Origin of the sequence: Luteimonas terricola (assembly GCF_004352845.1) — a bacterium.
Classification (GTDB): Bacteria; Pseudomonadota; Gammaproteobacteria; order Xanthomonadales; family Xanthomonadaceae; genus Luteimonas; species Luteimonas terricola.
In genome coordinates, this window is the sequence record NZ_SJRX01000001.1 from 506935 (window position 1) to 564252 (window position 57318).

Below are 57318 nucleotides of genomic sequence, written 5' to 3' on the forward strand. Positions count from 1 at the left end.
AGGCTGCGCGGCGGGGCTGAGTCCACGAACGCATCGGGCGCAAAGGTGAATTGCACGCGATCAGCGCACCGACCGCTCGACGATGATGCGCTCGGCCAGCCACTGGTTGCCGCGAAGCTGCCGCGCCTGCACGCGCACGCGGTCGCCGCGTTCGAGGTCTTCCGGGCGGTAGCGCCGGCCCTGGTATTCCACCGTGGTGCGGCCGTCATAGGCCAGTTCCATGCCGCCGCGGCCGGCTGCGTAGCCCGTGCCATCGAGGCGGATCCGGCCTGCGCGCGCGTCGACCCCGGCCACCGTGCCGCGCAGCTCGCGGCCGTAGCCATCGTCGCGGCCGTAGCCACCGTCGCGCACGTCGCGCACTACCTCGATCGTGCGTGCCCAGAGCTCGCGGCCGGACTGCGCGGCATCGATCCGCACAACGTCGCCGCGCTCCAGGCCTTCCACTGCGAGCTCCCGGCCCTGGTAGTACAGCCGCGTACGCTGGTCGTAGCGGACCGCCGCGCGCTGCGTGCGGCCGCTGCGCGGATCGTCCACGACCAGCAGGATCCGTCCGTTGCGAGCGTCCAGGGCGTCCACGGTTCCGGACAGCTGGCTGCCGTATCGGGAGCGATCGCCGTAGTCGGGTTGGCCGTAGCCGCCGCGGTCTTCCGGATAGCCCCCATAGCCGCCGTATCCACCGGGGCTGGCGCAGGCGCCGAGCAGCAGGAGAAGGCCGCCAGACACCAGGACCCGGGCGATAACGCCAAACGCTCTGTTCATGGGGGAACTCCGCAGACTATCCAAAGAACCATATGCACCCGACACCCGTGAAGCCGGGGTCAGTCGTCCAGGATGCTCGTGATCAGGCCCGTAGCCAGCTGCACCAGGTAGTAGGTGTCATCGTCCTGGTAGGGACGCACCCACCGGTACCCGTCCGGCGGCGCGGCCAGGTCGTAGTGGCGGTAGTCCCGCAGGTAGTAGCGGTCAGCCAGGTAGTCGCGCGGAATGTGTTCGCCGCGCGCCCAGCGGCGGTGCTTGCGGACATCCTTGCGCCACTCGCGCTCGGCCTTCCGGCGGTCCTTCAAGTACTCGCGCTCGGCCTCGCGGCGATCCTTCGCGGCCTCACGCATATCCTCGCGGCGATCCTTTTCGTACTCGCGACGATCCTTCTCGTATTCGCGGATGGCTTCGCGGCGATCCTTCAGGGCCTCGCGCTGCGCCTCGTCGTACGCCTTGCGCATCTCCCTCCCGCGATCGTCGTCGGCAAAAGCGCTTCCGGAAAAGGCGATGGCCGCCAGCGCACCCGCAATCAACAGCTTCTTCATGACGTGCTCCCGGGAGTCGGACAGCCCGACCTTAAGCGGTGCCCCCTGAACGTGAAAACACCCGGACCGGATGATCCCGGGGTCCACGCCGGGTTCACCCGCACGCGTGCCAACATCGATCGCCTGCCGGATGTCGCCCATGCCACACGAGCCAGACGCCACGCCCACGCCCACGCCACGGACCGGACAACCCGATCCGAAGCTCACGCGCGGGGAATTCGAACGGCGCTACCGTGTCCCCTTCCTCGATCCCGCGTTCGACGCCCACCGTGACGCCATCGACCGGCTCGCAGCGGTCGCCTGGAACGCATACGACGAGGGGCGCAAGGTCCCGCGCACGCACCCGGCGGGGCCGGGCTTCCACGACCCCGCCCATGAGCTGTCCGACGAATGGCGCGCCGCGCGCGATGCCATCCAGGCCGCTGAAGCGCGCCGGCGCCAACCCGGAACGCCCGACCGCATCCTTCTGGTGTGCGCCTCGCCGCGCAGCGAGCACACCTGCCCCGGCGAAATGTCGAAGACCTGGCGCTTGCTCGAGGCCGCACGCGACGCCGCGCTTGCAGCGGGCGCCGACTGCGATGTGCTCGAACTCAACCGCCTCACCTCCGAGTACGGCCGCACCATCCATCCCTGCAAGGCCTGCGTGTCGACCGCGATGCCGCTGTGCCACTGGCCCTGCTCCTGCTACCCCAACCACGGCCTCGGCCAGCACCACGACTGGATGAACGCCATCTACCCGCGCTGGGCCGAGGCGCACGGCGTGATGATCGTGACGCCGGTGCACTGGAACCAGGCCACCTCGCCGCTGAAGCTGATGATGGACCGGCTGGTCTGCGCCGACGGCGGCAATCCCGACCCCACATCCACCGCGGGCAAGGACGCGACGCGTGCCAAAAGGATCGAACTGGATGGCTGGGACTATCCGCAGCACCTGGCCGGCCGCGCCTTCGCCGTGGTGGTGCATGGCGACAGCGAGGGCACGCAGATGGTCCGCCACGCGCTGGCCGACTGGCTCCGCGGCATGGGCCTGGTGGATGCCGGCGCGCAGTCGCAGGTGGACCGCTGCGTGGGCTACTACGCGCCGTATGCCACGAGCCACGACGCACTCGACGACGACCCGGACCTGCTCGAAGAGAGCCGCAACGCCGCGCGCGCACTGGTCGAGCGCATCCGCCAGCTGCGCACGGGCCAGCGCGAGGCTGGCTCCGATCTCCGGATGCCGCGGCGGAAGTGAGTCCCTTGCCGCCCGTCAATCCTGGTCCAGGTCGGTCTGGATCCACCGCGGCGAGTGGTGGATGTCGACCGTCTGCAGGCGGCCCGGCCCGAGATTCTCGAATCGATGTGGAACCCCAGCGGGACCGAGGAGGACGTCGCCGGCGGCGGCGTCGATGGTCGTGTCCCCGATGAGGAACCTGGCCCGCCCCTCGACGACGATGAATGTCTCGTCATACGGATGGACGTGGAGACGCGGACCGGCGCCTGGCGTGTCGGTCCCGTAGGCCAGCACGGTGACCGCCCCTCCGAGGGCGATTCCCTCGACGGATCCGCGCCTGGGTCCGTCGGCGGCTGGATCGAACAACCTGGCCTGCCCCGGAGGGCGCCCGTCCGGCTTGACCGTGGCAGGGTCGAAATCAGTGCGCGTCATCCGTCGTCCTCCGCTAAAGATTGCGGTTCACAGCCCGAACAGCCGGGCCGCGTTGCCCCGGCGGATCTGTTCCTTCTCCGCCTCGGTCAGATCAAGCCGCTCCAGCGCATCCACCGCCGCGCCCAGGCCCATCTGCGGGTAATCAGAGCCCAGCAGCACGTGGTCGATGCCCACGTTGCGCAGCGTCCAGACGAACTCGTCCTCGATCGGCGAGCCCGGCGCCAGCAGCACCGGCCCGGAGATGTCGAAATACAGGTTGTCCATCGCGAACCCGTCAGCGGTCCGCGCCAGCGCCAGGATGTTCCAGTAGCGGAAGTTCATGCCGCCGATGTGGGCGAGGATGAACTTCGTGCCCGGCACCCGCACCACCAGGTTGAACAGCTTCTCGCTGTCGCCGGGCAGGACATGGGCGTTGTCCGTCAGCACGACCATCTCCAACTCCCCCGCGCGCCGCACCAGCGTCTCTACCCTGGGATCCGAGACGTCAAAACGCTGCGTGTGCGCATGCAGCTTCAGCACCGGCACGCCCGCGGCGGCGACACGCTCCAGCTCGGCGATCGCCGCGGCGTCGTCGTAGGGATGGACGGTGGCGATCGGCAGCACCTGCGCATGCGCCCTGGCCAATGCGATGACGCTGTCGTTGCCGGCGCGGATCGCGTCCAGATCGCCCTGGCGGGCCTGATGCGGTCCGCCGAACCACATCGCGCCAAGGCCGGACAGCTCCACGCCGGAGGCCTCGACATCGGCCAGGTACTCCTGGAGCGACGCTTCCCCGTTGCGGAGGTGCACATGCACGTCGAAGACAGGTCCGGACGCGGCCGCGCCCCCGGTCAGCAGCATCAGTACGAGCAGCAGCAGTCTTTGCATGGGAGCCTCCGGCCGGGAGGTGGAACAGTATCGCAAGGGCGGACCGCCGTCGGAGCGCATGACGACGCATGGCCCGGACCCGACCGCAACGTGGCCAGCAGCCAGGCTTCGAGCGTGGCCCCATCCGATGACGCACCTGGAATCCCCACAACGTTGAATAGCCCGACCTAGAACAGCACGGCATGCGTTCCGCGGTCCCCCTGCTCCAGACCGCGGAATACAACCGACCCGCTGGCAGCATCCCATTCGAACGGAGCACCGTCATGGGGTCTGCGCAGCGGCGCATCGCGCACGGCGGCCGCCGCGCCCTCGTGCTCGATGCCGGCACCGCGCAGGGCTGCGACCAGCAGCGCAGCGCGCCGTTGGCCTTCGAGATCGGCCGGCCGTGCGATGTAATCCGCGTAGGCGGGTGCGGCCACGAAGTCGAGGATGGAGCCGACCGGGTTGTACAGCCGGAACCCTGGCGACGCATCTTCATGCGACTCGGCAAGGCGCTCCAGTGACTGCTCGATCTCCGGGTACGGCAGCTCAGACAACGCGCCCAACCGCACCATGCGTGCGGCGAACAGGTTGAGCGTCGCCTGCGGCTGGAACAGGGGGCGCAGCAGGCGATCGGCCACGCGCTGCCCGAGATCGCCTGCCCGCGCTTCGGGCGACATGACCATTCGCAGCGCACCGCCGGCGACATGCCATTCGCCGCCAAGCGACCGCGCAAGGGAGCGCTCTGCAACCGTCAGCGGCTGCCGCCAGGACGGCGGCACGGCCGCGTCGGCAAGGTCCGGTGGAAGCTCGCGCAGCGCAAGGTTCCCGAACGCGAGATTCCGCCTGACCGCAGCCACGGCGACCATCTTTGAAATCAGCAGGTCCGACGAGGCCAGCACCTGACGCCAGAACACCAGATCACGCTCCAGCAGGTCGCGCACCGCAGCCGCGTCACCCGCGAGGGCCTGTTGCCGCACCGCGAGCAGGTGGAGCTTCTGCGCCTCCATCGCATGCTGATAGCCCGCCAGCGGGGCTCTTATGTCAGTGGGAATCGGCTCCCGCCAGCCCTCGGTGGCGAGCATGCGGCGATACCGCTCCAGCAGCCACTGCTCCGAGCCCAGCCACTGCGCCAGCGCTTCGGGATGGGTCTGCAATGCCTCCGCGCATTCCGAAGCCTCGCCGCATGCATTGGCGAGCGCGACGACCTCCGGGCTGCGCGCGGCTTTGTAGTCCGCATCCGGTGCGGCTGCCAGGCTGAGCGCGTGGATGTAGCCGTTCGCGGAATCGGCCAGCAGCGGACGGTCACGCTTCATGGCCACCAGTCGCTCCGCATCGGCGGAAGGTGGCTCGTCGTTCCAGTTGACGACCACGAGTGTCAGGTGCGCGACGACCACGAACGCTACAAGTCCGCCCACCGCCCATGCCAGCTTGCGCATGATGCCTTTCATATTCATTGCCTCATCCTCCAGGATCCCCGGTCGTGCGGCCAGTCCGTCTTCTCGCCGATCTTCAATCAGTGACGTCGTCTGGTCGTGATTCGTGACCTGGACGTTTTCCGTCACCAGTTATGCGGGCCAAACAGCCACGGTCTGAAGCGTCCTGATCGGGTGGGCTATCCTCCGAACAGGGAACGGGGAGTCGGCATCGATGGGATCAACCAGGAATGGAGCGGCCTTCGTCGCGCTCCTGCTCGCATGTTCCATGACCTCATGCGCAGGCATGGGCACTACCGCGAGCGCTCCCCCGTCCACCGCGCCCGTCGGCTGGGAGCAGGCGTATGCGCAAGCCGTCGAGGCCTACGAACGCGCTGCGTATGTTGACTCGTCCAGACTTGCGCGCCTCGCGCATTCGACAGCAGCAACGACGCTTGGCCCGGACACCACTGAAGCCGGCGCAGCGTTGAGCCTGCTTGCCGCCGCCGAACTCGCTCTGGGGCGTTATCCCGAAGCCACGGCTGCCTTCGAAGAATCCCTGACAACGCTGCGCCGCACGCCGGACGCCGACCCCAAGGACATGGCCGCAGCCATGGGCAACCTGGGGGAACTGCACAGGCAACAGGGACAGCTCGATCGCGCATTGCCCTGGTACGAACAGGCGTACCGGACCAACGAGCTGGCGTACGGCCCTGCGCATGGCGAGACAGCGACGGCCCTCGCCGCCCTCGCACTGGCCCGCCATGAATCCGGCCTCCTTCCCGAGGCCGAGCAAGCCTACGCCCAGGCGTTGACGCTCATGGCGGATGCAGGCGCACCGAAGCTGCAACTGGCCAAAGTACGCACCAATCTGGCCGACCTCCTCATCCACACCGACAGGACGGACGAAGCAGGCCTGATGCTCGAGGGTGTATTGGCCACGGAACAGGCCCTTCTTCGGCCCGGCCACCCGGACCTGGCTTACACCCTGAACACCTTGGGCACCCTGGCCGACGCGCAGGGGCGGGATGACGACGCACTGGAGTTCTACCGTTACGCGCTCGACATCCGGCGCGATGCGCTCCCGCCCGGACATCCAGCGATCGCCACTGTGCTCGCCAACATGGGCGGCGCATATCACGATCTCGGAGCCGTTGCCGAGGCAAGGGACAGCTACGCGCAGGCTCTGAACATCCTGCGCGAAGCCCACGATGACGAGCATCCCGACATTGCCAGCCTTGAAGCCGCCATGCGCGCGCTGGACTGAGGCCCTTGGACACCCCTCTTACCAACCAAAAGCGAGCCACCGCCATGCGCCCATGGATAATCGCCGCCCTCCTCTCCCTGCCGTCCGCCGGCGCCATGGCCGGCACGCCGCTCCCTGATGCCCCGCACGTTGTCGTCCAGGGCGAAGGCCTGGTCAGCGTGTCGCCCGACTCGGCCACCGTGACCATGGTCGCGCGTCACCGATCCGCGAATGCCGGCGAAGCCAAGCGCGTGGTGGATCGCGCGGTGGACGCGCTGCTGAAAGTGGCGCCGGGTTTCGACGTAGCACCTGACGACATGACCGCGTCCGACCTTGCCTTGCACGAAGACGTCGACTACGACGACAACGACCGCCCCCTGTCGAAGGGTCACATCGCCAGCCGCGAAGTGAAGGTGCGCCTGGAGGATCTCGACCGGTTGGGTGCCTGGCTCGACGCCGCGCTCGCCGCGGGCTTCACCGACGTCTCCGATGTCACCTTCAAATCCAGCAAAGAAGTCTCTCTGCGCGAGGACGCGCGTGCACGCGCGGTCGCCGACGCCCGCGAAAAGGCCGAAGGTCTCGCTGTAGCGTTCGGCGGCGGCCTCGGCCCGGTGTACAGCATCAACAGCCTCAACTCGAGGCAGTCCGACGGCTACGGCAACACGACCCTGGACCGCATCCAGGTCACCGGGTCGCGCATCGACAGCGGCCGCTACCTGCAGCCGACGATCGACTTCACCGAGCGGGTGTCGGCGGTGTTCGAGATCACGCGGTGAATCGACAGGTGCGCGACGAGCCGAGCATCGGCTCGGTCTCCGGAACGCGATCATCCAAGCGGTGCGCCTGAGCGAGTACGGCCTGGGTATCGAAGCCCTGCAGCGGGCTCTTCCGAACGTCGCCAAGCGCACCTTGCAGCGCCATCTGGCGCGCCTGGCATCCGACGGCAAGCTGGCTCCAGCCGGTCGCGCGCGCGTCTACTGGCTGCGCTCCCGATCGACGGAGGCGCCGTCCGCAATCGCTGACGGCCATCCGGTCGGATCGGCATATGGCTGGAACAGCACGACATGCCGTCCGCGACCTGCCTCTTCCAGACCCGGGAACTCCCTACACGGATTCGCGACCATGCCGAGGTTTCCGGACGTCAGGACAGGCTAGGCTTAGCATTGCCCAAGGGGGCCATTGCACGAAGTGTTCATGCCCCTCGTCGACATGGAGGATCGACTTGACTGGCTTGAGCACAGCCCGCCTGCCGCTGGACCCGCTGCATCCGGACCACGAGATGTACCAGCGACTCCTCGCGGGCGTCGCGGCGCTCGACCGCTGGGAGCCGGCGCAGGCTTCAAACCTGGCCGCCGCCCTGTATGCGGACCTCCGCGCCAAGCAACCGCACATGCTGGCAAGCGATTTGGGCCGCGTCCTTGCCGGCGATCCGATGGCCCAACGGCCCTCCCTGTTCGCGGCCCCGCGCAGCGGCTATCACGCCCATACCAGCGATCCCGCCATCCTGCTCTTCAGCACGCCGATCACGGCCGCGGATCACCCTGCAAGCCAGACCCTGATGCCATTCGGCCGCCACACGACGATCGACCACACGGGCTACCTGACGGACCCCGGCATCACGCGGACGCCGATTTCCGCCATCTCCCACGCGCCCATGCCCCAGGTCAACGGCGTTGTCCTGCACCGCACGGAATCGAGCACCGCTGCCAGCACGCTGTCCACCTGGCGCGCCCGGGACGCAGGAACCGGCGCGCATTTCCTGATCGACCGCGACGGCACGATCCACCAGACCGTCAGCGTCAACCGCCAGGCCTGGCATGTCGGCGCAATCCGGTCGCGCGGGGAAGTCGAGGGCACCATCACCATGGACGACCGGCGCGAACTCGATGCCGCCCGCAACGGCCAGGCTGAATGGCGTGGCCCCGCTGTGCGCGCCGTCAGCCGGATCGAATCCAGCCGACCGTACCCAGAACGCTATCCGGGCAACGCCGACAGCATCGGCATCGAAGTGGTGGGCCGCTATCACCCGGCAACGCAGCGCTGGGACGACCCGACTCCCGAACAGACCGCTGCAATCAACCTCCTGATGGAATCCCTGCAGCGCAACTTTGGACTGACCGACGAGGATGTTTACGAACATGACGCCATTTCACGCAAGACACCCGGCGAAGGTGCCGGCCTCTACGTTCCTGCCCCACCTGGCTTGGGTCCTGATGCTGCCGATGCTGGGCGCGTGCCAGTCGCAGGTCCGCAGCGGTAGCGCCTCTCCGGCAGGCGTCACCGTGCTGGAGATTGCGCAGGCCGATTACCAGCCAGCAGACGGCTCCGGGAGCTCCGACGCTGAAGCGGCCGCGTGCAGCGCCTGGTCGCTCGACACGCACCAGGCGGAAGCCTTCTTTGGTCTGAGTGAGCAACTTCCCGAAGGCGGGCTGCATGACTTCTACTGGCTGCCCTGCTCGATCAAGGGCCGCCTGCAGGCTGAAGGCCGCGAGTGGGCATTCGAGATCAATGCGGCGGGCACCAGCACCTGGCGTTCCAGCGACGATGTCCGCCTGCTGGGATGCTCCCGCAGCGCGTGCGAGCCATTCGTGATCCTCATGCCTCAACAGCCGGTCGAGTAGGCACGACCTGATCCACGACTTGACATATTACGCTTAACGTAATACGGTGACCGTAATGATCCAGTCCTTCCGCTGCCGGCATACGCAAGCATTGTTTGCCGGACGAAGCCCACGGCCGTTCCGCGCGATCCGCGAGGCGGCCGAGCGCAAACTGCAACTGCTGGACGCCGCGCAGACACTCGACTTCCTGCGCAGCCCTCCGGGCAACCGTCTGGAAGCCCTGAGGGGAGATCGTGCCGGCCAGCACAGCATCCGCATCAACGACCAGTGGCGCGTGTGCTTTGTCTGGACAGGAACCGGTCCCACCGACGTAGAGATCGTCGATTACCACTGAGGTACCGCCATGACCCGTCCCATCAATGCCATGCGTGCCATCCATCCCGGGGAGATCCTGCGCGAGGAATTCCTGGTGCCGCTGGGCCTGAGCGCCAATGCCCTGGCCATTGCCCTGGGCGTGCCGGCCACGCGCATCCACGAGATCGTCAACGAACGCCGCGGCATCACCGCGGATACCGCCGCGCGCCTGGCGCGCCACTTCGGCGGCGATGCCGCCTCGTGGCTGGCGCTGCAGAATGTCTACGACCTGAAAACGCTTGCCACGCGGGCAGAGATCGAACGCACGGTGCGTCCGCGCGCGGCATAGCCGACTACGGCTGATCAGCCGCCATCCGGCTTCTGCCCGAGAACGGAATACTCGGCGCCGCGCACGCACTCCTGCGCGTCCTCAAGACTGTCGAAGTCGTCGACGGTCAGCACACCCCAGCCGTTGCCCGTAACCCCCACCCACAAATAGCGGACTTCGCCCGGCTCGGTATCGATGGTCATGAAGCCCCCACTGCCCGAGCTCATCCCGTCGTGGCGCAGGAGCACGCCCTGCTGCCCCGGCTCGAGCTCGGCATGCACGAAGCTGTTCGTCTTCAAGGTACCGATCGGGATGTTGTTGACCACCACCACGGTCTTGACGCCGCGCGCCACCAGCAGCGCCGGCTCGCGGCAGACGTACAGGCTGGTCTTGCCGGGCACCGGCCCGAAACGCTTCAGGTGATCAGAACGACTGGCGTCGCCGACCTGGTACGTCGCACAGGCAGACAAGGCAAGCGCAGTCGTCATGACAGCGGCAATAGCAAGATGTCGCATGAATTTTCCCCATTGAGAATTGAAAGAATCCGGGTGTACAAGCAATAGCGTCGAGGCAGTCCCCAGCACCAGCCGAGTATCGCTGCTACGGGGGGCCGCCCACATCCACCCTTCGCGGATCGACCGGCAACTCGGGCGTGTTCTGGCGAAGTATCTCCATGGATTCGGCGTTCCGCCGACGCCACTCTTGGATTTCCTGGGGCGTTGGCGGGTGAACTACCGGCGCTTGCGCCTGCTGCTGCGTCCGTTGACGGCCTTCCCTTGGCGGGGTTGATTCCAGCGGTACGGGGCCGCGTTGGGCAACCTGCGGAGCCGGTGCGATGCTCCGGATGACGCGCTGGAGATACATGCTCCCGAAATAGATCAGCGCGAGCGCCAGAACGAACTTGAGCAGGATCGCCGCAAGCCCCGTCCATGCACTGGCGGCAACAATTGACCTTCCGCGTCCCTTTCCGCCGTGGCGGATCCGCTCCTCGGCGGCGGCGATCAGCCGCTCGACGGCATACGACCCGAACGTACCGGCCGAGGCTCTCCGCTCGTCGGCTTGCGCCCCTTCGTGCCCGCGACGGCCGGAGCTGTCTCCGTACAGCGGCCCCAGCATCTCGCGCAGATCATCGCCGTCGACCAATTGGACATGCCCGTGGCGGCTTGCAGCTTCGATAGCCGCTTTCGTGAACTCGCCACTGGTCACCAGGATCGCGCCGGTGGCCTGCTCGTTCACCATGATGCCAAGCAACTGATGGACCTCGTTGTGCGGCACCTTGTACGCGTTCCAATGCTTGCACTGGACCACGACGGTGTCCGCGTCCCGGCGCAGCCGCAGGTCCACCCCGCCATCGAAGCGCGCGCGCCGCCCCCCAGTGCCGCAGTGCTCCACCGCGTAGCCCTGCGCGCGGTAGTAGTCCGCCAACAGCTGTTCGATCCGCTCCCAGGCTTCTCCTGCCAGAGCATCCTTGCGGCGCGCCTTGACGCGCTTCAGCCCGATGTCCATGTTCCCCCCCCGTCCAACCACAACGGGAAGCAGGCAACGTGCCAATGAAAGGGCCAGTCAGAATCTGAATTTCCCGCGCGCTCCAAGTAACGTGCACCTCGGTCCCACACCCCACCAAACGACTCCCCCGCTCTCCTGGGCAACCGGAGATCTACCCGGAGATCTCCCGCACCGCCCTCACCGCCCGCTCCACTTCCTCACTCGTGTTCACCAGGCTCGGCGCCAGCCGGGCATAGCTGACGACGTAGGGACTGGTGCTGGCGATGATGTTGCGCGCCAGCAGTTGCCGCACCACGTCCGCCGGCGCCAGCCCGTCCACCTCGAACGACACCAGCCCCGCCGACAGCGCGCCGGACATCGGCGTGTGCAATGTCACCTTCGGGTTGGCCGCGAGCCCGGCCTTGCACTGGTCGTTGAGCTCGCGGATGCGCGCAGCCACCCGCGCGCGCCCCATCTGCTTGTGCATGCGGAAGGCCGCGGCGGCCGCCCACTGGTGCTCGTAGGCATGGAAGCCGCCGGGACTCATGCGGTCGGCGGTGGTGGGCGAGGCCGGCGGCTGCTGCTTCTCCCAGGCCTGGTACTGGTCGAAGTCGGTGAAGCTGGGCACCAGCGGGCGCAGGCGCGCCCAGTTGTCGGCACTGGCCCAGACCAGGCCGGTGCCGCGCGGCGCGAACATCCACTTGTGGGTGCCGGCGCAGAAGTAGTCGCAGCCCAGGGTCGCGACGGTCTCGTCGGTGGAACCGAGGCCGTGCACGCCGTCCACCACCAGCAGCAGCGGCGGGCCGGGGCGCGCGCGCAGGGCCGCGGCGATCTCGCGGATGGGCAGGCGGATGCCGCTGCTGGAATGTACCCAGGTCAGCCCCACCACCCGCGTTTTGGGACCGATGCCCTTGAGCAGCGCGTCGATGATCGAATCAGTCGTGGCCGACGCCGCGTCCTCGAACAGCGGAACCCTGCGCATGCTCGCCCCGGCGCGTTCGACGGCCAGGCGGATCGATTCATGATGGGAGTAGTGGTCGTGCTTGGTGCACAGCACTTCCTCGCCCGCCTGCAGCGGCAGGCCCTGGTACACCAGCGCCAGGCCGGTGGTGGTGTTGCCGGTCAGGCAGACGTCCTGCGGCCGCGCGCCCAGGTAGTCGGCGATCTCCGCCTGCGCCTGCACGTGCAGGTTGCCCGCGCCCTCCGAGAACATGCCGTGCTCGACCGTGAAGTAGGGATTGCGGTCGATCGCGCGGCGGTAGCCGTCGATCGCCGCCTGCACCGGTGCCGGGTGGCTGGCGATGAAGAAGCTGGCGAAGTGCATCCAGGCGGGGTCGAGCGCGAACTGGGCGCGGACGGCTTCCCAGGTGGAGAGGTCCGCCATGGGCGGGGTTTCGGCCTCGAGGGCTGCCAGGAGGCTGGTCGGTAGCAGGGCGGCGGACAGCGCGGCCGGTGCGGCAAGGAACCTGCGTCGTGTGAGCTGCATTGCCCATCTCCCGAATCCGGTCCGCGACGGGCCGATGAAGGGTCAACGAGAGGCCCGGCGGCGGGCGGCCAGTCGCTGATGCCGAGGGCGCCACTGATGTCCGGCACCGTGGTTTCCCGCTCAATAGGGTGTCGCCCTGCGCTCCCTCTGCAGCCGCGCGGCCTCGGTCCACCACGCCAGGTCATCCGCGAAGCGGGCAAAGCTCCTTTCAAGCGACTCGCCGGCCGCGTCGACTGGTTGCCCTTGATCGTCCAGGGTCTTTGCAATCGGTCCGACTTCCACGGTGCTTGAGATCACCACCATGCCCATTTCCGACAAGGTGCCGTGCCAGGCGACGTTCGCGCGCGCACCGCCCAGGCGCCCGGCCGAATAGCTGAGCACCCCGGCGGGACGCCAGAACCACTCCTCCAGGAAATGATCGGTCAGGTTCTTCAGGCCCGGCTGCATGCCCCAGTTGTATTCGCCGGTGACAAACACGAAGCCGTCGGCGCCGCGGATCTTGCCGGCCAGCGCCTCCATCGCCTCCGGCGCCTGGCCCTTCGGATACTCCTTGTACATGCGGTCGAGCATCGGCAGATCCACCGCCTTGGCGTCGATCAGCTCGGCGTCGACGCCGCGCGCCTGCAGCGTGCGCACGCAGTAGTGAGCCAGGCGGATCCCCATGCGGTCGCTGCGGTAGGAGCCGTAGAACACCAGGATGCGTTCGGACATGACCTTGCCTTGGCGGTAGTGAAAGCGTCCCAAAGCATGCCTGATGCGCGCGGCAGGTGGTCGCACGCGCGCGGTGAGACCTGGGCGGCGGACAGCTCCTGGTACACCGCGCCGGCGAAGTCGATGCTGCCGGCGTCATCAGATAGTGCAGCGCCGTGGCCCGTTTGAATCGCGCAAAACCACGGCAGCGTGGCCGGTGAGGTGGCGTGGCGCGACCTTGGTTATGCTTCATGGGAGCGTCGCTGCCGCCCTGCCCTGCCCTGAGGACTACACATGGATCGTCGCCGCTTCCTTGGCGTGACTGGAGCTGCCGCCGCGTCACCGATGTTGGCCGCGCTGGGCACGCCCGCCGCGGAAAACGCCGCCGCGACGTTGTTCAAGCGCGTGAACTTCGCGTCCGACGGGCTTGGGCTCAGCCCCGCCGAGTACGCAGCACTGCTCGGCGAGGTGGTGGCGCAGGACGGCTTCGAACCCGACTACTACTCCCAAGGCGGCGTCATCCGTGAGCTGGAACGCAGGTTCGCCCGGCTGCTCGGCAAGGACGACGCGATCTACCTGCCCACCGGAACGCTGGCGAACCACCTCGCGGTGCGCAAGCTCGCCGGGGACGACCGTCGCGTGCTCGTGCAGGCGGAAAGCCACTTCTACAACGACAGCGGCGACTGCGCGCAGACCCTGAGCGGGCTGAACCTCGTGCCCCTGGCCGAAGGCGGCAGCACCCTTCCCATCGAGGACGTGGAACGCTGGCTGGCGCGCTCAAACAGTGGCCGGGTCGAGACCCGCGTCGGCGTGATCGCGATCGAGTCGCCGGTGCGTCGGCGCCATCACGAAATGGCCGACTTCGATGAGCTCCGCCGCGTCAGCAACCGCGCCCGCGAGCGCGGCATCCGCCTGCACCTGGACGGGGCGCGGATGTTCAACCTGCCGCTCCACTCGGGCAAGAGCCTCCACGAGTACAGCGCGCTGTTCGACACCGTATACGTCTCGCTGTGGAAGCACTTCAACGCCGCCTCCGGGGCGATCCTCGCCGGGGATGCCGGCTTCATCGAGGGGCTGTACCACCAGCGGCGCATGTTCGGCGGCGCCCTGCCGCATGCCTGGCCGGAGGCCGCGGTGGCATTGCGGTTCGTCGACGGCTACCTGGAGGACTACGCGAAATCCTGGCAGGTTGCTGACCGCTTGATTGCACTGCTGCAGGACGACAGCCGGTTCTCGTTCGAGAAGCTCCCGCAGGGCACCAGCCGTTTCTTCATGACGGTGACCGGGGTAGGCGCTGACCTGGTCCGCGAACGCCTCGCAAAGCAGGGTGTCGTGCTGTCCTACGGCCACCCGGACAGCGGCAGGTTCGCGATGCAGGTCAACCCGACGCTGCTGCGGGTATCGGCTGAATCCCTGGCCGGGAATTTCATCGAAGCGACTGGTGGTCGGACAGACTGATCAGAGCGGGAATGCGCCTCACAAGGTTGAACAAGCGGTTTCGTTATTGAACGATGCCGGTTTATAGTTTAATAAAGCCCTAGCCTATTAAACCCTGGCTCACCCTCATGCGCAGATCCGAAGTCGCCCCGAAGCTGCATTCCCACCTGGTCAAGTGCGACGACCTCCCACATTGCCACGCGCTGGTCGCCCCGCCGACCCCGCGCCGGTTGCCCGAGGGGGCCGCGGTCGGCCGGGAGCTTTCAGAGGCGATGCTGGCGCTGGAACGGCTGAAGGCCACCGCTCGCCACCTGCCCAACGTGGACATGATCACGCGCACCCTGGCACGCCGCGAAGCGGTGCAGAGCTCGCAGATCGAAGGCACGCGCACGCAGCTGCAGGAGCTGTTCGAGTACGAGGCCACGCACTCCAGCGACGGCCTGCCCGCCGACGCCACGGTGACGGAACGCTACGTACAGGCACTGGATCTCGGCCTCGGCGCCGTCCGCCGGGCCGGCGCCCGCCAGGCGCTGGACCTGGACCTGGTGCGGGCGATGCACCGCACCCTGATGCAGGACGCGCCCGCAGCCGTGCGTCCCGGCCAGTTCCGGGACATCCAGGCATGGATCGGCAGCGGGCGGATCGAGAACGCCACGTTCGTTCCCGCACCGCCCACGCGGATCACCGCGTGCATGGAAGAGCTTGAAGCCTCGATGCTCCAGTACGCACCCCGCGAGGATGAACAGTGGACCCTGTCGCCGGTGGCGCAGATCGCCATCGCGCACGCGCAGTTCGAGACCATCCACCCCTTCGCCGACGGCAACGGCCGCACCGGGCGCCTGCTCATGCCGGTCATGCTGGCAGCCGAGGGATACCCGCCGCTGTACCTGTCCGGCACCCTGCTGCGGCACAGGCGCGCGTACTACGATGCCCTGGCGGACATCCAGCTGCGCTGGGACTGGAGCCCATGGCTGAGACTGCTCGGCCGCGCCGTGACCGAGTCTTGCGACAGCGCGATCGCGATCGCCAACGACCTCGAATTGATCCGGGCAGACTGGGCGGGCCGACTCGGCGGGCTGCGAGCCGATGCCACCGCGCACCTGCTGCCAACCTACCTGCTGGGCCACCCGGTCGTCACCGTCAACAAGCTGGCCGATGCGCACGGCATCTCGTTCGTGGCCGCCAGCCGCGCCATCAACCAGCTGGTGGAACGGAAGATCCTGACGGAGCCGACACAGCGCAGGAACCGGGTGTTCCATGCCGCGGAGGTGCTTGCGCGGCTGGAGCGCGAGTAGCTCGCCGGGGACGACCATCGCGTGCTCGTGCAGGCGGAAAGCCACCTCTACAACGACAGCGGCGACTGCGCACAGACCCTGAGCGGGCTGAACTTGGTGCCCCTGGCCGAAGGCGGCAGCTCCCTCCCCCTCGAGGAGGTGGAGCGCTGGCTGTGGCGTTCGGACAGCGGGCGGGTCGAGACCCGCGTCGGCGTGATCGCCATCGAATCACCGGTGCGGCGGCGCCATCACGAAATGGCCGACTTCGATGAGCTCCGCCGCGTCAGCAGCCTCGCCCGCGAGCGCGGGATCCGCCTGCACCTGGACGGCGCGCGGATGTTCAACCTGCCGCTCCACTCGGGCAAGAGCCTCCACGAGTACAGCGCGCTGTTCGACACCGTGTACGTCTCGCTGTGGAAGCACTTCAACGCCGCCTCCGGCGCGATCCTCGCCGGGGATGCCGGCTTCATCGAGGGCCTGTACCACCAGCGGCGCATGTTCGGCGGCGCCCGGCCGCATGCGTGGCCGGAGGCAGCGGTGGCCCTGCGGTTCGTCGACGGCTACCTGGAGGACTACGCGAAATCCTGGCAGGTTGCTGACCGTTTGATTGCACTGCTGCAGGACCACAGCCGGTTCTCGTTCGAGAAGCTCCCGCAGGGCACCAGCCGGTTCTTCATGACAGCGACAGGGGTCGCGCCGGAGCTTTTCCGCGAACGTCTCGCAAAACAGGGCGTTGTCCTGTCCCGCGGCCATCCGGACACCGGCCGGTTCGCGATGGAGGTGAACGCGACGCTGCTGCGGGTATCGGCGGAAACACTGGCGGGGAAGTTCATCAATGCGGCTCGTGGTCGAGAAGATTGATCCGGGCGGGAATCCATCGAGGTGATCTGCGGGTGTAACCCCGCCGACACTCGTCCAACAATCCACGCACGCGCTCGCGCAACAGGGGAAAACGCATGCTCGGGGGGGGACGTACACCCATGAACAGACGATCGAGATCGAGGTCGCGAAAGCGCTTATCAACGGGCAGATCGCAGAGCTTCTCGACAGTATGTGTGACGCAGAATCACGACCCCAACCGGACCAAGCCGAGATCGAACGCCTCGAGCAGAAGATCCTAGATCATGAAGCCGAGTCATTCTCGCTCAGAATCATAGACGAATGGATGCTTGATGCTGTTATTCTAAAAAGTCAAGAATCCTAAGACAACAAAAAAAAAGGGGGGGGGGAGGTGACAAGGACCGCTTTCATCGCAGTGCCAGCTGTGCCTTTAGACAGGCTACTCCTGGACATCAACAATCCTCGTATTCGCGCTGGGACCGACCAACCAGACTGTATTGAACGACTTCTTCGCAAGCCCAAGCAACTCTTGGCGCTCGCTAAGGACATCGCGGCGAATGGACTTTCTACCGCCCCGATTCTTGTTGAGCCCGCAAAGGGGAAGAAATTCGTCGTATGGGATGGTAATCGCCGAATCACGGCGCTCAAGCTGCTTAACGACCCATCACTTGCGCGAAGTAAGGCGCTGCAAGCTCAGTTCGCCGGTGTGGCCGCCAGGGCCGCAGTGGCCATACCAGAACGGATTGACGTACTCGCATCGTCGGACCACGAGGTACTCCTAAAAGAAGTACTTGGGCGCCATGCCGGTGCTCAGGATGGCGCAGGCCAACTCAATTGGGATGCTCTGCTTCGGACAATGTTCCTTCTAGGACACAAGGCAGTGCCGAAGGAATATCGACTCTCCGGCCTTTTGCTAATGTGGGCCGAGGAGCACGGAATTCAGGTGGCTGATGACTTCCCGATCTCTACGGTGCATCGTTTCCTGAACAAGCCAAACCTAGCGAGGTTAGGGTTTCACGAGAAAAATGGGGCTGTCGAGCCCTCGGTTGAAAAGGACGTAGCAGTTCGCATAGTTGAACGCATTGTTCAAGATTTTGAGTCCGAACGCGTTCGGGTTGAGAATGTTTTTGATGCCGCACTACAGGACCGCTACATAACTGGTCTGCTCAAGGAGTTGGGACTAGCTGGCGTCAAGAACACGGGGGATGCGAACGACACTGGAGGTGATGGTGGCGTTGGCGCTGGGGCACGGGCCGGGGCCGGGGCCGGGAAGGCCAATGATGGCGCGTCTGATGATGGAGCTGCAGCCGATGGGCGCCAAAAGCCTGGAGGGCGCAGAAAGCCACTCCTGAAAGCTGATTGGGATCGTAAGAGCATAGTCCGCCCGCGATTCAAACCCGATATCCCTGATGCGTACTGGAAGGCAGATGAGGTACTAAAGGAACTACGGCGGACGGAGACGCAAAAATCACACTTGGCAACTGCCGCTCTGTTCCGCGTGTTCATCGAATTCAGCACCAAGGCGTACATGAAGCGGCACCGCATGCAGCCGGCAAACGAGATGCATAAGAATGCGCTAGCCGTGATTGTCCACATGCGTCAACACGGCCGCTTGGATACAGGAGAGACAGACGCTGCAACCAGGCGATTCAAAGAGAAATCACAGTCGAGCGTCGGCATGCAGTACGCGACACTGAATGACTTCATACACTCATTCAAGAACATGCCCGACCGAGAGTCGCTACACGTTCTTTGGACAGACATCGAGCCCTATCTAGAGGCCAGCTGGGACGACTCTAGGCGGCCTCATTAACGGCGCGCATAGAGCCGGCGAGCTTCGGGATGCGCATGCCACGGCTGAAGAAGATCAGTTCACGGCCACGGGTTCGGTCTTGAGCCGTGTAGTTGAGGGTGTACTCAAAGCCTTTGAACTTCTTATAAAGCGATGCAATGCGGGGATGCGCGTCATAGGAGAGCATCCATCGCACGCGTGAAGGTAGACAAGTCAGCGTGCTGGCAAGCTTTGCATGATCATCTTCTTCATAGAAGTTTAGGTACAAGTCTTGGCCTTTCTGGAAGTAAGGCGGGTCAAGATAAACTAAATTGAGTTCAGCAATTTGTGGCGCAAGTCGGTTGACCAGTTGCCGCGCATCCTTGCAGTGAAGATGAATTGCACTCCTTTTGTCAGCGATTGTTTTGATGCGCCGCGCCAAGTCGTGCTTGTTGTACCGCGCATCCAGCTTCCAAGGGCCCGACTGATCTTTGCCACCAATCACCCCCGCCTTGAGGATGCCCGAGCGATTTGTGCGATTGAGAAAAAAGGTTGCAAAGCCGAGCTCTAGAGGTGATGCTTCTGCGTCAGAAAAAACTCCGCGCATCTTCTTCCAGTTGGCCATTGTCACCGGCGTATCGTGAATGAGAGCCAGTAACTCTTCAGTCTCGTCAAGCACGGCACGCCAAAAAGCATGAACCTGGGGGCTGAGGTCATTGATGTGGATCCGCCTAGCATGTCCAGACAGCAGAAGTGACACGGCAACGGCTGCTCCACCTGCGTAAGGCTCTACGTAAGTTCCTCCGCACAGACCGTTCTCTTCCATTACGTTTGCCACGTATCGCGCAAGCTTTCCTTTGCCCCCTGGATATCTCAGTGGTGTGTGGAAACTGTGCTCTGCGCTCGTCTTCTTGCGTTGAACGTCCATCACCTCTCCCTTTAAGGCCGCAAGTATAAGAGGGGCGATGCAGCATGGCCAGCACCGGGGCATGTCGGCTACATGAGCGCAAAGTATGCCTGGCAATCAAGAGCGCCAATGACTGCCAGAACACATGCGGGTACGAGGATTGCGTTTCAGACATGCTATTCACAAATGCCTCTGCCGAGTTCAGATCCGACCGCTACTGAAAGCGGGGGGAGGTCCGCATCAGTAGACGCTGATCACGATGTCAGAACTGACAAGGCCCGTAGCGATGCGGGCCTTTTGCCTCATCCCCAGAAAGAATGTTCTCTCTGGCCATTCTCGCCCTAGTCGCTGAAAGTAAAGCTGTGAACATCAAGCAAATCTATTCCCGGCTTGCCACTCTTAAGGCGAACCACTTTAACCGTAGCATCGATATCAAACTCTAGAGTGCAAAGATATTTTGCATTCTTCTCCGCACATTTTTCCTCACCCACAGCATAAAAATTCTCAACCGTCTCGGACAGCACCAAGTCGACGTTGCTAATACTTAGCGGACTCCCACTGCACTCGCTATCGATCAAGTACTCGTAGTGCGCGCTGTCGGTCTTGTAGCGCCCATTCACTCGCACTTGCTTCCCAACATAATTCTCTGACTCACTCGCTATCGCGCAAATGACTGCGAGATTCTCAGACTGCTCTGCGTTGCCTGCAACTGCCACGGGCTTTGAAGTGCAACCCCCCGCCGCAATGAACATAAGCAATAGACTTATGGAACGAATCATCACTCTTCCTTATCAGGCTCTGGCCCGAACACAGCTTCGACGGATCCTTTAATACCTGCCTCGATCTCAGACTGACTGATAGAAATACCCAACCCACGAGCAACTATTTCCTCCATTCCATATGCGCTTCTCTCGCTTGCTGTAGCGGCCTCGCGCGTGTGCGCCTCACCATCGGCCACTGCAGTCATGTCGTGATCAACTTCGTGACTGATAGAGACCGCACCCGACGTTACATTGTCAGCGCCGGGCATGGTCTTATTCACATCGATCTTGATATTCCCGCGCTGGTCAGTGCTGGCCATTTTCTTACCTTCCAGCTTAGACGGCGTAAAAGTGGGGCCGCCCTTCCCCTTTGGGCCGATGTGTTTGACAAGCTTTTGCACGGCCCGAGATTCCGACTTTGTCAGGTTAGGACTCTTCTGAGACTCCTTTACCTTGGAAACGTATTGGTCGACCTTCCCACAGTCCGTGGCGGACCCAACACAATTGTATCGACCATCGGGATCCTTAAATTTATACGGGTTGTTGTTCGCGTAGCGATAACGGTGGAACTGCCCGATCGGATCGCTGTAGGCGGTCACCGGATCCACGCTCAGGAATATCCCAATCCCCGGATCATAATAGCGCTGCTGCATGTACGTTAGCCCGGTCGCCGCATCCTGCACATGCCCTGTGTAGCCTGGACCGTCCTGGATCGCCGGCGTGCTCTGGTAGCCGTACGGCTCGTACTCCCTGCGCGCCTCCACCGTATTGCCACTGCTGTCGGTCATCGCCACCACGCTGCCCAAGGCGTCGGTGTGTACATACTTCACGGTCGTCTGGGCCGAGGCAATGACCGGCACGCTGCAAAGCATCGCCGCGACAATCATGCCCACGCAGGACATCATCGTTCGGAAGACAAAGGTGTTCATTCGTCACCCTCCCCGCCGCCGACAGGCTGGCTTTGGATCACGCCACCACCTCCCCCTCCGGTGTGATAACCCGGCGGCGACCAGGCCGAACACCCGTTGGCATTGCAAGCGCGAACGTCATGAGGAGACACGCATTGCTGCCCCGGCCAGGTGATGGAGACATTCGGCCCACTGTAGACAATCGCGACCATGTTCCTCCGGAGCTCGTAGTACGTTGCCCCGCCGGATGTCTGCCACGCCGCATCGCATGCCCATCCGGAGTCGTGCACCGTTGGTGCACCGACGGGGAGTGGCACTGGCAGCGTAACCACCACCGTGCGGACGGAAGACCACCCGGCGCAACCGCTGGTGTTGCAGCCGCGCACACGGTAGGCATAGTTGCCAGTTTGCTTGCCGCTGAACGCCTTGCTGGTCGCCGCAGCATCGTGGACCTTGTTCCATACCCCAGCCCCGTTGACCTGCTCCTCCAACTCGTAGCGGGCGGCATCGGTCACGGCCGTCCAGCTGACCGTGTAGTTGTGCGTCGTGGTCGTGGCAGGCGCGGTGAGCACTGGAACGCCTGTCGGCGCACGCAACACGGCAACCGTCCGCGTCGCAGACCATGCCGAGCAACCGGCCACGTTGCAGGCGCGCACCTGGTAACCCCAGCTGCCCGTGGCCTTGCCGCTGACCGCCTTGCTGGTGCCAGATGCATTATGGATGGTCGTCCAGCCGCCAGTGCCCAGCCGCTCCTGCAACTGGTAGCTGGTGGCATGCGTTACGGTCGTCCATGTCGCCGAGTAGCTACCCGACGTATTGCTTGCGGGCACGGTCAGGCCCGGTGGACTGGCCGGCGGCAGGGTCACCGCCACGGTGCCGACGGACGACCATGCGGCGCAACCTGCCTGGTTGCAGGCGCGTACCCGATAGCCCCAGCTTCCTGCCGTCTTGCCACTGACCGCCCGGCTGGTCGCCGCGGCATTGTGGATCTGGGTCCAACTGCCAGCACCGAGCCGCTCTTCCAGCTCATATCGCGTGGCCGTGGCCACGCTCGTCCAACTGGCAGTGAAAGCACCGGTATAGCTGGTGGCCGGCACAGTGAGGGCCGGAGTTCCCGCCGGCGCATGGATCACCTGCACGGTGCCGATCGTCGACCAGTTGCCGCAACCGGCACCGTTGCAGCCGCGAACCCGGTAGCCCCAGCTACCCGCAGCCTTGCCGCTGATTGCCTTGCTGGTGCCGGCGGCGTCGTGGATCGAGCCCCAGCTACCGGTTCCTTGCCTCTCTTGTAACTGGTAACGATCGGCGGCGGCCACCGTCGTCCAACCCACAGTGAAGCTCCCGTTGAGCCCGGTAGCAGGCACCGTCAACGTGGGGGCCGCGGTTGGGGGCAGCATGACTGCAACCGTCGCAACGGCGCTCCAGTTGCCGCAGGTCGTCGCGCTGCAGGCACGCACTTGGTAACCCCAGCTGCCGGCTGCCTTGCCACTGACTGCCTTGCTGGTGCCGGCTGCATCATGGATGGTCGTCCACCCCCCGGCACCCTGCCGTTCCTGCAGTTGATACTTGGAGGCAATTGGAGAGGTCGTCCAACTGACCGTGTAACTGCCTGTCGTACTGGAGGGCGGCGCACTGAGTGCGGGCGTAGACAACGGGATCGCGCTCTCCACCTGGGCCACGAGACTGCCGTTCAGATTGACGTAGTCGATGGTTTTGCCCGTGCGTTCGTCGCGCTGAAAACGCAGCGTGCCATCCTGGCCATAGAGCGAGTAGAGGTTCTGACCGTTGCGAATCGCCAGGGACCTGCGGCCGTGTCCATCGTAGCGGTATTGCTCGCCACTGGCCTCCCGGAGGCGATTGCCATGATCGAAGTGGTGCAGGACACCGTTCTTGTTGGCAAGATTGCCCTGTACGTCGTAACCAAGGCCCACGACCGTCGCACCACCGATGGAGTTGGTGACGTTGCTCAGTCGGTTCCACACGTCATAGACGTAAGTATGGTTGCGTACCTTGCTGCCACCGGTCACCTGCACGGTGCGCAAGTTGTCCAGCGCGTCATAGCTATACCTGGCAGTGCCATACATGGGCGAGATCGCCTGCGTCAGTCGATCGAGCGCATCGTAGGTCATGTCGCGGTCGCCACGATTGCCGGTGCGGCCATCCGAAATCGCCAACACGTTGCCGTGGGCGTCGTAATCGTAGCCGTCGCGGAGTACCGCACTGGTTGTACAACTGCTGCCTGGGAAGTCGCAACTCGTGTCTGGCAATCCGCGGACATTCTGCGTCAGCGTGTGCTTGATACCATTTCCGTAGGTGAACTGCTGCATGCCCCCGTTGGGGAAGTAGCTCACGCTTGAAGCGTACGTACCCGCCTGCGTCGGCTGGCCCAATGCATTGGGCGCGAAGGCGACGACCAGGCCCGGCGAGGTGATACTCGACGGATGCCCGAGCGAGTTGTAGCCATAGCCCAAGTTCCACAGCTGGCTACCGACTTGGAACGTCTCATCCACAAGCAAACGACGCCGGTTGTAGTTGTATGAGTTGACGACAAGATTGCCGCCTGTGCTGTTATAGGTGGCAATCGTGCTTGCAAGTCCGTCCCTGGTGTACGTCCATACCTGGTCGCCACGACCATCGGGGAACGACAGCGTCTCCAGGCGATTGCGTGCGTCGTAGGATCGGATGGTGCGTTGTGCAACGGGGACGTCCAGGGTATTGCAACTGCTGGTTCCCGTCTGGGTCGCACCGGCCTTGCTCCACGCAAGATTCCCGGCGGCGTCGTAGGCCATGATGGTGGCGCCGGTCTCAGGCTCCACCGCCTTGCAGAGTTGCTGATAACCATCGTAGACATAGCTGCGCATCAGCGAGACGCTTGACGAGGCATTTCGCCGCGTCAGCGAGGCCGGCTTGCCGAATGCATCCCTGACAATGTCTGTAAATGCGCCCTCGGGGTGCCCGATGGACACAGGATAGTCCGTGTTGGGCTCGTCCCACGTCAGATAACTGGTCGTGGTTTGGTACGCGCCCCCCTGACCCTGCCCACGGGGTGGCGTCACCCGGGTTTGGAATCCAGACAGATACTCCGTCGTCGTCGTCAGGTAGCCACTGCCTTCCCAATCCTGCTGTGTTAGCACGCCACGCCCCAAGGCATCGTAGCTGGAGCGGCTGCCTGTCAGCGTCGTCGCTGCATAGTTGCTCAAGCTCGACATCGGATACGACTCGAATGCCAGGCGGCCAGATGCATCGTATCGCTGCACCGTCAGTCTACGGGTCGCGTTGGCGATGGTGCCGCTGGTGTTGTCGAACTCCTCCGTCACCACCGGACGCCACAAGGCGTCGAAATATATGATCTTGCGCCCCGCACCCGTGGCCACGACCTGCTGCCAATGCCCCGCGGGCAAGCCGTACTTCATGCTGGCGCTCTTGGTAAACCCGATCGTTGTTGCCAGCCACGTGCCCGAGCCATCACCCGGATCGCACGCGTTCGCCGCCGTTTCCGAGGGATAGCGGATCTTCTGGATCCGACCCATCACGTCATAGTCGTAGCAATGCCGGAAGCCATTCTCGTCTGTGACGGCAGTAATCCAGCCGTGGTCGTTGACCACAGCCGACACCGCGGCACCGGATGGCGCCTCGTTCGTGGCCGGATAATAAATCTGCTGCGGAAGTCCGCGGGTCCAATTGCTCGCCGCGGTGACGTAACCTTTTCCGTCGGTCACGGTCTTGACCGTACCCACTTGTCCAGGAGTGGCGGTTTCGTAGGCGAGCGTGTAATTGACCTTGCCGTATCGCCGGGAGGTTGCCGGCAGGGCTTTCCAGCCATAGTCCGTTTGGGCCTCCTCGATTCCGTTGATGGTCGTCCGCTTGACCTGCCCCATGACCCACAACGCAGGGTCATCGTGGTACTCGATTGTCTCAGTCCTGGTGTACGTCTGCGCACCAACGAAAGTGGGCCACAGCATCCCCAGGCAAACCATGATTCCGACATGTCGAATCCATGAACGCGACATTGCTCCATCCCCCTTAAGCCGACGCCCCCCATTACCCGAACCCCGTGGCATGTGCATCACGGCGACACGGGCGCGCTGTGTCGAACAACCTTCGTCGGACGCGCGAGGCTATCGAACTCACCATTCGTGCGAACGAAACGCCGCCCCTGTTGAGCCGTCGTCGTGCTCAGCAATGGTCGATGGAATTCAGATGTGAACCCATCGAATTTTTCCCTCAAGCTGATGCCGAAACGCTCCGGATATGCTTGCGAGACCATGCTGAAGTCATAGCTGTGCGTCTGCACCATCATCAATGGTGCGGAAACACTTCCCTGCTCGACCCGCAACAACTTGCCCTCGTTGTAACGGAAGCTGTTGCCATGGAAATACTTCGTCTGCTCGTTGTTCGGCCCAATGATCTTCGTCTCTGAACTCCCTGCGCATGCCGAAGAGGTGCAGAGCGGCGCGCCGCAAGTGCTACCGATAGGGCACGGATTGCTCATGGAGCCGCCCGGGTAGAAGGCGAAACTGATGTTTGGCGTGTAGGAGTAGTTCCATTCGCTGGTCGCGACCCCAGGGCCGGACAAGACCTTGCGCATGAGCGAGTACGCTTCGTAGGAAATTGCCCACGTGTTCACGTCGTCGTTCGTGTTGCTGCCAGCCGACCCCCAGTCATAGTTCTCACATGCAACAGGAACATTGCTCCTGCCGTGGGTAAGCCAACTCACTTGGAAGGTGCCCAGCGCTCCGGACGGGTGCCGGATCGTGCCGGAGAGCTGTGTCGGACCCATAGGCTGGGCCAGCCGAATGTAGCAATCCCTGGTCGGTTCAAGCTGGGAACCTATCGGATAGTGCACCTCCGCGGACGTGAACGCGTCGAACCCGATCTCCCATCGAGTCATGTCAGGCTGTACGACTGCAGATAGGCTGCGCCGCGGACCCACCACAACATACTCATAGGACCACATCCTCTCTCCATCCGAGACAGTATCGACATGTCCATTGGAGTTGTATGTGATATCCAGGGAACGCCCGTCGCCTGATGTAATTCCGGTCAATCGGCCCGGCGCGTCCCAGGCGTTGCTGTAGTCATACACGACGGCGTTCCCAAAACGATCTTCGACCCGCGTCGCATACAGGACGTTCTTGCGCCTCGCAAGGCTAGGCCCACCGATCTCGCTGCTCATGTTTGGTTCGTGGTACTGGGCCATCCAATCGAACCAGTACTTGGTGCCGTCCGGAGTGATGGCGAGGAAACCTTCGCCCGTTCCATTCTTGATGGTTTCCAGGCAGGACACATACACCTGCCCCGTCGTCATCCAATAGTAAGGGCCACCAGAGGTGGGCATCACAGCACCATTTCTAACCTGCAGAAGCTCACCGCCGCCCGGAATGTTCAGGTTGTTGCCCTGCCAGAAGTCCCAGAAGTTGATATCCCACACAGGCGTGGGTGGCGTAAGCTGGTGCGCAGGCGCGGAACAGCGACGTCCCGGGTTTCCGGGGACGCGGCTTTCCCAGTTCGGCCCGAAGACTGCACTGATGCTGGGCACGTCGATATCCCAGTCGGCGAGCATCAAGTCGGTTCGCCTCTCATACTGGTTCTGAACCGAGTACGTGCGGGAGAACTTCACCGCAAGGCGATCATTGCCGGGGATATCGACATCCGTCATGGCGAATGACAACGCGCCGTTCGCCAGATTGACCTGCTCTCCAAGCAGATCGGAACCCAGCTTGGCTACCTCTCTGGCCGACCCGATACGCTTTTCGTACTCATCCCATGGATAGACGACATCGCTCTGCGCAAAAGCATTACTACCTGCCACGAGTGCGGTCAGCAAAGCTGCCGCGCAACAAGCTATCGACCACGTCCTAGTCACGGCTCCCCCTTTGCAATGATCCATCACGCTACACAGCTTCCGCATCCGGTTCGATGCACCTTCTGAAGCCATTCCCCCTCAAGGCGCCGACCTGGCTCTTCGGAGCATCGACGCGAACATGCTCATAAATCGCACCATTCGCAACCCTGTCCGCTCCCCTCCCAAGGATCCTGCACGAGCAAGCGCTGCCCCGTCTATCAGAAAAGTCTGACAGTCATGCGAAGTTCGTTTCGAACCCTGACTTTGGCCTATTGGCAGGCTTTGGGCCACAGCCCCGCTCTGCATGGCCATCTCGGACCCTTGCAACGTCCTCGTGTACCTCTAGATACTGCCTTGCAGCAAGGCGACCGTTGACTCGTCCCCTTTGCTGCTTTCTGCATACCGAACCGCATGACCATGACGCAGGACACATTCCGCAGGCGCTCGATATTTCCTGAGTTACCACGCGTGAGTACACGCGAGTGGCTTATACCGGCTGCCCTCTCTCTAGGAATGCACGCCTGCATTATCGTCTGGGCAGCCCTGAATCTGATGTCAGGCGGTGTGCGCGGATCAATCGCGAACGTCGGAACCGGTACCAGCAGTGCGCTGCTTGTCGAGTATGTGGTCGTTGAGCAGCAAACTCCCGCCACTTTCCATCAAGAAGAGACTGCCCCTGCGCAGCAAATAAAGGCGCTACCTGTAGAAGCGAATGCAATATTACAAGTCAATGAACAAGCAGAGCGAACGGCGTCGCAGTCCCCGGAGGAGGTCGCTGTCGTGGAGCCTTCTCCGGAACCTGCTCACCTTGATTCCGTCAATCCCGGCATCGAGGATGGCAGCCCTGCAAGCAATATCTCTGATACCGGAAGCAACGCCTCAGGAGATGACCTGACGGACAGGTACCACGTTGCGCTGCGGCGCCACATCGAGATCAAGTGGCAGGACATAACGAAGCGCAGGATTCCAGAAGGCTGCGAACTAAAGATCAGCCAACAGCCCGGGGGTTCCGTACTCGCTGCCGTAGCCAATTGCAGGCTTGATGAGATCGACCGTCTGCAGCTTGAGGCGGTAGTCCTCATGTCCCAACCACTTCCCTACTCGGGCTTTGAGTCCGTTTTTGCTCCTGATCTAGCGCTCCAACTGTAGCGGCACAGAATGAAAGGCTCTTCGCTGCCACAAGAATAGTCGTGAGAAATGCTGATTGGACGCGGTTCGAGGGTAATCCCCCACTTCTAGCAGTCGCCAAAAGTGGAGCTATGCGGCAAGTGCGAGTTGACCGGACATGGGGATGACTCGCCGGCCCTTCTGGATGGGCTCGTAGCCGGAGTCCCAAGGCAAGTGTCCACGCCTAGCTATGCTGGAAACAGGGGACAGTTGCCGCCAGGCTGTTGAAAATCCCGCTGCGAGTCACTGTCCGGCGGGCGATCTCGCCGGGTGAGAACAAGGAGGCCAACGCTGGCCCTTCGCACGCCGTGGAGGCAGCAATGGAAGGCACCGCAATCAAGGCACCACACACCCATCGATTTACACCCGTGGGCGCATGCATCTACTGCGGCGCCACGGAAGGTCGCCTGACCGAGGAGCACATTATTCCCAAAGGCTTGGGCGGCACATTGGTGCTGCCCCAGGCCAGCTGCGACGCGTGCGCCACCACCACCTCGCTATTCGAGATGCGGGTGCTGCGCGGGTTCCTCGACCGTGGCCGCCAGGCCATGGGAATCAAAGGCCGCAAGGCGCACAAGCGCGCCCTGCCCGACACGCTCACGCAAACCTTCATCCAGCCCGATGAATCCACGGTGGAGCGCGAGGTGCCGTGGAACGACGGAATCAAGGTGATGCACCTGCCCGTGTTCGTGCTGCCGGCTTTCCTGGACCCGCGCAAGCCGATGGACCCCCGCGTCCAGAAGCTGGAAATCATGGCCGTGGACACCCTTCATTTCGGGGTCGGCCAAGGGGAGCTGGTGCGCGAGTACCAGGCCCAGGGCGTGCGATTTGACGATCGACTGGACGTCTGGGCGTTCGCCAAGCTGCTCGCCAAGATCGCGCACGGCTATCACGTGGCGATCCACGGGATGTTCCCGCTCCAGGAAAGCCCCCTGGTGCCCATCATTTTGGGCCAGCGGTCGGATGCGCTGAACTGGATTGGCAACACGCTGGAAGACCCGCTGCCGTCGGGTGGCACCGCGCTCCACCTGCTCCAGCACCTGCCATTGGAAGCCGACGACGGGGGCCGTGGGGCGGTGGTGCGAATCAAGCTGTTCGCCACTGACCCCACCCCCACGTATGCCCTGGCCACGCGTCTGGAAGCTCCTGAGGGGGAGTGATGCTCGGCCTGGTCGGCGACAACCAGTTCTATGCCAGTTGCGAGCAACTTGGGAGGTGGTCGGCAGTAAGGTAGACGTAGCGGGTTCAGCGCGGATGGCCGGCCCAGCTACCGGTGCACTGGGGAGAACTTGGGGACCTCCCCACGGTTTCATTCTTTCAAGTGCAGGAAGCTTATTAACTAACGCGACCGTTTGGACCCGTGTAATATCCGCCGAAAGGACGCTTTTACGCAGGTATGGAGTTCGCGATGGACGCGCACCTCTCCAGAAGTGCATTTCTGCACAAGCAGGTCAGGCGAGCACTGCAATCCGGACACTATGCACCCGGGCAGCGGATTGATCCGGCTACGCTCGCCGATCAGTACCACACCAGCCCCACGCCTGTTCGATTCGCCCTGTACCGTCTGGTTGGCGAAGGGATGCTCGAAGACCATGCCCGCGGCGGGCTGCACGTTCCGTTGCCCACTGAGTTTGCAATGCGCGACCTCTACGAGTGGATGCAGCGTCTGCTGATCATGTCGTGTGATATCGGCATCTCACCCATGGCGGCCCGGAAGGTCGTCAAGCTGAACTTCTCATCCGCCGACGACGACCTGGTGAAGCTGACATGGCAGCTGTTCAATGCGATCGCCGCCGCGACAGCACACCGCTCCCTGCATCGGGCCGTGAGGCAGGCAAACGATCGGCTCGCACCGATACGACGGGCGAAGACGGGGCTGCTCGAGCACAACTTCGAAGAACTTGCGGAGCTGAACCACCTCTGGCAGCAACGCGACATGCCGGCTCTGAAGTCCGCGCTGCGCGACTATCACGAGCGCCGCCAGCAACTTGTTCCATGTATCGTCGCTCTGTTGGCAGAAAGACGCGAGCATCTCCACTAAACCTCGCGACATGCACTCCCTACGCTTCGGTAATGGCGCCTGAGGGCTCTTGCGACCAGTTCGGACGCGATCGATAGGCCGCGCCCTGGCAGGCACCCATCGATCTATGCGCGCCCCGCGTATCGGAAGCGCGCCGAACCCAAATCCTGCGGACGCGTATCACAGTCCGAGAACAATCATCGGATTGCAGCGTAATAATCATTTGAAAACAATGAGTCCCGCTTCCTACGCTGCATGCGTCATGGGACGTCCATGACGCAAGCCAAAGGAAAAAGAGATGAATACCAACGAAGACAGCCGCGCCAACGCGCCGGAAGAGGTCATCGCGCTCGGAGTTGCCAGCGAAGAAACAAAGGGGGGGCCGCTCTCGGGAGAGTTCATCGGCGGAAACACTGTCTTGGGAATTTCCGAGGAGTGAATACCGACCATCAATGAATCGAGGTCTTTTAGATCAGGAGATCCAGCATGGATACCACCAGAGATCACGTACCCAGCATCGACACAGCGGACGAACAGGTCATCCTGCTCGGTGTCGCAAGTGTCGAAACCAAAGGCCAGCCAGGCATGGGCGAGGTCGTTGGAGAACACGCTCCGTCGGGTATCTCGCAGGAGTGAGACAAAGGGACGCACCGGCCAGGTGCGTCCCTTCTCCTATCCGGGTATGAAACATGACCAGGTATGTACTGCGCGACGACCTCTCCTGCTGCCAAGTGGCCGATCAACTTGTATTCCTCGACATCGGCAACGATCAGTACTTTCGTCTGCCGAATCTGATGGAGCGGGCACTCGTCGCGCACTTGAATGGCGATTCGAACGGGGACATCAGCAAGCTGATCGAACGGGGCATACTGGTCGCTCAGGAAGGCGTTCCGATCGAAGCCCAGCCAAGCATAGAACCTGTCGCAGGTAGTGCCATGGAAGCGCCGCACCCAGAACGAAAGCCGTCTTCCCGGGAAATTCTGGAGGTCCTCGTGATCGTCATGACCACCCGGCTGGAGCTGAAGCTCTCAGCACTCAGGAAGATTCTCGGCTCTCTCACTGCGACCAGTTACATCCAGGCGGCGCAAGCTGACTTACCAGAGTTGCTGGAGAGGCGAATCTCGGACGCAGCAGCGACATTCCGGCAAGCACGCCTGTATGTACCGGTGGAGATGACTTGCCTGCTGGATGCCATCGCCATGGCAAGGTTTCTTCGTAGACGTAAGCTCCACGCGAATATCGTCTTCGGAGTTGCGCTTGATCCCTTCTCTGCGCATTGCTGGGTGCAGGCAGGCGACCTTGTCCTGAACGACACCGTCGGCAACGTCTGCGCCCACACTCCCATACGGGTGGTGTGATGTACCGCTACGTTGTCCTGTTCGGGCAGCACTGCAAGGGTGAAGGTTCGGCCGTCGACGAAGCACTGCGGGATATCGGGCTGCAACCGAAGCTGGCGTCCCGACGCTTCACCCTGTATGCCTCGGCGGACACACCCGTATTCCGGCTCTCGTCGAACGGCGGCGCGTTCGTCGGTCATGTCTTCTCGCACGATGGCCGCACTCTAGCCGGCACCGAACTACTCGACGCCTCGCCTCGACGCAAGCTCGCACATCACGTCGTCGACAATTACTGGGGCGAGTACCTGCTCATTCAAGCACCGATAGACGACACAGAGGCCACGATGATCATGCGCGATCCATCGGGCGGAGTCGGATGCGCTTACTCGTTACGCGAAGGCTTCGCGACCTCCGACATCTCGATCGCAATCCGCGCAGGCCTTTACGCCAAAAGAGTCGACTGGGAATCCGTACAGGGCTGCCTGCTCTATCCGCAGCTCAAGACGGGACGGACCGCTCTTGCCGGGCTGCAAGAGCTCTTACCAGGGTGCCAACTTCACATACGGGAGCAGGCAGCCACTACAGAAGAGGCATGGTCCCCGTGGGACTTCGTATCGCCACAACGCCGACACGTTGATCGGCGCGAGGCTCAAGCCGCCGTTCGACGTGCGGTCACGTCCACAGTGAAACGTTGGGCCGAAACGGACGAATCCCTTCTCCTTGAACTTTCCGGTGGACTCGACTCTTCCATCGTGGCGGCTTGCCTGCTCGAGGTGAACGCACGCGTGGCCTGCTGCAACCTGGTCACACCTGTGCCGGGTGCCGACGAGCGGCGCTATGCCCGGCTGATGTCAGATCTGCTGCGCACTGAGCTTCATGTCGCGACACTTGGATTCGAGAACGCGCGATTCGATTTTCCCCCACCGCCACATGCGTTTGCCCCAAGCACATGGTTCCTTCAGCACGCATCCGACGAGCTGAACGAATCGATTGGCAGGCAGTTGGGCGTAAAGAGCTTCTTCTCCGGAGGAGGTGGAGATACGGTTTTCGGCTACACCAGGACCGCCGCCCCTGCCGCGGATGCCTTCAGGGAGCTCGGAATGATCGCCGGCATCAAGGCGACCCACGACCTCGCCGAGCTCCACCAATGTACTTTCTGGAAAGCAGGCAGGTTGGCGCTGAGGAAGCTGACCCTCCCCCCAAAGCCACCGCGTAGCGCAGACCGGACGTTCATAGCAAAGGCACCAACGGAAGATGCGGTCGCACTCCATCCGTGGCTGGCAGCCCCCGATAACGCCCTGGCAGGAGACCGCGAGCGGATTTTCGATCTCGCCGGAACCCAGGTCTTCAGGGATGGAGTGTCGCGCGGAGCGAAGTGGCAGCTCCGGATGCCCCTGCTGTCCCAGCCCGTCGTGGAAGCCTGCCTGAAGGTGCCGAGCTGGGTGTGGATCACAGACGGTCGAAACCGTGCCCTCGCCCGGGACGCGTTCGCCGACATCCTTCCTCCGGCAGTCCTGCACCGGCGCAGCAAAGGCACGTTCGTGAACTACTCGGGAGCAGTCTTCCGCCGCAACAGGAGCCAGCTCAGGGACTACCTGCTTGCCGGAGAGCTTGAAGGACACGGACTTCTCGACACCGATGGTCTGCGACGCTTTTTCGATCGCGACCTGGCCGCCCGTGACGAGTCCTTCATGCGCATCTTCGACCTGTGCGCGGTCGAGAACTGGGTCCGCCACCAGCATTGAAGCTGCCTGACGAGTTCATGGGGAGTTCGTCGTCAGGCTCTCCCTTATCTGCTTCCACCGCGCGTACTGCGCCTTCTTTGAAGCGTCCGGGTCCTCATGGCCTTGGAGCCAGAACCTGAACCAGTCGACGTTCCTCTCATACACGGCAAGCTTGTGTCTGGGCTGAAACTTCTGGTGCGGCTCGTGCGGAAAGACGTAGAGATCAGCCCGGTCCGACCGCAGCAACGGAATCACGTAATCAAGCGCATACATGTATTCCTGCTCCGAATGCTGGAAGAGGATCGGCGTATGGATCCTGTCCAGCTTGAACACCGGCGAAAGCTGCTGCCAGCGCTCCGGAGTATCGCTTGGTGCTCCAAGACCCCACATGTCCCGTAGTCCGGTAAGAAACCCCTCGCCTTTCAGACTTGAAATCAGATAGTAGTGCGGTGATGCCACCGGGTTTGCGACCGATGCAACGGTGATCACGTCTGACTCGGTGACGGCCCAGAATGTCGTTTCCCCACCGAAACTAAGCCCGCCCATCCCCACACGCGCCCGATCCACCTCCCCCTCTGCGGCCAGCAGGTCGATCACGCTTTCCACCGCTGCCAACCCCTGCCCGTACCGCTCCACCGGATCCATGGTGTAGCCGGGGAACGCGTTGATGCAGAGCGCCGAGATGCCCGCTTGCGCGAGGGAGGCCAATGGCCACTCGTCCCCTACTCCACCACGCACGAATCCTGTACAGCTGTAGTAGGTCACGAAGAGCGATGCCGGCTCGTCCCCCGGCCTTCGCGCCGAGTAGAACTGGCCGGTGAACTGCCGCCCTTTTGCGTCTACCCATCGCAACAGGCGCGCCGGCGCGACTCGCGCCAGATCCATCCCGAGTGCCGCGTTGGGATTGAACAGGACGTGACGCTCTCCGGTCTCGAGATCGATCCTTTCCAGCTGCGGCGGACGATCGGCTTCAGCCGTTACGCATACCAATGCAGCGGCCGACGCACCACAGTGCGCCGCAGTATCCCGGCCGCCGTTGACCAATCCTCGCGACCGTACGACCTCAAACACATCGCCAGTCTCGACATTCCAACGATGGATTGACTGTGCACGCCCCTGGACGGGGTCGGTCACGGTGAACAAGACCTCGTCGTGCCCTGGGCGCCACTGGGTGCCGGTGATGGCCCTGCCCGTGCACAGCTCGGAGACGCATTTGACAGCTCGCCGCGCATCGGTGCCGGGGAGCATCGATAACAGGATGTCGGGCCGGTACATCTGTCCGGTGCCATCACCGACACGCGTCAGCAGAGCGATCCTGTCACCGTGCGGCTCGCGCTCGGACTTCCACGGATCCCCTTCGACCACGCCCGCGCCTGGGGCCGGCGAGGCATTCGTCAGTGTCACCGGACTGGACAGCGCCCGCCTCTCACCTGTCGCGAGCTCAAGTTCAATCCAGCGATCCGGCGTTCCGGCCATCAGCGGAGCGCGATCGAACCACACATTGCCGAAACGCTGGGTCGCCAGGCGCCCCTCGACGTTCCCGGAGCGGAAAAGGCCTTGGCCGACAGGCACGGTCTCGTCGATGCGAATTCCCTGGTCGTACTCGGCCTGCTCGGCTGCGATGACCGCCTCGCGACTCGCGCCAGCGCTGTATCTGAGAACCCGACCGCCCTCAACCAGCGAGAAGTCGCGCACATCCGCCGCATCCAGCGTCACGGGCACGGCGCCCGAGCCGTCCGCCGCCGCGCGCCAGACGTCGATCCTGCCGTCGATCAACGCGCGGTAGTAGATCCAGTGCCCGTCGGAGGACCAGGCCACGGGCGCCGGCAACGATCCTCCCGCCGAATCGCGCAGCGGAGCACCGCCGTCCGCGACCCGTCGAGGCAACGGGTCGTCCAGGGCCTGCACGTACCAGACGGTGTCGTAGGTGTTCCGCTCAACCGATGCCTGCTCGACCCGAAAGGCCACTCTGAGGCCGTCCGGCGACATCGTTGGACTGGCGATATCCACCACTTCCAGCAGTCGCCTGGGCGATACGTCTTCTGCATGGGAAACAGCTGCCGAGACAATCAGGACACCTGCCACCAAGAGGCGCACAACGGCGCAATACGATACGGACATGATCATCTCCTCCGTTCCTTCCAGAAGTGCTGGCTGCAACTGCGATCGCGAGTCATCACCAGCGCTTGGACACGGACAGACTCAGGAAGCGGCCGACCGGCGAGTAGTTGGTCGAGTCGTAGGGCACTGCGTAGAGCGGCGACGTCACCTGATACGACGGCGGATCGCGATCGAGCACGTTGTCGGCGGAGAGGGCGAATTCGAGTCCGGACCAGCCATCACCACGCGTTCCGGTGGCGTAGCGAAGCGCCGCATCGACAGTGGTTGACGAAGCGGATGTCGCATCGTCGAGCCGGTTCGTCACGCCACCCCGATGGTTGGCAAAGAGTGACGCGGTGAAGCCACCCTGCCTCCACACGCCACCGATGCGGGCACTTAGTCGGGGCGGATTGAACAACGTGCCCGACAACGCATGCTCTTCCTGAGTGGGGATGGTTTGCTGCGTGCTGTCCAGCCAGCTCACCGAGCCCCGCAACGTCAGCGTCCCGCGCGTCAGTGCCGCGCGATACGATCCGGAGAGATCGACGCCTTGAATGTCCTGCCGGGCCACGTTGACGTACTGCGTATAGATGATCGCGACCACCTCGTCGGGATCGTATGGAGCACCGACAACGTTCTGGAAAGCCTCGGCACCCGCAATCACGTCTGCCTGCTGCTGCTCCGATGGCGAGAACTCGACGAACGGCGCATAGATCGCGCTGATCAACGCCTGGCTGGGGTTGGTGATCGGCTGGATCACCCGATTGTGGTAACCCACCCGGAACCAGGTCAGCTCAAGCTCCAGGCCGCTCAGTGCCTCCGGGTGGTAGGCCAGCGACACCGACCGGGTGCTGGCCCGCTCCGGTTCCAGATCCGGGTTGCCGCCGTCCATGACCAGCACGGTGGCCTCGGCCGGATACCCTGCTCCGCCGAAGCTGTCGGGGAGCATCAGCCACGCATAGGCGGGATAGTTGCGTTCCAGGAGCGTCGGCGCCTTGAAGGACTTTCCCCACGACGCCTTGACAGTGACGTCAGGGGTGGGCCCATAGAGCACACCGAGTTTTGGCGTGGTGACACGTCCGAAGCTGCTGTAGTCCTCGCCACGCGCCGCGGCTGTCAATGACAGGCGCTGGACACCACCGACCTGCTGCTCAGGCCCCACCAGCGGCAGGTTGACCTCCGCGTACGCAAATCGGGCACTCTCGCTTCCCCGTATCAGCTCCGTGCCGGAAATGCGATTGACGTTGCGGAACTCGTTGCTTCGGTAGCCGACACCGGCGGCGAGGCGCGCATCGCCGCCAGGCAACTGGAACAGCGGCCCCTCAGCACCAATCTCGTAGGTCCGGCTCTCATTGCAATAGCAGTCGTACGTTTCGCTCGACCCGCCTGTGCCGCCCACCGTCCACAGCTGGCGCTGGTCGTGGTTATCGCGGCCGGAGGTACCGGCGAGCGACATGGTCCAGTCGTTCGGCAACCAGATTTCGATACTGGGCGAGAGCAGCGTCGTGACCGTGCTCGACGTGACCCGGCTGTTGCGCCCACTCCAGTTGTACAAATGCGACTGGTCGCGCTCGGACCGAAGCGCATCCAGGCGCAGCTCGAGGGTATCGCCCAGTGACTGGTGTGCGCTCAGCAGGCCGCTGCGAAGTTCGCTGCCCGGATAGAGCGTCGACGGGTCAACGAGCTGCTCGGTGTAGGACCGCTGGCTGCTGTAGATCGGATCGACCGAACCGTCCTTGAAGGTCGCGATCAGCCCGCCACTGGCCCACGTGGTGCCGGCCGTGACGTTGTACTCGCGGGTGGTCAGTCCGCCCTGCGTCGCCGTTCCAAAGCGCGTACCCACGGCCACGCCGTCGTATTCGCGCTTGAGGACCACGTTCCCCACGCCTCCTACCGCATCGGAGCCGTAGATCGCGGAAGCACCATCCGCGATGATCTCGATGCGCTCCACCGCCTCTACCGGGATCGCACTGATGTCCACGGACTGGGTGAAGCCGCCATATGCCATGCGGCGTCCATTGAGCAGCGTCAACGTCGCATCCGCACCCAGGCCACGCAGGTTCAGGCTGGATCCGCCGGTGAGGTTCTGGTTCGCGTTGCCGGCACCCGCCAGGTTTCCGCTCGTTACCCCGGGGTTCTGCCCGCCCGAGAAGTTCTGCGGGATGCTGCGAATCACCTCGCCGAGGTCGCTGAAATCCTCCTCCTGAATCCGGGCCGCGTCGATCGTGATCACCGGGGACGGCACGGTGCCACCCTTGATACGTGTGCCGGTGACCTGGACCGCTTCGAGCTCGGTGGTGGTCGTATCGACATCAGGCTCGCCCGACGGCGGAGCAGTCACCTGTGCAGCCGCCACATCCGGCACTACCTGAGCCGCGGCGCCATACAGCGGCAGCAGCGACGCAACCGCGGCAGCAAGGACACTGCGCGTCAATGCCATTGCGGCAATCTGTCCACGCCCCTTGGACTTCGCGCCCCGTCCCAGGGGCCACAACACGCACCCCAGGTCCATCCTCCTCGTCGATTCGATCACAACGGTCTCCCTGTCGTTCAACATGCGATGCCTCCGGTTGGGGTCGGCATTCCGTGCCGGCCTGTGGCAGGTGTGGCCAGCCGAGCGATCCGACGTTCCAGGGCTGCGGCTGGCTTGCGCCTGGAATCGAAACAGTGCTCTCCCGCGCGCACCGGCTTCCCCCGGTGCCTCGTGCCCTCGCCGTTCCAGCGTGTTTTCATGCCCCATCCGGAGCGCATCTGGCGACGGCAATTGGCTACGTTTAACGTAGGTATGGCTACACTACGTTTACCGTAGTATCGAAGTCAAGCGCTGTTCCGGAAGCTTCCGCATATGGGAATTCCGGACGAACGCGACGTTGGCTGAGAAGCGACAGCTACCCGTCTACAGCCGCCGGCTGCGCGAGGCGCGGGAGGCATACGACATCTCGCAGCGCAACCTGGGCATCAAGGTGGGGCTGGACGAGTTCGTCGCCAGTACCCGCATCAATCGCTACGAGAACGCCGTCCACCAGCCCGCCCTGCGGATCCAGCAGCAGCTGGCGGCGGCCCTCGACATGCCGCTGGCATATTTTTATGCCGAGGACGACGAGCTCGCGCGGCTGATCGCGGACTTCAAGCCCAGACGCAGACCGGCCAAGACCCGGCGGTAGGCGCGCTTCCCTCAGTCTGGGCACTACGTTCAACGTAGTATCGAAGCCAAGCGGCCTTCCGGAAGCTTCCGTATATGGAACTCCGGGACGTGAATCCGCTTGCCTGACAAGAAGCAGCTCCCCGTCTACAGCCGCAGGCTGCGCGAAGCGCGCGAGGTCTATGGCATTTCGCAGCGCAACCTCGGCATCGAGGCGGGCTTGGACGACTTTGTCGCAAGTACCCGGATCAACCGCTACGAGACCGGCGTCCACCAGCCCGACCTGCAGACCCTGCAGCGGCTGGCCGCCGTCCTGGGGGTGCCGGTTGCCTACTTCTATGCCGAAGACGACGAACTGGCGCAGCTGATCCGGGACTTCAGGAGCAGCAAACGCAAACACCACTGAAAGCGCTGCATGGCACCTCGCTCGCCGTGTCTTGCGAGCCGATACCCTTGCGTACAGCCTACGTACTACTTGCACCAGCCCCTTGAATGGAAGCAGAGCGGCTCAGTGCAGCCGGGTGCGCTGCCCCCCGGCGACGAGCCGCAGCGGCCCGGCAATGTAGCCTGCACGCACCTCATCCACTCCGTCCCGTCGACCGTGCGCCTGCCTGGGATGATGTGCTTCTACCTGGTCGAGAATCTCGCGCAAGGCTCTCGCATGGTCGTGGATCAGCTGCCCGATCACAGGCAGCGTGCCGGGCACCAGCTCGGCCGCCTGTATGGTGGCCACGATGTCGCCGTGCGCGGCAACGATCCGCAGCAGCCGGTCCATGGCATCGAGCTGCTCCAGATCAAGTCTGTACACCGAAGTTTCAACCGTGCCGGCTGATGGATCGCATTTCGCGCTTTCGGCCGACACAGTGTCCGCACCAACCGAATCCCGCGCACGCTGTCCTGACATTGTCGCCTCCTCATTCCTTGAAGTGACCGGCCCCCAGGCAAGCAGGCGGGTAATCAGCGGGTCACCCCGCCTCGCATCTCGTTCCTCGTTGCGTAGCGGAAAGCATGGACGCGCCGCATCCCAGATCCTGCGACTTAGGTCGCGGCATGTCGTCACTTGAAATCGCGCCACAATCACGCCACAATCGCGCCATTCAATACTTACCGCGCCGAAGTAGTGTCAAAACATGGCGCGATTGGAGCACCCATGCCTCCCGAAGATCTCCGGAACGCGATCATCCAAGCGATGCGCCTGAGCGAAGACGGCCTGGGTATCGAAGCCCTTCAGCGAACTCTTCCGGACGTCGCCAAGCGCACCTTGCAACGCCATCTGGCGCGCCTGACATCCGACGGCAAACTGGTTCCAGTCGGCCGAGCGCGCGCGCGCGTCTACAGGCTGAGCACGCCGGCGGACCGCGACGCGACCGAAATCGAACGCGCCGCGCCGGCAATTCCACTTTCCACGGAAGGAGAGGAGGTTCGTGCGTTCGTGCGCCGCCCGATCGAGCAACGCATGCCGGTCGGGTATGCACGGGAATTTCTGGCCGACTATGTGCCAAACCGGACGGCCTATCTCCCTGCGCCACTGCGCGAGCGGCTGCACCGCATGGGGCGCTCGCCAGTGATCGACCGCTACGCCGGCACCTACGCGCGACAAATCCTGGATCGGCTGCTGATCGACCTGTCGTGGTCCTCCAGCCGGCTTGAGGGCAACACCTACAACCGCCTGGACACGCAGAACCTGATCGAGTTCGGACATGAGGCCGAGGGCAAGGATCGCCTGGAGGCCCAGATGATCCTCAACCACAAGGCGGCCATCGAAATGCTGGTCGATCAGGCGCAGGAGATCGGCTTCAATCGCTACACCCTGCAGAACCTGCATGCCCTGCTGGCGGACAACCTGCTGCCCGACGCCGCCGCAGGAGGCCGGATCAGGCGTATCGAAGTGGGGATCGGCAACTCCGTATTCCATCCACTCGCCATCCCCCAGCAGATCGATGAATACTTCGACCTGGTGCTGGACAAGGCTGCGGCGATCGAAGACCCGTTCGAACAGGCCTTCTTCGTCATGGTGCAGCTGCCGTATCTGCAACCTTTCGATGACGTCAACAAACGCACGTCGCGCCTGGCGGCCAACATTCCGCTGATCAAGCAGAACCTGGCTCCGCTTTCGTTCGTGGATGTACCAAGGGACGAATACATCGAAGGCACGCTGGGCGTCTATGAGCTCAATCGGGTCGAGTTGCTGCGCGATGTCTTCGTCTGGGCCTACGAACGCTCCTGCCGCCGCTTCACCGTCATCCGGGATGTGTTGCCGGATCCTGATCCATTGCGATTGCAATATCGCGAGGTTCTGCAACAGGTCATCGGGGCGATCGTCACAGGCGGCATCCGTCGCGACGATGTCGATGCGATCAAGCGCCTGCTACAGCACAACGTCCCCGCTGAAGAACTCAACGAGGTTGTCGCTCTCGTGGTCAACGAATTGCATCAACTCCATGAAGGCAATATCGCCAGATACCGTTTGCGCCCGCAGCAGTTCAGAGAGTGGATTGGCGCGCAAGGGAACGTGTGACATCTCGTTCATGGCCGCAAAGGCCCCCGACGAGACCCAGCGGCGCAGCGACTCGGGCGTGCAGCCCACCTTGCCGGCGATTGAGGCGATCGCCGCCCACTGCGATCCGTGCTCGCCCTGGTGCTCCAGCACCATCCGGACCGCGCACTCGCGCAGCTCGGGAGAATACCGTGTTGCTGTCTTCTTCATCGCTCCATCCTCTCAAAGGTTGGAGCCTCCGGAAAAGCCGGGGCGGTTCACAAAGGAAGCGCTCTATGTAATTGGCAACCGGTCGCTTTGGGCGGGCTCCGGGCACTTTGCAACGCTGGATCAGATGATCTGACTCGAATGAACAGAACAACCTGGCCCTCAAGCCGTTGAGCGAAAGCCGTCGGCCGATCCCTGCGATCAACCGGCGGCACGTTCCTGACAAGCACTCGCGGCTCCTCCTTGCCAACGGATCAAGGCAACCGCAGGCGGATGCCGGCATTCTCCGCTTCGTTTGCATCCATGAAGGCATGGCCGCGTTCCAGATCAACTCGCGTGCCCTCCAGACCCGCCCACGGCGTTGCGGCCACCCACCGCTGCGCAAAATCCAGGGTCCGTACCAGCGGTTCCGGGCTCTGTGCCTGCGACAGCGCCTTGAGTGCGCTGAGGTAGTTCGCGCGGTAGACGGTGGGCACAAGAATCCGCTCCTCGCCTGCGGCCACCAGTTCCGCGTTGCTCATGATCCTCGCAATCCGCCCGTTGCCGTCGGCGAACGGATGCACTTCGGAGACGAGGAACATCATGTACACCGCACGCGCGAACGCCGTCTCCAGACTGCGGTAGAGATCGAATCCCTGCCGCAGCGTGTTTTCGACATGATCGGGATCGACAAACACGGTCCGACCGGCACGGTTGACCTCACGCTTGAACTGCCCAGGCCCCTTCTCCGGTCTGGCGGCCATCAAGGTGGCATGGCGGCGCCGCAGCAGATCCAGCAGCTCGTCGGCATCGGCCGGCGTCCGGGCCATCTCGACCGGATCGGACACCAGCTGCCAGGTCCCCAGGATGTCGTGGGCATCGGCAGGCCGGTCGCGGGGAATCGCCTGACGAAAAACGATGGCGGCCGCCTCCTCGACCTCGAACTCCGTGCCCTCGATGAAGTTGGAGAAATACGCCTCGAAGAATGCCAGCGTGCTCCTTGCTTCCGGCCCACGGTCCCGTGTCGCGCGCCCGGCCGGCGCAAGGGCACGCAGTTCCCGGTAAAGAAGCTCGAACAGGTGCAGCCGATCGGGGTCGTAGGGCGCGCCGGCATGCCGCGCGCGTGCGCGCGGGCTGACCAGATCGTCCTTGCGCGTACCCTGCAACGCCCCGATCAGGCGATCGAAAGCCTCGAACTCGGCTTCGCGGCCGATCCGGGGTGCCAGCGCCCGCGCTTCATCGCGCAGCCGATTGAGTGCTTCAGCGCCGTTGCGGCGGGCAAGATCGTCGAGCCGCTGCTCGACCTGTTCGCGCCCGAGCGTGCGCCGGACACCGCTCTTGCCCTGACGGGACGGGGCCAGGTTGTCCAGGAAGGCGCGTGCCGTCGAACTGATGAACAGGTCACCGATGAACGGACGATCTTCCGGCTGCGGCCCGGCCCCCTTGCGGGTGCGGATGGTGATGCCCGGCAGCTCGATGTCGCGCGCGCGTCCGGCGACGACGAAGATCGAACCATCGGGGGCCGGCACGTTCTCCAGCGCGGTACGATCGGCGATCAGCGCGCCGGGCGCGTATGCGGCCACCAGCGGCCACAGGTGCCGACGGACGATCTGTTCAGGAGGATCGACCAGGTTCCTGGTGTAGAGCTTCGACCCGATGCGGCGCAGCAATCCACTCGACGCCGCACGCGAGACGGCACTGGACCGTTCGGTGGTCGAGAGGAACACTTCCGGCATTGCGTCCAGCCAATTTCTTGCCATTCAAAGGCCTCCACAGCGCCCTTATAGCAAACAAATGTCGATTAGTACGGAGATTTTGCAAAGTTTTGCGATTTAACGGCTGTCTCGGCATGGCCTGAGATAACGATACCCGCGATGACGCTCGCCTCCCACGGCGTCCGCGGGCGCGGAGCTCGCGACGCGATGACGAACCGCCTGCCCCTGCGGACCGGCGCTCTCGGGCTAAGTGGAACGCCACCATGCGGGGAGGAGTCCCGGCTATCCGGGGCGCGGCCGAGAGGTGCTTCTGCATGGGCATGCAAGGCATCCATGCATGCCGAAGCCTCGGACCATGCATTGAACTTCAATCCGGGAAGTCCCTACGCGGATTCGCGACCATGGCGAGGTTTCCGGACGCCAGAACAGACTAGGCTCGGCATTGCCCCAGGGGGCCATAGCACCAAGCGTTGATGCCCCCTCGTCGACATGGAGGATCGACTTGACCGGCTCAAGCACAGCCCGCCTGCCGTTGGACCCGCTGCATCCGGACCACGAGATGTACCAGCGACTCCTCGCGGGTGTCACCGCACTCGACCGCTGGGGTCCGGCGCAGGCTTCAAACCTGGCCGCCGCCCTGTATGCGGATCTCCGCACCAAGCAGCCGCACATGCTGGCAAGCGATTTGGGCCGTGTGCTTGCCGGCGACCCGATGGCCCAGCGGCCATCCCTGTTCGCGGCCCCGCGCAGCGGCTATCACTCCCACACCAGCGATCCCAGCATCCTGCTCTTCAGCACGCCGATAACGGCCGCGGATCACCCTGCAAGCCAGAGCCTGATGCCATTCGGCCGCCACACGACAATCGACCACACGGGCTACCTGACGGACCCTGGCATTACGCAGACGCCGATTCCCGCCATCTCCCACGCGCCCATGCCCCAGGTCAACGGCGTTGTCCTGCATCGCACGGAATCGAGCACGGCTGCCAGCACGCTGTCCACCTGGCGCTCCCGGGACGCGGGAACCGGCGCGCATTTCCTGATCGACCGCGACGGCACGATCCACCAGACCGTCAGCGTCGACCGCCAGGCCTGGCATGTCGGTGCGATCCGGTCGCGCGGGGAAGTCGAGGGCACCATCACCATGAACGACCGGCGCGAACTCGATGCCGCACGCAATGGCCAGACTGAATGGCGTGGCCCCGCCGTGCGCGCCGTCAGCCGGATCGAATCCAGCCGGCCATATCCGGAACGCTATCCGGGCAACGCCGACAGCATCGGCATCGAAGTGGTCGGCCGCTATCACCCGGCGACGCAGCGCTGGGACGAGCCGACGCCCGAACAGGCCGCCGCAATCAACCGCCTGATGGAATCCCTGCAGCGCAACTTTGGACTGACCGACGAGGATGTTTACGAACATGACGCCATTTCACGCAAGACACCCGGCGAAGGCGCCGGCCTTTACGCACCTGCCGCGCCTGGCGTTGTTCCTGATGCTGCCGATGCTGGGCGCGTGCCAGCCGCAGGCCCGCAACGATAGCGCCACCCCCCGCGCGCCCGATTCCCTGACAGACGTCAACGTGCTGGAGATTTCACCAGCCCGCTACCAACCCACAGACGCTTCCCGGGCATCCCAGGCCGAAGCGGACGCATGTGGTGCCTGGTCGCTCGACCATCAGCAGGCAGAGGCCTTTTTTGGCCTGAGCGAGCAACTTCCAGAAGGCCGGCTCCACGACTTCCACTGGCTGCCGTGCTCGATCAAGGGCCGCCTGCAGGCCGAAGGCCGCGAGTGGACGTTCGAGATCAATGGCGCGGGCACCAGCACCTGGCGCTCCGGTGACGATGTCCGCCTGCTGGGGTGCTCGCGCAGCGCGTGCGGGCCACTGGTGATCCTCATGCCGGAAATCGTCTCCGAAAACTGAGCGGCGGCGGCGTCAAGACCAACGACCGGCTCTGCCAGCCCATCTGCCGGTCGAATGATCCGCAACTCGAGATGTTACGTCACACGTAATACGGTGCACGTAATGATCCAGTCCTTCCGCTGCCGGCCCACGCAAGCGTTGTTCGCCGGGCGAAGCCCACGGCCGTTCCGCACGATCCGCGAAGCGGCCGACGTCGAGATCGTCGATTACGACTGAGATGCCGCCATGACCCGCCCCATCAATGCCATGCGTGCCATCCATCCCGGCGAGATCCTGCGCGAGGAGTTCCTGGCACCGCTGGGCCTGAGCGCCAATGCCCTGGCTATCGCGCTGGGCGTGCCGGCCACGCGCATCCACGAGATCGTCAACGAGCGCCGCAGCATCACCGCGGACACCGCCGCGCGCCTGGCGCGCCACTTCGGCGGCGATGCCGCCTCGTGGTTGGCGCTGCAGAATGTCTACGACCTGAAAACGCTTGCCACGCTGGCCGAGATCGAACGCACGGTGCGTCCGCGCGCGGCATAGCCGGCGCAGCACCACGCCGCAGTACAAAGGGACGGCACCCGCCTGCTCCGGTCCAGAGTGCGGTTCACAGCCCGAAGAGCCGGGCCGCGTTGCCCCGGCGGATCTTTTCCTTCTCCGCCCCGGTCAGATCAAGCCGCTCCAGCGCATCCACCGCCGCGCCCAGGCCCATCTGCGGGTAGTCGGAGCCCAGCAGCACGTGGTCGATGCCCACGTTGCGGAGCGTCCAGACGAACTCGTCCTCGATCGGCGAGCCCGGCACCAGCAGCAACGGCCCGGAGATGTCGAAATACAGGTTGTCCATCGCGAACCCGTCGGCGGTCCGCGCCAGCGCCACGATGTTCCAGTAGCGGAAGTTCATCCCGCCGATGTGGGCGAGGATGAACTTCGTGCCCGGCACCCGCAGCACCAGGTTGAACAGCTTCTCGCTGTCGCCGGGCAGGATGTTGGCGTTGTCCGTAAGCACGACCATGTCCAGCTCCCCGGCCCGCCGCACCAGCGTCTCGACCCTGGGATCGGACACGTCGAAGCCCTGCGTGTGCGCGTGCAGCTTCAGCACGCGCACGCCTGCGGCGGCGACACGCTCCAGCTCGGTGATAGCGGCGGCTTCGTCGTAGGGATGGACGGTGGCGATGGGCACTACCCGCGGATGCGCCTTGGCCAGTGCAATGATGCTGTCGTTGCCGGTGCGGATCGCGTCCAGTTCGCCCTGGCGGGCCTGGTGCGGACCGCCGAACCACATCGCGCCAAGACCGGACAGCTCCACTCCGGACGACTCGACGTCCGCCAGGTAATCCCGGAGCGACGCTTCGCCATTGCGAATGTGTACGTGTACGTCGAAGACGGGGCCGGAGGCGGCGGCGCCACCGGTCAGCAGTATCAACAGGAAGAACAGCAGTCTTGGCATGGGCGTCTCCGGCGTGGTCACGGGACGATACCGCCGGGCGGCGTTCGGTGCGCGGGGCAGGCAGGTAACCGCCAACACGCACTCTTCCCCGGCAGCTCCCGCACCCGACATGGCTGCGTCAGCGGATCTCCTCCACCTTCACCACCCGGCCGCCGGTAACCGTGAAGTTCACCTGTTTATCGCGAAGGTGATATTCCCAGCGCTCGCCGACCGCAGCACCGCGATGATTCTCGAGAGTGACGATGCGATCAGGCTTCCCGCCGCGCTGGATGAGCGCAGACGTGCTGTCGCCCGTGGTAACCACGCCACGGGAGAATGCGTAGCTGTCGAAGGCGTCGGCCGGACCTGAAAGGGCGACGAGGAGCAATGCGGACGCGAACAGATTCGTACGCTGTGACATGTCGGTCTCGTTTTTGGAGGAACAGGGTTCCGGCAACTTGCACGGAAGCGGTCTCAAGCAGCGAGACGCCCGGGTATGAGATCAGGTCTTCGCCAGCCAACGGTGCCGCAGTGCTCCACGGCATAGCCCTCGCCGCGGCAGTACTCCACCAGCAACCGTTCGACCCCATCCCAGGACTCCGCCGCCAGTGCGTCCCCACGACGCGCAGCCACACGCTTCAGCCCAAACGCCATCCTTACCTCCCGCCTTCCCTGCTCCGAGTGACCGGTTACGGAAACTTCAGGCGTCCGCAGGCGTCACAGCGCTTCGCCGGATCAGGCTGATACGGAGGCTGCGCCGGCGCCGGAGCTGCAGCCGGCAACGGGGCTGTGGTGGCTGGCTGCGGGGCGATAGCTTCCGCCTGCAAAACGGCGGGAGGCGCGGCTGCCGGGGCCATTGCGATCGGGGCCGCTTGCGGCATCACTACAGGCTGCGCACCGTCCGGCACGTAGATCGCAAGGCCATTGCCGGTGCGGTTCATGATTGCGGACGAGAGCCCGACCCCATAAGCACTGTTGCCGCTGGCCCAGGCGTTGCCGCTGCCGATGCTGCCGGCGTACTGGTTGCCCATGCCCTGCAGCAGGATGCCGTTGGCGCCCAGCGCCGCGGCCTCTTCCTTCATGCGCGCGATGACCGTGTTGGTCCGCTGCTGGTCCGTGAAATTGACCGCACCGCGATTGCTTGCCTCGAGCAGAGCGACCGTCTCATAGCGCGCCGGAGGCTCTACGTAGAGACGCACTTCCTCGGCGGAGATCGGTGCGCGGGCCTGACCCACCAGCACATGTGACGATGCGCAACCCGAAAGTACGAGTGCGGCGAGAAATCCGAGAACGAGCTTCATGGGACACCCTCCTTGTGAGTCCCTGACAGGGAGCAGGTCCCGTGCCAGCCACTTGGCCCGCCTACGGGCGCAGAACTACTGAAGAGGGGCGAAGCCGCGGCAGAATATGACCTTCTGCGTCTAGAGAGGTGCAGCTCAATCCAATACCCCCGCAAACGGCTCCGGCGCATCAATATCCACCCCGAGCACCCGCGCCATGCCCTCCTCGCTGCGGTCGGTGGTGAACTCCACCCACAGCGGCAGGTGGTCGCTCACGCGCGGTGAGACCTGGGCGTTGGACAGTTCCTGGTACACCGCGCCGGCGAAGTCGATGCTGCCGGCGCGGCCGCTGGGCTTCAGGCCGAAGTCCTCGCCCTGGAACCAAGCGATCTGGTCGTAGTGCTTGGCGGTCTTGCCGGTCGTGGTCTTGACCGCCTGCAGCGACAGCGGCACCCACAGGCCGGTTTCGACGAAGGCGTCGAACACGGTCGCCTCGCGCGTGAATCCATCGCCGGTGACGACGATCGCACGAGTCGCCAGTTCGTTAACCATAATGCCGAGCAGCTGGTGCCCCGGGTTGGGCAGGACCTGATAGGCGTTCCAGTGCTTGCATTGGACTAGAGACCGGGCGGTCCACGTCGCAGCTATTGCGACGCTCCTATCCGATCCTGTGCGTCCTATGCTGCGCAGAGAGACGCATCCACGCCTTCAGCTGGCTCTACCCCCTTGCAACTGCGTAGGGGCCGCCCTACACGTCTCGGTCGCATCCGGACAGGAGGACCTGCTCAAGGCTGGTGGGACCAGCGACCATCTATCTCGGTAGACAGCGCTTCATCGCAGCCTGGTCGAGGCGTTCGATTTCCAACACAGCATGCTGGTGGAATTGGTTAGGCGCCAGACACAGGCGCTCGAAGACGAGCCCGAACTGAGCGCTGGCAAGCGACCCGACGTAGAACCCTGCGCTTGACCCTTTGTGGACCGCATTCTCCTTAGTTCCCTCTTTGCTCGGATCTCATGTAACACTCGCTGCAGACTTTTCTGGTGGGAGTTGACAAAATGCGAGCCTTTGAACACGCCACAAGCAACCTCGCCTGATTGGGCAGGGAACGGACGGGACGGGAGCGATGAGAACTAGTAGCGAGGTCTTCCGTTTCGTGGACCTCTTCGCCGGTCTGGGCGGCTTCCACGTCGCCCTCGATGAGTTGGAAGGACGCGGCGTGTTCGCAGCTGAGCGGGAGCCCATCCTGAAGGCCCTCTACAAGGTCAACTTTGGCATCGACGCGTGGGGCGACCTCAACGACCTCAGCAGCGACGAGATCATCGCCTGCCACGTACCCGATCACCACGTCCTTACGGCGGGTTTTCCGTGCCAACCGTTCTCGAAAGCCGGGGACCAGCTGGGCTTCAAAGACACCAACCAGGGCAACCTCTTCTTCAAGGTGCACGACATCCTGCGCGTCAAGCGGCCGCGATTCTTCATATTGGAGAACGTGCCAAACATCCTCAAGCACGACGGTGGACGCACCAAGACTAAAATTATCCGCATGTTGCAAAAACTCGGTTACTCCGTCGACGTCGAACACTTCTCCCCCCACGAGTTTGGCATCCCGCAGGTGCGGGACCGCGCATACTTTGTAGGCTCGATCGACGGGCTCGATCATTTCGAATGGCCGGCAAAGCACAAGGCCCCCACCGAGATCCACTGGGTGCTGCGCCACGACGTACCTTCGAGCCGTCCGATTCCGGAGCAGACGATGCGGGCGATCGACATGTGGGGCGACTTTCTCCGCCGCGCGCCAACCTCGCTGAAGCTGCCTTCCTTTCCAATCTGGTCGATGGAGTTTGGAGCAACCTACCCGTACGAGGACGAAACTCCGTCAGGGGTTTGGGCTCGCCGACCCGTGTGGGGACTTCGCCAGATGGGTTTCAAGGGCAGCTTCGGCCAGTCCCTCGAAGGCACGATTGACGAACAAATTACGAGGATACCGAGCCACGCCAATCGCGGCGGCGACTTCGATTTCCCACGGTGGAAGCGGACTTTTATCAGGCAAAACCGCGAGTTCTACCAAGCCAATCGCTCCTGGATTGATCCCTGGCTCGCGCAGTGGAGCCCTCAGAACTTCTACTCCAGCTTCCAGAAGATGGAGTGGAACGCACAGGGTGAAGATCGTGACATTGACAACTTCGTGCTACAGATGCGGGCATCCGGGCTTCGGGTTAAGCGTCCCACGACGTCGCCAAGCCTCATCGCCTTCACGCAGACCCAGGTGCCCATCCTCGGTGCGAATCTGGCCGGCGAACGTCGCTACATGACCCCGGCCGAGTGCGCCGAACTACAGTGTCTAGGTGAGATTCAGTTGCCCGCATCGGACCTCGACGCGTACAAGGCCCTAGGCAACGCGGTTAATGCCCGCGTCGTCAAAGCGATTGCGGAACGTTTGCTACACGGGCTTATCCGGCCACTTTCGAGCACTATCTCTGACTTCGAACCGTTGAGGGCTACCGCGTGACCGACCAGATCGAACAGGAAGACGACTTCGACGAGGAAGACCCGCGGGTCCAATTGTTGGAGAGCCTCGCGGACGGGCTGGCGACTCTCTCAGAGGCTTCAGACACGCCCGACGGTGTGCCCCCAGTATCTTCGATGTTCAGCAGCGACGACGTCGACTTCGCCTCTGACGTCTGGCTGAGTCAGCTCGTTGAGGTTCAAGGGTGGCTGAGCTTCAGCGAGGATCTCCCGCTCACGGGCGGCAAACCCTTCCTCCAGGCGCTCATCGCTGAACTCGGACTTGATTCCAGTGACATTCTCGCTCTCGGGACCGCCCCGCCGCTGAGCCTCCGTGCGCTGGAACGTTTAAACGAACGCGTCGACATTGCCGGTCGGCTGCAGAGCGACTTTCTCGAAGAACTTGAGACCAAGGGTACCAGCCGTGCGACAGCGACCCAATCTTGGGCTGACGCGTGGGCCGAGATCGACGTGAGTGAGGAGGCGGTGACCCCGGAACCAGTCACGGCAAAGGCGGCAGTCTGGCCGATCTTCCAACTCACGAAGAAGTCGCCGAATCTAACGCCGTCGTACCAGCGGGGCGACGTATGGCGCAATGGTGACCGGCAGTCCCTAATGGAGTCCATCCTCCGGGGCGTCCCCTTGCCCTCCATCATCCTGCTGCGCACAGGATCTTCCACTCCGCACGAGGTCGTCGACGGCAAGCAGAGGCTTACGGCCATCCTTCGATTCGTGGGAAAACACCCCGTCGCCAAACAGAAGCTCGCGGAGGTCACGGCCCGGCACAATGGGAAGAAGTTCAACGAACAGGGACGGCTCGACGACGATGGTGGCAGGAATCTGACGGATCTGTTCAATGCGGACTACCCTGCCTTCCGTCGTGCGTGGAAGGCGCTGGAGGGTTACGCACTCAACTCCAAGCAGGAGAACGACTACTACTTCCCGTTCAAGCTGCGCACGACCGGAGACGGGGGACTGGTCGGGCCGTACCTTGAGCCTCTCCGCGGTAAGTACTACACGCAGATCAAGGGACGTGAAATCAACGTCGCGGCACAGCAACTCACCGTCGAGTCTTTATTCGAGGACGTCGTGGAGTACACCATCCCCGTAATCGAGTACACCCAAGCTACCCAAGCCCAGATCCATGAGGTCTTTCGCCTCTATAACAAGCAGGGCGTGCATCTGAACGCGGAAGAGATCCGTAACGCGGTCTTCCACGAGGTCGAACTCACCCGCGCGACTCTCGCCGCCGCCGGGGACGCCGACCCGAACACTGACGCCGCCGAAATCGCTGAGTCACTGGGTGGTGTCCCGGATCTTGGCCGCCTCGGCGAGGCGCTGAAGAACTATGGCTTCGGCGATACGCGCTACAAGCGCACTAAGGTTCTCGCGTGGGTGATCTCGGTCTTGGTGCACGACACCGCAGGGAAGGACTTGGCATCGACCAGTCGCAACATCGACCAGTTGCTGATTGCGATCCAGAAGAACCCTGCCCACCCGCTGGCCCAGCCTTCGACGTTGACTAAGCTGTTTTCGCTGCTTGTGGACGCTGTCGAACTCCACTCATCCCACGATGAATTGTGGTCCGCGCAATTCATGGACGGTGGGAAGGGCGCGAAGTGGCAGGAACTTCAACTTGTGGGTTCCCTCGTGGGAATTGCCATGGCGTTGGCGGCCTCACCGGACGACATCGAGGACCGCATCGAGGCGAACGGTGATGCCATCCGCACAGCAAGCGACGAGTCCGCGGACTGGGCGCGCCCCAGCAAGACGCAGACTAAGACCCAGTGGGACTACATCGCCAGGATTAGCAAGAGTCTCCTCGAACTCCTGGGTATCGAACCTACTCAAGCGGCTGAGGCCGTACGTCAGCAGTTCGGGTCCTCAGGGTACTCGTCGTTGCAGCGGATGCTCATCCAGCCGAAGAGTTGAGATCAGTGCCAGGAAGCGCCCCACTCGTCGAGCACGTCTACTTCAAGCCGCCCGCTTGTGAGCAGGTGGACTCGTGGTGGGTCCGATATAAAGCCCAACTCACCGGCCTGACCGAAACGGCGCGTGCCTCAGTTGAAGCAGACTCCCGCTACATTCTCGAGCGCGGAATCCTGGCCGCCGACACCGCGAAACCCGAAGAGTGGTCTTCCCCCCGGTCGCGCACTGGACTCGTTATGGGTTCGGTCCAGTCCGGCAAGACCGCCTCCATGTTGGGTGTCTCAGCCCTGGCAATCGACTCCGGCTTGGATATCATCGTCGTACTCGCTGGGACCCGTATCTCACTGTGGCGCCAGACCTACGAGAGACTGGTGCAACAGTTGGACTCGGGAGAGGACAACGCACAAAAGATCAAGCGCCGCCTGCTGTGCCCACCGCGTGGCATCGCACTGTCCGAACAGACGCACCCGTTGACAACCACCTATCGCCTGCCACCGGCTCAAGTTCGGCAACGCTTGAATCAGGGCAAGCCGCTGATCATCGTGGCGATGAAGCAGACTGATCATCTACACGCCTTAGCAGCAAGCCTCCGCACAAGTGTCTTCAACGAGGTCAAGGAGCTAGGTCGTACCGCCCACATGCTCGTGCTGGACGACGAGGCCGACGACGGATCGATCCTCGATGCGGTTGTTGAGTCTTCGCAGGACCCCATCTACGGCAGGTTAAAGCAGATCCCGCGTGCGATCGCCAACCTCTGGGACCCGCCACAGGGTTCCCCTAGCAACCTGTTCTCGACCTATATCGCCTACACGGCAACACCCCAGGCCAACCTCCTTCAGGAGGATCACAACCCCCTGGCGCCGCGTGACTTCATGATCTCTCTTCGGACTCCGCTCGACGTTGGCCATCCGGTGGACACGACCGACCCTGGCAACCTCGACGCCCCTCGATCATCGACCTACCCGGAGCCGGTGGGGATCCGTTCGTACTACACCGGCGGCGAGGTCTTCTACCGCCGTGCGGAGGCGGCCGGATTGTGCATACCCACGACTAACTCCGCGCAACAGGACCTCGCCGATGCCGTCCGGGCGTTCCTGGTGGCAGGCGCCATCCGCCTGCACCGCTCCAGCAAGCTCGGCCCGGCGTCCGTCATTACAGCCCAGTTCGACACCGAGGACGAAGCCGTTGCCCGTGTGGCTCCGCCGCACTCGATGCTCTACCACCCGTCAGCGGCGATCCTCGATCACTTCCGGGGCGCTGAGGACGTCTTGCTCTGGGCGGGGATTCCGGACCGGGCGACGGCTCGGAACTTGCTGGACACAGGTGACGCCAGGCTCCCCGACACCTTGGTGAACGACCTGGAGGCCGACCCCGCACCGTGGGCGCAATGGCTCGACAAATACACTGCCTCCACCAGAGCAATCGAGGATGGGTTTGACGTCCTGCCACCGAAGACCTTCCCGGACTGGCAGACCATCGAAACTCTGCTTATCAACGAGGTGATCCCGGGGACAAGGGTCGCCGTAGTCAATAGTGACCCCAACGCTGACGACCGCCCTGCCTACGCACCGAGCCAGGACCCGATAACTAGCAAGTGGAGGGCCGCCCGCGACCTCAGCACGATCTTCGTCTCAGGGAACGTCATGGCCCGCGGACTGACACTGGAAGGAATGACCACAGCGCTGTTTCAACGTTCATCGGCTAACCCGCTGGCCGACACCCAGATGCAGATGCAACGCTGGTTCGGGTACCGCGGGTCATACATCGAGTTGTGCCGCGTCTTCGCCTCCGACGACCAACTTACCCTCTTCCGCGCCTACCACGATGTCGACGAAGCGGTTCGCACCGCCATCATCGAACGCATGATGAGCGGTGCCCCTGAGCCGACTGTCTTGCAGGGCCTCAACTTCGAGGCTACTGGCAAGATCGCGGGCGTCGGCAACCTTCCGCTGTCTCCCGGAGCTCGCCCCTTCGTCACGGTCATCAATGACAGCAGGCAACCGGATCCAAATGCACGCGTCGTGGCGGAACTCTTCGCCCGACCGTCCAGCAATCTCACTGTCGCCCACGTGCTGCGAGGCCGGATCCTGGACGAGCCACTCGAGCTTACTGAGGCCGCCGAGTTCTTGGACCGCCTCAGTTTCGCCGACTACCAACCCGGCAGCGAAGGTTTCCACGCGGACTTCTGGAACCGCATCGAAGCCCGGGCGCACGCAGTCGCTCCGCTCCCGGATCCGCCGCTGTACCGGCCGCCCGTAAAACACAGAGAGGGGGACCTGACGCGGCGTACGTGCCCCTATGCAATCGCCGCCTATCTTCGACTCTGGTCGGCCAGCGTTACTCGATCGATCAAGGGACTCTTTGTCACCGGCCACCCCGGCGAACTCTGGTCCTACGCCGACCTCGGTCGCAAGAAAACTGAGCAGCCACGGTTCTGGATCGGAATTCGCTACGGGGATGGCGCTGCGGTGTCCAACGGGCCGCTGGCACTGCTCCCGTTCAACATCCGCGCCACCACGAAAAGGGTGATCGGAGGCGAACTCAAGACGACTTGGGGAGCCAGCGACCCCAACGCCGGACCAGGCCAGTATCGCGGCGACGTCTATTTCGACTATTACCACCGCGATCTTCCCGTACCGTTGAGCAGCAAGACGGCGTGGCGACCCAGCAACTCCGACGGTCAGATCCTCTTCTACGTCAACCAACACAAAGACGACCCGCATCCCACGGTCGCAGTTGGAGTCTGCCTGCCTGCGGGAGGCCCCGAGCAGTTCTCTGCTACCCGTGCTGGGGTGGGCGCCGTCACGAGGAACGTTCCATGACCAGTTACGAAGAGGTTCTCGACCAACTCAGCGCCGTCCCGCCGGGCACCGCTGGAGATGACCGAACCATCACTTGGTTGACCGACGCCCAGGTGGTCGGTTTCGCCCGGAACAGTCGCGGGCATTTGGAACTGTTCCTCGCAGGCGAACAGTTGATGCCTCGGACTGGCACCGTGAAATCTGCGATTCACTATCACTCGTGGCACCGTGACACCCAGCTGCCGTTGAGCGCCAACCGCATCCTCCTACCCGCCTTAGGGCACTTTGACCAAGTCGGTGCGTTCATTGCCGCTGAACTTCTACGCGAGCGAGCTGACGCCGATCTGGGGCGCGCCTTCGCCGTCACCGAGCCCCTGATGGAGCTCGCCATCAAGCGTCTGGAGATCTCCCAGAACGCCATCCTCGGACTTGTAGGGGAGCTGCTCCTTCTCGACGCTCTATGCCGCCGCGCAGACGATCTCCATGTCGGGCCGGTCGTCCAGGCTTGGGATGGGTGGCGCCGCTCTGCAAGGGACCTCACGTGGGAGGGCACGGGCGTCGAGATAAAGACCACAACTCGCACCACCTCGAGTCACGCCATCCATGGCGTCCACCAGATCGAGCCTTTCGCTGCTGCTGATGACAACCCCGGGGAAGCGCGCCTGCTTCTTGTAAGCATCGGTCTGCACTCGGCAGAGCCTGATGTGCCTGCCTTGTCCATTCCCAGCTTGGTGGAGAGCATCGTCGAGCGACTCAACGCAACCGGCGCGAGCGCTTTGGTCGACGAGTTCCTCGCGCGCGTAGCCATGTACGGCTCGGAGTCAGGCATTGGCTACGAACATCCCACGATGGCCAACGAGGCCCCTTTTACGGCCCCATTCACCGTGACCTTTATTCGTGGCTATGAGATGACAGACCCCACTATCCAGGTCCTGAGGCGCGATGATGTCGTCGCGCACCAGCATGTGGATGTCCGGTCTCTTACCTTCCGCGTGGAACTTCCCGCAACGATCAGCATCGACAACCCAGTCGCCGGCGGCAGACGCGTCGCTGAGGCGATCTTGGGTCTGCACGGGGAGCAGGGGTGACGCGCGCCTGCTGCGATGGCGACCAGAACGCCGGGCAGATAAAAGCAGCACATCCTGTCTGCCCTGGATGTTCCAACCTTGGCCCGTTAACCTAGCTGCGCAGCATTGGGGGAGCGCACACATGGCAACAGGGGAAGACTGGTCGCGCCTAGAGGTAGAAGCCTGCGTGGCGGATTACCTGCAGATGCTGGCCCTCCAGTTGAACGGACAGAACTTTAACAAGACCGAGCGCATCCATGCCCTGATGCAGCGACTCGAAGGCCGCAGCAAGGCTTCGGTTGAGTACAAGTTTCGAAACGTCAGCGCCGTCATGCGCGAATTGGGTTGGCCAACGGTGAATGGCTATAAAGCATTGCAGAACTACCAGTTGCTATTGCTCGAGGTGGTCGAATCCCAGCTTCAGACAAACCCGCCCCTACAGATTGCCGCCGAACACGCCGTACAGCAACCCGCGATCGCGATCGCCCCCCCTTCGCTGGACCAGGCGTGGGTGTTGCCCCCTAAGCCCAGTAAGCTCAAAGACGACCCGCCGCGTGAGTATGCGCCACGATTCTCCCCTGCCCGCCGCGACTACCTCGCCCAGGAAGCTCGCAATCGCTCACTGGGCAAGGCGGGCGAACTCTTCGTGCTGGAACTGGAGTCTCAACGCCTCCATGCAGCAGGCAAGAAGACACTTGCTGACCGGATTGAACACGTTGCGGCCACCCAGGGCGATGGCTTGGGCTTCGATGTCCTGTCATTTGAGGAAGACGGTCGCGAGCGGCTTATCGAGGTCAAGACAACCTCTTTCGACGAACTAACGCCGTTCTTTGTCAGTCGAAATGAACTAGCGCGTTCCGGAACCGATGCACCATCCTACCATCTGTACCGGATATTCAATTTCCGAAATCGAGCGCGCATTTTCAGTTTGACAGGCGAAATATCGGATCACTGCAGGCTCGACCCGATCTCCTTTTGGGCCGAACTAGCAAACTAGAACGGGACCACTCCTGCCACGTCGTTGGCGCGCAAGCGCGTTCGTGCGCTGGCGCACAGTATTGTTAGCCCGTTGCACTCCCGCCAGACTCGACAGCTTACGGCCCGGCCTCAGGTAATGAATGATCCGCGCCGCTATGCTCGCAGCGCTATAAATCGACTTGTCCGGGGGCTGCCCCCGAAACGCATGAGACGTGAGCCTGTCGCCCCTACAACCAGCGCCCCGGCCATCAACACAATCTGCAATACACCAAAGCGACCCGTCCCAAGCCGTGTCCTAGCTACCTCATTGAGAACCGGCTTTCGAAAATGGTTACTAGGAAATGCCGCACGCAGCAACCCGGGTTCGCTGAGGGTCAGGCAGAAATTCGCTTATACCTTACCCGGGTCTAAAATCGAAACTTCATTCATAGGCATC

The 57318-nt window shown here is 63.4% G+C and carries 53 protein-coding genes and 1 pseudogene (1 of these 54 only partly in view); 30 read left to right on the forward strand and 24 right to left on the reverse strand.

Annotation, left to right across the window (positions count from 1 at the left end; all coding sequences use genetic code 11):
* Positions 1-20, forward strand: the end of a protein-coding gene (locus E2169_RS02350) for a VOC family protein (RefSeq protein WP_132984994.1). 460 nt of this gene lie to the left of the window's left edge; 20 of the gene's 480 nt are visible here — the last part of the coding sequence; its start codon lies beyond the left edge, outside the window; its stop codon occupies positions 18-20.
* A gap of 40 nt (positions 21-60) precedes the next feature.
* On the opposite strand, the gene E2169_RS02355 is transcribed toward E2169_RS02350, so the two are convergent.
* Both E2169_RS02355 and E2169_RS02360 read right to left on the reverse strand, forming a co-directional pair.
* On the reverse strand, positions 61-759 hold the full coding sequence (locus tag E2169_RS02355; RefSeq protein WP_132984995.1) for a DUF5666 domain-containing protein: 699 nt from the start codon (positions 757-759) through the stop codon (positions 61-63).
* A gap of 59 nt (positions 760-818) precedes the next feature.
* A complete protein-coding gene (locus tag E2169_RS02360; protein ID WP_165942307.1) occupies positions 819-1304 on the reverse strand; it encodes an RcnB family protein in 486 nt (161 codons plus the stop codon).
* A 139-nt stretch (positions 1305-1443) separates the two neighbouring features.
* On the opposite strand from E2169_RS02360, the gene E2169_RS02365 reads away from it, so the two are divergent.
* Positions 1444-2538, forward strand: coding sequence for a flavodoxin family protein (locus E2169_RS02365; protein ID WP_132984997.1), 1095 nt, complete (start codon positions 1444-1446; stop codon positions 2536-2538).
* A 15-nt stretch (positions 2539-2553) separates the two neighbouring features.
* On the opposite strand, the gene E2169_RS02370 is transcribed toward E2169_RS02365, so the two are convergent.
* The 3 genes from E2169_RS02370 to E2169_RS02380 form a co-directional block, all read right to left on the reverse strand.
* The gene (locus tag E2169_RS02370) at positions 2554-2949 is read right to left on the reverse strand and encodes a cupin domain-containing protein (protein ID WP_132984998.1); all 396 of its coding nucleotides are present in this window, start codon (positions 2947-2949) and stop codon (positions 2554-2556) included.
* 27 nt (positions 2950-2976) lie between these two features.
* The gene (locus E2169_RS02375) at positions 2977-3816 is read right to left on the reverse strand and encodes an amidohydrolase family protein (protein ID WP_207918347.1); all 840 of its coding nucleotides are present in this window, start codon (positions 3814-3816) and stop codon (positions 2977-2979) included.
* A gap of 167 nt (positions 3817-3983) precedes the next feature.
* Complete coding sequence (locus tag E2169_RS02380) at positions 3984-5360, reverse strand: hypothetical protein (protein WP_132984999.1); 1377 nt, start codon at positions 5358-5360, stop codon at positions 3984-3986.
* 157 nt (positions 5361-5517) lie between these two features.
* Between E2169_RS02380 and E2169_RS02385 the strand changes: the two genes are divergently transcribed.
* Together E2169_RS02385 and E2169_RS02390 are read left to right on the forward strand one after the other, a co-directional pair.
* Complete coding sequence (locus E2169_RS02385; RefSeq protein WP_165942309.1) at positions 5518-6477, forward strand: tetratricopeptide repeat protein; 960 nt, start codon at positions 5518-5520, stop codon at positions 6475-6477.
* A 44-nt stretch (positions 6478-6521) separates the two neighbouring features.
* The gene (locus E2169_RS02390; protein WP_132985001.1) at positions 6522-7232 is read left to right on the forward strand and encodes an SIMPL domain-containing protein; all 711 of its coding nucleotides are present in this window, start codon (positions 6522-6524) and stop codon (positions 7230-7232) included.
* Here E2169_RS02390 and E2169_RS14200 read toward each other — a convergent pair.
* Positions 7222-7377, reverse strand: coding sequence for a hypothetical protein (locus E2169_RS14200; RefSeq protein ID WP_165942310.1), 156 nt, complete (start codon positions 7375-7377; stop codon positions 7222-7224). The two genes, E2169_RS02390 and E2169_RS14200, sit on opposite strands and share 11 nt — an antisense overlap.
* Positions 7378-7687: 310 nt before the next feature.
* Between E2169_RS14200 and E2169_RS02395 the strand changes: the two genes are divergently transcribed.
* From E2169_RS02395 to E2169_RS02410, 4 genes are read left to right on the forward strand one after another with little or no spacing between them, the layout of a single operon-like run.
* Entirely contained in the window at positions 7688-8716 is a 1029-nt protein-coding gene (locus tag E2169_RS02395) for a peptidoglycan recognition family protein (protein WP_165942311.1), read from the forward strand.
* The gene (locus E2169_RS02400) at positions 8670-9077 is read left to right on the forward strand and encodes a hypothetical protein (protein WP_132985003.1); all 408 of its coding nucleotides are present in this window, start codon (positions 8670-8672) and stop codon (positions 9075-9077) included. The genes E2169_RS02395 and E2169_RS02400 overlap by 47 nt, the downstream gene beginning before the upstream one ends.
* 55 nt (positions 9078-9132) lie before the next feature.
* On the forward strand, positions 9133-9411 hold the full coding sequence (locus E2169_RS02405) for a type II toxin-antitoxin system RelE/ParE family toxin (RefSeq protein ID WP_132985004.1): 279 nt from the start codon (positions 9133-9135) through the stop codon (positions 9409-9411).
* Positions 9412-9420: 9 nt separating this feature from the next.
* Positions 9421-9720 (forward strand): HigA family addiction module antitoxin, encoded by a 300-nt coding sequence (locus tag E2169_RS02410; protein ID WP_132985005.1) that lies wholly within the window; start codon positions 9421-9423, stop codon positions 9718-9720.
* Positions 9721-9734: 14 nt separating this feature from the next.
* On the opposite strand, the gene E2169_RS02415 is transcribed toward E2169_RS02410, so the two are convergent.
* The 4 genes from E2169_RS02415 to E2169_RS02430 all read right to left on the reverse strand — a co-directional run bounded on the left by E2169_RS02415 (position 9735) and on the right by E2169_RS02430 (position 13381).
* On the reverse strand, positions 9735-10187 hold the full coding sequence (locus tag E2169_RS02415; RefSeq protein WP_132985006.1) for a DUF2846 domain-containing protein: 453 nt from the start codon (positions 10185-10187) through the stop codon (positions 9735-9737).
* A gap of 112 nt (positions 10188-10299) precedes the next feature.
* Positions 10300-11205 (reverse strand): restriction endonuclease, encoded by a 906-nt coding sequence (locus tag E2169_RS02420; RefSeq protein WP_132985007.1) that lies wholly within the window; start codon positions 11203-11205, stop codon positions 10300-10302.
* A gap of 151 nt (positions 11206-11356) precedes the next feature.
* Positions 11357-12670, reverse strand: coding sequence for an aminotransferase class V-fold PLP-dependent enzyme (locus E2169_RS02425; RefSeq protein WP_132985008.1), 1314 nt, complete (start codon positions 12668-12670; stop codon positions 11357-11359).
* Between the two features lie 120 nt (positions 12671-12790).
* Positions 12791-13381 (reverse strand): NADPH-dependent FMN reductase, encoded by a 591-nt coding sequence (locus E2169_RS02430; protein ID WP_132985009.1) that lies wholly within the window; start codon positions 13379-13381, stop codon positions 12791-12793.
* A gap of 273 nt (positions 13382-13654) precedes the next feature.
* Here E2169_RS02430 and E2169_RS02435 point away from each other — a divergent pair, with 273 nt between their 5' ends.
* From E2169_RS02435 to E2169_RS02450, 4 genes are all read left to right on the forward strand, one after another.
* A complete protein-coding gene (locus E2169_RS02435; protein WP_132985010.1) occupies positions 13655-14818 on the forward strand; it encodes a threonine aldolase family protein in 1164 nt (387 codons plus the stop codon).
* Positions 14819-14925: 107 nt separating this feature from the next.
* Positions 14926-16092 (forward strand): Fic family protein, encoded by a 1167-nt coding sequence (locus E2169_RS02440; RefSeq protein ID WP_132985011.1) that lies wholly within the window; start codon positions 14926-14928, stop codon positions 16090-16092.
* 21 nt (positions 16093-16113) lie between these two features.
* Entirely contained in the window at positions 16114-16932 is an 819-nt protein-coding gene (locus E2169_RS02445) for a beta-eliminating lyase-related protein (RefSeq protein WP_132985012.1), read from the forward strand.
* Positions 16933-17440: 508 nt separating this feature from the next.
* On the forward strand, positions 17441-18724 hold the full coding sequence (locus E2169_RS02450) for a ParB N-terminal domain-containing protein (protein ID WP_165942312.1): 1284 nt from the start codon (positions 17441-17443) through the stop codon (positions 18722-18724).
* Here the strand turns inward: E2169_RS02450 and E2169_RS02455 are convergent.
* From E2169_RS02455 to E2169_RS02475, 5 genes are all read right to left on the reverse strand, one after another.
* On the reverse strand, positions 18708-19610 hold the full coding sequence (locus E2169_RS02455) for a DNA adenine methylase (RefSeq protein WP_132985014.1): 903 nt from the start codon (positions 19608-19610) through the stop codon (positions 18708-18710). The genes E2169_RS02450 and E2169_RS02455 overlap by 17 nt on opposite strands.
* A gap of 320 nt (positions 19611-19930) precedes the next feature.
* Positions 19931-20368 (reverse strand): hypothetical protein, encoded by a 438-nt coding sequence (locus tag E2169_RS02460; RefSeq protein ID WP_132985015.1) that lies wholly within the window; start codon positions 20366-20368, stop codon positions 19931-19933.
* Positions 20368-21279: an RHS repeat domain-containing protein gene (locus E2169_RS02465; RefSeq protein WP_132985016.1), complete on the reverse strand. Its 912-nt coding sequence runs from the start codon at positions 21277-21279 to the stop codon at positions 20368-20370. Before E2169_RS02465 ends, E2169_RS02460 begins: the two co-directional genes overlap by 1 nt.
* Positions 21276-25136 carry a wall-associated protein gene (locus E2169_RS02470; RefSeq protein ID WP_165942313.1) on the reverse strand — a complete coding sequence of 1287 codons (3861 nt, stop codon included), beginning with the start codon at positions 25134-25136 and terminating at the stop codon, positions 21276-21278. The genes E2169_RS02465 and E2169_RS02470 overlap by 4 nt, the downstream gene beginning before the upstream one ends.
* Positions 25137-25324: 188 nt before the next feature.
* A complete protein-coding gene (locus E2169_RS02475) occupies positions 25325-27085 on the reverse strand; it encodes a hypothetical protein (RefSeq protein WP_132985018.1) in 1761 nt (586 codons plus the stop codon).
* Between the two features lie 429 nt (positions 27086-27514).
* On the opposite strand from E2169_RS02475, the gene E2169_RS02480 reads away from it, so the two are divergent.
* The 7 genes from E2169_RS02480 to E2169_RS02510 all read left to right on the forward strand — a co-directional run bounded on the left by E2169_RS02480 (position 27515) and on the right by E2169_RS02510 (position 33372).
* On the forward strand, positions 27515-28252 hold the full coding sequence (locus tag E2169_RS02480) for a hypothetical protein (protein ID WP_132985019.1): 738 nt from the start codon (positions 27515-27517) through the stop codon (positions 28250-28252).
* Positions 28253-28590: 338 nt separating this feature from the next.
* A complete protein-coding gene (locus E2169_RS02485; protein WP_132985020.1) occupies positions 28591-29430 on the forward strand; it encodes an HNH endonuclease in 840 nt (279 codons plus the stop codon).
* A gap of 248 nt (positions 29431-29678) precedes the next feature.
* The gene (locus E2169_RS02490) at positions 29679-30311 is read left to right on the forward strand and encodes a GntR family transcriptional regulator (protein ID WP_132985021.1); all 633 of its coding nucleotides are present in this window, start codon (positions 29679-29681) and stop codon (positions 30309-30311) included.
* Positions 30312-30588: 277 nt separating this feature from the next.
* The gene (locus tag E2169_RS02495; RefSeq protein ID WP_132985022.1) at positions 30589-30729 is read left to right on the forward strand and encodes a benenodin family lasso peptide; all 141 of its coding nucleotides are present in this window, start codon (positions 30589-30591) and stop codon (positions 30727-30729) included.
* A gap of 47 nt (positions 30730-30776) precedes the next feature.
* Positions 30777-30926, forward strand: a complete 150-nt coding sequence (locus E2169_RS02500; protein WP_132985023.1) for a benenodin family lasso peptide — start codon at positions 30777-30779, stop codon at positions 30924-30926.
* 53 nt (positions 30927-30979) lie between these two features.
* Positions 30980-31648, forward strand: coding sequence for a lasso peptide biosynthesis B2 protein (locus E2169_RS02505; protein ID WP_132985024.1), 669 nt, complete (start codon positions 30980-30982; stop codon positions 31646-31648).
* Positions 31648-33372, forward strand: coding sequence for a lasso peptide isopeptide bond-forming cyclase (locus E2169_RS02510; RefSeq protein WP_132985025.1), 1725 nt, complete (start codon positions 31648-31650; stop codon positions 33370-33372). The genes E2169_RS02505 and E2169_RS02510 overlap by 1 nt, the downstream gene beginning before the upstream one ends.
* A 15-nt stretch (positions 33373-33387) precedes the next feature.
* Here the strand turns inward: E2169_RS02510 and E2169_RS02515 are convergent, their stop codons facing one another.
* Positions 33388-35478, reverse strand: a complete 2091-nt coding sequence (locus E2169_RS02515) for an Atxe2 family lasso peptide isopeptidase (RefSeq protein WP_132985026.1) — start codon at positions 35476-35478, stop codon at positions 33388-33390.
* A gap of 49 nt (positions 35479-35527) precedes the next feature.
* Positions 35528-38008 carry a TonB-dependent receptor plug domain-containing protein gene (locus E2169_RS02520; RefSeq protein WP_229659105.1) on the reverse strand — a complete coding sequence of 827 codons (2481 nt, stop codon included), beginning with the start codon at positions 38006-38008 and terminating at the stop codon, positions 35528-35530.
* Between the two features lie 313 nt (positions 38009-38321).
* Here E2169_RS02520 and E2169_RS02525 point away from each other — a divergent pair, with 313 nt between their 5' ends.
* The gene (locus tag E2169_RS02525) at positions 38322-38615 is read left to right on the forward strand and encodes a helix-turn-helix domain-containing protein (RefSeq protein WP_132985027.1); all 294 of its coding nucleotides are present in this window, start codon (positions 38322-38324) and stop codon (positions 38613-38615) included.
* Positions 38616-38714: 99 nt separating this feature from the next.
* Positions 38715-38999, forward strand: a complete 285-nt coding sequence (locus tag E2169_RS02530) for a helix-turn-helix domain-containing protein (RefSeq protein WP_132985028.1) — start codon at positions 38715-38717, stop codon at positions 38997-38999.
* Positions 39000-39101: 102 nt separating this feature from the next.
* On the opposite strand, the gene E2169_RS02535 is transcribed toward E2169_RS02530, so the two are convergent.
* Positions 39102-39497 carry a hypothetical protein gene (locus tag E2169_RS02535; protein ID WP_132985029.1) on the reverse strand — a complete coding sequence of 132 codons (396 nt, stop codon included), beginning with the start codon at positions 39495-39497 and terminating at the stop codon, positions 39102-39104.
* A gap of 246 nt (positions 39498-39743) precedes the next feature.
* On the opposite strand from E2169_RS02535, the gene E2169_RS02540 reads away from it, so the two are divergent.
* The gene (locus E2169_RS02540) at positions 39744-41111 is read left to right on the forward strand and encodes a Fic family protein (RefSeq protein WP_132985030.1); all 1368 of its coding nucleotides are present in this window, start codon (positions 39744-39746) and stop codon (positions 41109-41111) included.
* 33 nt (positions 41112-41144) lie between these two features.
* Here the strand turns inward: E2169_RS02540 and E2169_RS02545 are convergent.
* Both E2169_RS02545 and E2169_RS02550 read right to left on the reverse strand, forming a co-directional pair.
* A pseudogene (locus E2169_RS02545) lies at positions 41145-41300 on the reverse strand (transposase); the annotation flags it as partial.
* Positions 41301-41551: 251 nt separating this feature from the next.
* Positions 41552-43012: a Fic family protein gene (locus E2169_RS02550; protein WP_207918348.1), complete on the reverse strand. Its 1461-nt coding sequence runs from the start codon at positions 43010-43012 to the stop codon at positions 41552-41554.
* Between the two features lie 538 nt (positions 43013-43550).
* Between E2169_RS02550 and E2169_RS02555 the strand changes: the two genes are divergently transcribed.
* From E2169_RS02555 to E2169_RS02565, 3 genes are all read left to right on the forward strand, one after another.
* The gene (locus E2169_RS02555; RefSeq protein ID WP_132985032.1) at positions 43551-44531 is read left to right on the forward strand and encodes an N-acetylmuramoyl-L-alanine amidase; all 981 of its coding nucleotides are present in this window, start codon (positions 43551-43553) and stop codon (positions 44529-44531) included.
* A complete protein-coding gene (locus E2169_RS02560) occupies positions 44485-44913 on the forward strand; it encodes a hypothetical protein (protein WP_132985033.1) in 429 nt (142 codons plus the stop codon). Before E2169_RS02555 ends, E2169_RS02560 begins: the two co-directional genes overlap by 47 nt.
* A gap of 225 nt (positions 44914-45138) precedes the next feature.
* On the forward strand, positions 45139-45438 hold the full coding sequence (locus tag E2169_RS02565; RefSeq protein WP_132985034.1) for a HigA family addiction module antitoxin: 300 nt from the start codon (positions 45139-45141) through the stop codon (positions 45436-45438).
* A 64-nt stretch (positions 45439-45502) separates the two neighbouring features.
* Here the strand turns inward: E2169_RS02565 and E2169_RS02570 are convergent, their stop codons facing one another.
* The 4 genes from E2169_RS02570 to E2169_RS02585 all read right to left on the reverse strand — a co-directional run bounded on the left by E2169_RS02570 (position 45503) and on the right by E2169_RS02585 (position 48291).
* Positions 45503-46342: an amidohydrolase family protein gene (locus E2169_RS02570; protein ID WP_207918349.1), complete on the reverse strand. Its 840-nt coding sequence runs from the start codon at positions 46340-46342 to the stop codon at positions 45503-45505.
* A gap of 118 nt (positions 46343-46460) precedes the next feature.
* Positions 46461-46742, reverse strand: coding sequence for a hypothetical protein (locus E2169_RS02575; RefSeq protein ID WP_132985035.1), 282 nt, complete (start codon positions 46740-46742; stop codon positions 46461-46463).
* A 268-nt stretch (positions 46743-47010) separates the two neighbouring features.
* The gene (locus tag E2169_RS14320) at positions 47011-47622 is read right to left on the reverse strand and encodes a hypothetical protein (protein WP_207918350.1); all 612 of its coding nucleotides are present in this window, start codon (positions 47620-47622) and stop codon (positions 47011-47013) included.
* Between the two features lie 135 nt (positions 47623-47757).
* Complete coding sequence (locus E2169_RS02585; protein ID WP_132985036.1) at positions 47758-48291, reverse strand: restriction endonuclease; 534 nt, start codon at positions 48289-48291, stop codon at positions 47758-47760.
* A 464-nt stretch (positions 48292-48755) separates the two neighbouring features.
* On the opposite strand from E2169_RS02585, the gene E2169_RS02590 reads away from it, so the two are divergent.
* The 5 genes from E2169_RS02590 to E2169_RS02610 all read left to right on the forward strand — a co-directional run bounded on the left by E2169_RS02590 (position 48756) and on the right by E2169_RS02610 (position 56901).
* The gene (locus E2169_RS02590) at positions 48756-50111 is read left to right on the forward strand and encodes a DNA cytosine methyltransferase (RefSeq protein ID WP_207918351.1); all 1356 of its coding nucleotides are present in this window, start codon (positions 48756-48758) and stop codon (positions 50109-50111) included.
* Positions 50108-52039 (forward strand): GmrSD restriction endonuclease domain-containing protein, encoded by a 1932-nt coding sequence (locus E2169_RS02595; RefSeq protein WP_132985038.1) that lies wholly within the window; start codon positions 50108-50110, stop codon positions 52037-52039. The genes E2169_RS02590 and E2169_RS02595 overlap by 4 nt, the downstream gene beginning before the upstream one ends.
* Before the next feature lie 233 nt (positions 52040-52272).
* On the forward strand, positions 52273-54858 hold the full coding sequence (locus tag E2169_RS02600) for a Z1 domain-containing protein (RefSeq protein ID WP_207918352.1): 2586 nt from the start codon (positions 52273-52275) through the stop codon (positions 54856-54858).
* Positions 54855-55925, forward strand: coding sequence for a PD-(D/E)XK motif protein (locus E2169_RS02605; protein WP_132985040.1), 1071 nt, complete (start codon positions 54855-54857; stop codon positions 55923-55925). The genes E2169_RS02600 and E2169_RS02605 overlap by 4 nt, the downstream gene beginning before the upstream one ends.
* A 121-nt stretch (positions 55926-56046) precedes the next feature.
* Complete coding sequence (locus tag E2169_RS02610) at positions 56047-56901, forward strand: protein NO VEIN domain-containing protein (protein WP_188726134.1); 855 nt, start codon at positions 56047-56049, stop codon at positions 56899-56901.
* Positions 56902-57318: the final 417 nt, after the last annotated feature.

Bases quoted from the DNA above. Each gene is read 5' to 3' on its own strand.
- E2169_RS02355 (WP_132984995.1), bottom strand. From the start codon at position 759: ATGAACAGAGCGTTTGGCGTTATCGCCCGGGTCCTGGTGTCTGGCGGC.
- E2169_RS02360 (WP_165942307.1), bottom strand. From the start codon at position 1,304: ATGAAGAAGCTGTTGATTGCGGGTGCGCTGGCGGCCATCGCCTTTTCC.
- E2169_RS02365 (WP_132984997.1), top strand. From the start codon at position 1,444: ATGCCACACGAGCCAGACGCCACGCCCACGCCCACGCCACGGACCGGA.
- E2169_RS02370 (WP_132984998.1), bottom strand. From the start codon at position 2,949: ATGACGCGCACTGATTTCGACCCTGCCACGGTCAAGCCGGACGGGCGC.
- E2169_RS02375 (WP_207918347.1), bottom strand. From the start codon at position 3,816: ATGCAAAGACTGCTGCTGCTCGTACTGATGCTGCTGACCGGGGGCGCG.
- E2169_RS02385 (WP_165942309.1), top strand. From the start codon at position 5,518: ATGGGCACTACCGCGAGCGCTCCCCCGTCCACCGCGCCCGTCGGCTGG.
- E2169_RS02390 (WP_132985001.1), top strand. From the start codon at position 6,522: ATGCGCCCATGGATAATCGCCGCCCTCCTCTCCCTGCCGTCCGCCGGC.
- E2169_RS14200 (WP_165942310.1), bottom strand. From the start codon at position 7,377: ATGGCGCTGCAAGGTGCGCTTGGCGACGTTCGGAAGAGCCCGCTGCAG.
- E2169_RS02400 (WP_132985003.1), top strand. From the start codon at position 8,670: ATGCTGCCGATGCTGGGCGCGTGCCAGTCGCAGGTCCGCAGCGGTAGC.
- E2169_RS02405 (WP_132985004.1), top strand. From the start codon at position 9,133: ATGATCCAGTCCTTCCGCTGCCGGCATACGCAAGCATTGTTTGCCGGA.
- E2169_RS02410 (WP_132985005.1), top strand. From the start codon at position 9,421: ATGACCCGTCCCATCAATGCCATGCGTGCCATCCATCCCGGGGAGATC.
- E2169_RS02415 (WP_132985006.1), bottom strand. From the start codon at position 10,187: ATGACGACTGCGCTTGCCTTGTCTGCCTGTGCGACGTACCAGGTCGGC.
- E2169_RS02420 (WP_132985007.1), bottom strand. From the start codon at position 11,205: ATGGACATCGGGCTGAAGCGCGTCAAGGCGCGCCGCAAGGATGCTCTG.
- E2169_RS02425 (WP_132985008.1), bottom strand. From the start codon at position 12,670: ATGCAGCTCACACGACGCAGGTTCCTTGCCGCACCGGCCGCGCTGTCC.
- E2169_RS02430 (WP_132985009.1), bottom strand. From the start codon at position 13,381: ATGTCCGAACGCATCCTGGTGTTCTACGGCTCCTACCGCAGCGACCGC.
- E2169_RS02435 (WP_132985010.1), top strand. From the start codon at position 13,655: ATGGATCGTCGCCGCTTCCTTGGCGTGACTGGAGCTGCCGCCGCGTCA.
- E2169_RS02440 (WP_132985011.1), top strand. From the start codon at position 14,926: ATGCGCAGATCCGAAGTCGCCCCGAAGCTGCATTCCCACCTGGTCAAG.
- E2169_RS02455 (WP_132985014.1), bottom strand. From the start codon at position 19,610: ATGGACGTTCAACGCAAGAAGACGAGCGCAGAGCACAGTTTCCACACA.
- E2169_RS02460 (WP_132985015.1), bottom strand. From the start codon at position 20,368: ATGATTCGTTCCATAAGTCTATTGCTTATGTTCATTGCGGCGGGGGGT.
- E2169_RS02465 (WP_132985016.1), bottom strand. From the start codon at position 21,279: ATGAACACCTTTGTCTTCCGAACGATGATGTCCTGCGTGGGCATGATT.
- E2169_RS02470 (WP_165942313.1), bottom strand. From the start codon at position 25,136: ATGGGGCAGGTCAAGCGGACGACCATCAACGGAATCGAGGAGGCCCAA.
- E2169_RS02480 (WP_132985019.1), top strand. From the start codon at position 27,515: ATGACCATGACGCAGGACACATTCCGCAGGCGCTCGATATTTCCTGAG.
- E2169_RS02485 (WP_132985020.1), top strand. From the start codon at position 28,591: ATGGAAGGCACCGCAATCAAGGCACCACACACCCATCGATTTACACCC.
- E2169_RS02490 (WP_132985021.1), top strand. From the start codon at position 29,679: ATGGACGCGCACCTCTCCAGAAGTGCATTTCTGCACAAGCAGGTCAGG.
- E2169_RS02495 (WP_132985022.1), top strand. From the start codon at position 30,589: ATGAATACCAACGAAGACAGCCGCGCCAACGCGCCGGAAGAGGTCATC.
- E2169_RS02500 (WP_132985023.1), top strand. From the start codon at position 30,777: ATGGATACCACCAGAGATCACGTACCCAGCATCGACACAGCGGACGAA.
- E2169_RS02505 (WP_132985024.1), top strand. From the start codon at position 30,980: ATGACCAGGTATGTACTGCGCGACGACCTCTCCTGCTGCCAAGTGGCC.
- E2169_RS02510 (WP_132985025.1), top strand. From the start codon at position 31,648: ATGTACCGCTACGTTGTCCTGTTCGGGCAGCACTGCAAGGGTGAAGGT.
- E2169_RS02515 (WP_132985026.1), bottom strand. From the start codon at position 35,478: ATGATCATGTCCGTATCGTATTGCGCCGTTGTGCGCCTCTTGGTGGCA.
- E2169_RS02520 (WP_229659105.1), bottom strand. From the start codon at position 38,008: ATGTTGAACGACAGGGAGACCGTTGTGATCGAATCGACGAGGAGGATG.
- E2169_RS02535 (WP_132985029.1), bottom strand. From the start codon at position 39,497: ATGTCAGGACAGCGTGCGCGGGATTCGGTTGGTGCGGACACTGTGTCG.
- E2169_RS02540 (WP_132985030.1), top strand. From the start codon at position 39,744: ATGCCTCCCGAAGATCTCCGGAACGCGATCATCCAAGCGATGCGCCTG.
- E2169_RS02550 (WP_207918348.1), bottom strand. From the start codon at position 43,012: ATGCCGGAAGTGTTCCTCTCGACCACCGAACGGTCCAGTGCCGTCTCG.
- E2169_RS02555 (WP_132985032.1), top strand. From the start codon at position 43,551: ATGTACCAGCGACTCCTCGCGGGTGTCACCGCACTCGACCGCTGGGGT.
- E2169_RS02560 (WP_132985033.1), top strand. From the start codon at position 44,485: ATGCTGCCGATGCTGGGCGCGTGCCAGCCGCAGGCCCGCAACGATAGC.
- E2169_RS02565 (WP_132985034.1), top strand. From the start codon at position 45,139: ATGACCCGCCCCATCAATGCCATGCGTGCCATCCATCCCGGCGAGATC.
- E2169_RS02570 (WP_207918349.1), bottom strand. From the start codon at position 46,342: ATGCCAAGACTGCTGTTCTTCCTGTTGATACTGCTGACCGGTGGCGCC.
- E2169_RS02575 (WP_132985035.1), bottom strand. From the start codon at position 46,742: ATGTCACAGCGTACGAATCTGTTCGCGTCCGCATTGCTCCTCGTCGCC.
- E2169_RS14320 (WP_207918350.1), bottom strand. From the start codon at position 47,622: ATGAAGCTCGTTCTCGGATTTCTCGCCGCACTCGTACTTTCGGGTTGC.
- E2169_RS02600 (WP_207918352.1), top strand. From the start codon at position 52,273: ATGGGTTCGGTCCAGTCCGGCAAGACCGCCTCCATGTTGGGTGTCTCA.
- E2169_RS02605 (WP_132985040.1), top strand. From the start codon at position 54,855: ATGACCAGTTACGAAGAGGTTCTCGACCAACTCAGCGCCGTCCCGCCG.
- E2169_RS02610 (WP_188726134.1), top strand. From the start codon at position 56,047: ATGGCAACAGGGGAAGACTGGTCGCGCCTAGAGGTAGAAGCCTGCGTG.